The organism is Mesorhizobium sp. M4B.F.Ca.ET.214.01.1.1, assembly GCF_004791545.1.
Lineage (GTDB): Bacteria > Pseudomonadota > Alphaproteobacteria > Rhizobiales > Rhizobiaceae > Mesorhizobium > Mesorhizobium abyssinicae.
Map to the genome: position 1 here is coordinate 517,071 of NZ_SRUX01000001.1, position 57,671 is coordinate 574,741.

44 protein-coding genes (1 of these 44 only partly in view) are annotated in these 57,671 nt (G+C 65.5%); 23 read left to right on the forward strand and 21 right to left on the reverse strand.

The window, feature by feature from the left end; all coding sequences use genetic code 11:
- Window positions 1-641, forward strand: partial view of a 30S ribosomal protein S1 gene (gene rpsA / locus EN857_RS02405; RefSeq protein ID WP_127284419.1) — the 3' end only. It extends 1,057 nt beyond the left edge of the window; the window shows 641 of its 1,698 coding nt (coding positions 1,058-1,698); its start codon lies beyond the left edge, outside the window; the stop codon is at window positions 639-641.
- A 230-nt stretch (window positions 642-871) separates the two neighbouring features.
- Here rpsA and EN857_RS02410 read toward each other — a convergent pair whose 3' ends face one another.
- The 5 genes from EN857_RS02410 to EN857_RS02430 all read right to left on the reverse strand — a co-directional run bounded on the left by EN857_RS02410 (window position 872) and on the right by EN857_RS02430 (window position 5,728).
- Window positions 872-1,579 carry an SDR family NAD(P)-dependent oxidoreductase gene (locus EN857_RS02410; RefSeq protein WP_127284420.1) on the reverse strand — a complete coding sequence of 236 codons (708 nt, stop codon included), beginning with the start codon at window positions 1,577-1,579 and terminating at the stop codon, window positions 872-874.
- A 105-nt stretch (window positions 1,580-1,684) separates the two neighbouring features.
- Entirely contained in the window at window positions 1,685-2,632 is a 948-nt protein-coding gene (locus tag EN857_RS02415; protein WP_127391259.1) for a capsular polysaccharide synthesis protein, read from the reverse strand.
- A 5-nt stretch (window positions 2,633-2,637) separates the two neighbouring features.
- Window positions 2,638-4,218 (reverse strand): 5-guanidino-2-oxopentanoate decarboxylase, encoded by a 1,581-nt coding sequence (locus EN857_RS02420; protein WP_127391258.1) that lies wholly within the window; start codon window positions 4,216-4,218, stop codon window positions 2,638-2,640.
- A complete protein-coding gene (locus tag EN857_RS02425) occupies window positions 4,215-4,859 on the reverse strand; it encodes a TetR family transcriptional regulator C-terminal domain-containing protein (protein WP_187331350.1) in 645 nt (214 codons plus the stop codon). Before EN857_RS02425 ends, EN857_RS02420 begins: the two co-directional genes overlap by 4 nt.
- On the reverse strand, window positions 4,856-5,728 hold the full coding sequence (locus EN857_RS02430; protein WP_127391256.1) for a dimethylarginine dimethylaminohydrolase family protein: 873 nt from the start codon (window positions 5,726-5,728) through the stop codon (window positions 4,856-4,858). The genes EN857_RS02425 and EN857_RS02430 overlap by 4 nt, the downstream gene beginning before the upstream one ends.
- A gap of 211 nt (window positions 5,729-5,939) precedes the next feature.
- Here EN857_RS02430 and EN857_RS02435 point away from each other — a divergent pair, with 211 nt between their 5' ends.
- From EN857_RS02435 to EN857_RS02470, 8 genes are all read left to right on the forward strand, one after another.
- Window positions 5,940-6,755, forward strand: a complete 816-nt coding sequence (locus EN857_RS02435; protein WP_127391255.1) for an ABC transporter ATP-binding protein — start codon at window positions 5,940-5,942, stop codon at window positions 6,753-6,755.
- Window positions 6,756-6,809: 54 nt separating this feature from the next.
- Window positions 6,810-7,604 carry a transporter substrate-binding domain-containing protein gene (locus EN857_RS02440; protein WP_127310146.1) on the forward strand — a complete coding sequence of 265 codons (795 nt, stop codon included), beginning with the start codon at window positions 6,810-6,812 and terminating at the stop codon, window positions 7,602-7,604.
- 210 nt (window positions 7,605-7,814) lie between these two features.
- On the forward strand, window positions 7,815-8,480 hold the full coding sequence (locus EN857_RS02445) for an ABC transporter permease (protein WP_127286876.1): 666 nt from the start codon (window positions 7,815-7,817) through the stop codon (window positions 8,478-8,480).
- Window positions 8,480-9,289, forward strand: a complete 810-nt coding sequence (locus tag EN857_RS02450) for an ABC transporter permease (RefSeq protein ID WP_128346089.1) — start codon at window positions 8,480-8,482, stop codon at window positions 9,287-9,289. Before EN857_RS02445 ends, EN857_RS02450 begins: the two co-directional genes overlap by 1 nt.
- Before the next feature lie 90 nt (window positions 9,290-9,379).
- A complete protein-coding gene (locus EN857_RS02455; RefSeq protein WP_127394034.1) occupies window positions 9,380-10,381 on the forward strand; it encodes an Ldh family oxidoreductase in 1,002 nt (333 codons plus the stop codon).
- A 97-nt stretch (window positions 10,382-10,478) separates the two neighbouring features.
- Window positions 10,479-10,919, forward strand: coding sequence for an Rrf2 family transcriptional regulator (locus EN857_RS02460; protein ID WP_127286875.1), 441 nt, complete (start codon window positions 10,479-10,481; stop codon window positions 10,917-10,919).
- Between the two features lie 85 nt (window positions 10,920-11,004).
- Window positions 11,005-11,886 carry a nuclear transport factor 2 family protein gene (locus EN857_RS02465; protein WP_127394033.1) on the forward strand — a complete coding sequence of 294 codons (882 nt, stop codon included), beginning with the start codon at window positions 11,005-11,007 and terminating at the stop codon, window positions 11,884-11,886.
- A gap of 427 nt (window positions 11,887-12,313) precedes the next feature.
- A complete protein-coding gene (locus tag EN857_RS02470) occupies window positions 12,314-13,288 on the forward strand; it encodes a complex I NDUFA9 subunit family protein (RefSeq protein WP_128346088.1) in 975 nt (324 codons plus the stop codon).
- A 16-nt stretch (window positions 13,289-13,304) separates the two neighbouring features.
- Here the strand turns inward: EN857_RS02470 and EN857_RS02475 are convergent, their stop codons facing one another.
- Entirely contained in the window at window positions 13,305-14,678 is a 1,374-nt protein-coding gene (locus EN857_RS02475) for a cytochrome P450 (RefSeq protein ID WP_127393931.1), read from the reverse strand.
- 202 nt (window positions 14,679-14,880) lie between these two features.
- Here EN857_RS02475 and EN857_RS02480 point away from each other — a divergent pair, with 202 nt between their 5' ends.
- The 3 genes from EN857_RS02480 to gyrB all read left to right on the forward strand — a co-directional run bounded on the left by EN857_RS02480 (window position 14,881) and on the right by gyrB (window position 20,790).
- A complete protein-coding gene (locus EN857_RS02480; RefSeq protein ID WP_127393930.1) occupies window positions 14,881-15,450 on the forward strand; it encodes an NADPH-dependent FMN reductase in 570 nt (189 codons plus the stop codon).
- 88 nt (window positions 15,451-15,538) lie between these two features.
- Entirely contained in the window at window positions 15,539-18,157 is a 2,619-nt protein-coding gene (locus EN857_RS02485) for a caspase domain-containing protein (protein ID WP_128346087.1), read from the forward strand.
- A 161-nt stretch (window positions 18,158-18,318) separates the two neighbouring features.
- On the forward strand, window positions 18,319-20,790 hold the full coding sequence (gyrB, locus tag EN857_RS02490; protein WP_127283418.1) for a DNA topoisomerase (ATP-hydrolyzing) subunit B: 2,472 nt from the start codon (window positions 18,319-18,321) through the stop codon (window positions 20,788-20,790).
- 118 nt (window positions 20,791-20,908) lie between these two features.
- Here gyrB and EN857_RS02495 read toward each other — a convergent pair whose 3' ends face one another.
- Window positions 20,909-22,600, reverse strand: a complete 1,692-nt coding sequence (locus tag EN857_RS02495; RefSeq protein WP_128346086.1) for a hydantoinase B/oxoprolinase family protein — start codon at window positions 22,598-22,600, stop codon at window positions 20,909-20,911.
- A gap of 1 nt (window position 22,601) precedes the next feature.
- The gene (locus tag EN857_RS02500) at window positions 22,602-24,686 is read right to left on the reverse strand and encodes a hydantoinase/oxoprolinase family protein (protein ID WP_127393234.1); all 2,085 of its coding nucleotides are present in this window, start codon (window positions 24,684-24,686) and stop codon (window positions 22,602-22,604) included.
- Between the two features lie 221 nt (window positions 24,687-24,907).
- Between EN857_RS02500 and EN857_RS02505 the strand changes: the two genes are divergently transcribed.
- The 5 genes from EN857_RS02505 (at window position 24,908) to EN857_RS02525 (ending at window position 31,373) form a co-directional block, all read left to right on the forward strand.
- Entirely contained in the window at window positions 24,908-25,735 is an 828-nt protein-coding gene (locus tag EN857_RS02505; protein WP_127393233.1) for a ferredoxin--NADP reductase, read from the forward strand.
- A 219-nt stretch (window positions 25,736-25,954) separates the two neighbouring features.
- Window positions 25,955-27,001 (forward strand): deoxyribose-phosphate aldolase, encoded by a 1,047-nt coding sequence (gene deoC, locus EN857_RS02510; protein ID WP_127393232.1) that lies wholly within the window; start codon window positions 25,955-25,957, stop codon window positions 26,999-27,001.
- Window positions 27,002-27,053: 52 nt separating this feature from the next.
- Complete coding sequence (locus EN857_RS02515; RefSeq protein WP_128346084.1) at window positions 27,054-29,429, forward strand: aldehyde dehydrogenase family protein; 2,376 nt, start codon at window positions 27,054-27,056, stop codon at window positions 29,427-29,429.
- A 182-nt stretch (window positions 29,430-29,611) separates the two neighbouring features.
- Complete coding sequence (locus EN857_RS02520) at window positions 29,612-30,343, forward strand: SDR family oxidoreductase (protein WP_127393008.1); 732 nt, start codon at window positions 29,612-29,614, stop codon at window positions 30,341-30,343.
- A gap of 184 nt (window positions 30,344-30,527) precedes the next feature.
- Window positions 30,528-31,373: a fumarylacetoacetate hydrolase family protein gene (locus EN857_RS02525; protein WP_127283411.1), complete on the forward strand. Its 846-nt coding sequence runs from the start codon at window positions 30,528-30,530 to the stop codon at window positions 31,371-31,373.
- A 164-nt stretch (window positions 31,374-31,537) separates the two neighbouring features.
- Here EN857_RS02525 and EN857_RS02530 read toward each other — a convergent pair whose 3' ends face one another.
- From EN857_RS02530 to EN857_RS02560, 6 genes are all read right to left on the reverse strand, one after another.
- Entirely contained in the window at window positions 31,538-32,536 is a 999-nt protein-coding gene (locus EN857_RS02530; RefSeq protein ID WP_127393009.1) for an ABC transporter ATP-binding protein, read from the reverse strand.
- 25 nt (window positions 32,537-32,561) lie between these two features.
- Window positions 32,562-33,620: a Gfo/Idh/MocA family oxidoreductase gene (locus EN857_RS02535; RefSeq protein ID WP_127393010.1), complete on the reverse strand. Its 1,059-nt coding sequence runs from the start codon at window positions 33,618-33,620 to the stop codon at window positions 32,562-32,564.
- Between the two features lie 241 nt (window positions 33,621-33,861).
- Window positions 33,862-34,701, reverse strand: coding sequence for a carbohydrate ABC transporter permease (locus EN857_RS02540; RefSeq protein WP_127393011.1), 840 nt, complete (start codon window positions 34,699-34,701; stop codon window positions 33,862-33,864).
- 11 nt (window positions 34,702-34,712) lie between these two features.
- Window positions 34,713-35,642 (reverse strand): sugar ABC transporter permease, encoded by a 930-nt coding sequence (locus EN857_RS02545; RefSeq protein ID WP_127393012.1) that lies wholly within the window; start codon window positions 35,640-35,642, stop codon window positions 34,713-34,715.
- A gap of 249 nt (window positions 35,643-35,891) precedes the next feature.
- A complete protein-coding gene (locus tag EN857_RS02555; protein WP_127393014.1) occupies window positions 35,892-37,151 on the reverse strand; it encodes an ABC transporter substrate-binding protein in 1,260 nt (419 codons plus the stop codon).
- A 53-nt stretch (window positions 37,152-37,204) separates the two neighbouring features.
- Window positions 37,205-38,113 (reverse strand): N-acetylmuramic acid 6-phosphate etherase, encoded by a 909-nt coding sequence (locus EN857_RS02560; RefSeq protein ID WP_127311309.1) that lies wholly within the window; start codon window positions 38,111-38,113, stop codon window positions 37,205-37,207.
- Between the two features lie 199 nt (window positions 38,114-38,312).
- Here EN857_RS02560 and EN857_RS02565 point away from each other — a divergent pair, with 199 nt between their 5' ends.
- From EN857_RS02565 to nagA, 4 genes are read left to right on the forward strand one after another with little or no spacing between them, the layout of a single operon-like run.
- On the forward strand, window positions 38,313-39,194 hold the full coding sequence (locus EN857_RS02565; protein WP_127391739.1) for an N-acetylglucosamine kinase: 882 nt from the start codon (window positions 38,313-38,315) through the stop codon (window positions 39,192-39,194).
- Window positions 39,191-39,970 carry a GntR family transcriptional regulator gene (locus EN857_RS02570; RefSeq protein WP_127287221.1) on the forward strand — a complete coding sequence of 260 codons (780 nt, stop codon included), beginning with the start codon at window positions 39,191-39,193 and terminating at the stop codon, window positions 39,968-39,970. Before EN857_RS02565 ends, EN857_RS02570 begins: the two co-directional genes overlap by 4 nt.
- Window positions 39,967-40,998, forward strand: coding sequence for an SIS domain-containing protein (locus EN857_RS02575; protein WP_127391740.1), 1,032 nt, complete (start codon window positions 39,967-39,969; stop codon window positions 40,996-40,998). Before EN857_RS02570 ends, EN857_RS02575 begins: the two co-directional genes overlap by 4 nt.
- Window positions 40,995-42,152 carry an N-acetylglucosamine-6-phosphate deacetylase gene (gene nagA / locus EN857_RS02580; protein WP_135857928.1) on the forward strand — a complete coding sequence of 386 codons (1,158 nt, stop codon included), beginning with the start codon at window positions 40,995-40,997 and terminating at the stop codon, window positions 42,150-42,152. Before EN857_RS02575 ends, nagA begins: the two co-directional genes overlap by 4 nt.
- A 77-nt stretch (window positions 42,153-42,229) precedes the next feature.
- Here the strand turns inward: nagA and EN857_RS02585 are convergent, their stop codons facing one another.
- From EN857_RS02585 to EN857_RS02610, 6 genes are all read right to left on the reverse strand, one after another.
- Window positions 42,230-43,744, reverse strand: coding sequence for a malonyl-CoA synthase (locus EN857_RS02585; protein ID WP_127391742.1), 1,515 nt, complete (start codon window positions 43,742-43,744; stop codon window positions 42,230-42,232).
- 83 nt (window positions 43,745-43,827) lie between these two features.
- Window positions 43,828-44,574, reverse strand: a complete 747-nt coding sequence (locus EN857_RS02590; RefSeq protein WP_127391743.1) for a GntR family transcriptional regulator — start codon at window positions 44,572-44,574, stop codon at window positions 43,828-43,830.
- A 275-nt stretch (window positions 44,575-44,849) separates the two neighbouring features.
- Window positions 44,850-45,527 carry a ribulose-phosphate 3-epimerase gene (rpe, locus tag EN857_RS02595; protein ID WP_127391744.1) on the reverse strand — a complete coding sequence of 226 codons (678 nt, stop codon included), beginning with the start codon at window positions 45,525-45,527 and terminating at the stop codon, window positions 44,850-44,852.
- 204 nt (window positions 45,528-45,731) lie between these two features.
- Complete coding sequence (locus EN857_RS02600) at window positions 45,732-47,690, reverse strand: EB domain-containing protein (RefSeq protein WP_127391745.1); 1,959 nt, start codon at window positions 47,688-47,690, stop codon at window positions 45,732-45,734.
- Window positions 47,691-47,818: 128 nt separating this feature from the next.
- Window positions 47,819-51,685: a hypothetical protein gene (locus EN857_RS02605; protein WP_127391746.1), complete on the reverse strand. Its 3,867-nt coding sequence runs from the start codon at window positions 51,683-51,685 to the stop codon at window positions 47,819-47,821.
- Window positions 51,686-51,696: 11 nt separating this feature from the next.
- On the reverse strand, window positions 51,697-53,676 hold the full coding sequence (locus tag EN857_RS02610; protein ID WP_127391747.1) for a hypothetical protein: 1,980 nt from the start codon (window positions 53,674-53,676) through the stop codon (window positions 51,697-51,699).
- A 415-nt stretch (window positions 53,677-54,091) separates the two neighbouring features.
- Here EN857_RS02610 and EN857_RS02615 point away from each other — a divergent pair, with 415 nt between their 5' ends.
- The gene (locus tag EN857_RS02615; protein WP_127283445.1) at window positions 54,092-55,681 is read left to right on the forward strand and encodes an ABC transporter substrate-binding protein; all 1,590 of its coding nucleotides are present in this window, start codon (window positions 54,092-54,094) and stop codon (window positions 55,679-55,681) included.
- A 7-nt stretch (window positions 55,682-55,688) separates the two neighbouring features.
- Window positions 55,689-56,552, forward strand: coding sequence for a hypothetical protein (locus tag EN857_RS02620; protein ID WP_127394082.1), 864 nt, complete (start codon window positions 55,689-55,691; stop codon window positions 56,550-56,552).
- 15 nt (window positions 56,553-56,567) lie between these two features.
- Here EN857_RS02620 and EN857_RS02625 read toward each other — a convergent pair whose 3' ends face one another.
- On the reverse strand, window positions 56,568-57,509 hold the full coding sequence (locus tag EN857_RS02625) for an alpha/beta hydrolase (protein ID WP_127394083.1): 942 nt from the start codon (window positions 57,507-57,509) through the stop codon (window positions 56,568-56,570).
- Window positions 57,510-57,671: the final 162 nt, after the last annotated feature.

The window sequence follows — 57,671 nt, forward strand, 5'->3', positions numbered from 1 at the left end:
AGCAGACGCTGGAGAACCCGTGGGAGGCCTTCGCGCGCACCCATCCGGTCGGCAGCCAGGTCGAGGGCGAGGTCAAGAACAAGACCGAGTTCGGCCTGTTCATCGGCCTGGAAGGCGACGTGGACGGCATGGTCCACCTCTCCGACCTCGACTGGACCCGTCCGGGCGAGCAGGTGATCGAGGAGTACAATCGCGGCGACGTGGTCAAGGCGCAGGTGCTCGACGTCGACATCGAGAAGGAGCGCATCTCGCTCGGCATCAAGCAGCTGGCCCGTGACACGGTCGGTGAAGCGGCGACTTCGGGCGAACTGCGCAAGAACGCCGTCGTCACCTGCGAGGTCATCGGCGTCAAGGATGGCGGTCTGGAAGTGCGGCTGGTCGACAGCGGCATCGAGACCTTCATCAAGCGCTCCGATCTCAGCCGCGACCGCGACGAGCAGCGCCCCGAGCGCTTCACCGTCGGCCAGAAGGTCGACGCCCGCGTCATCGCCTTCGACAAGAAGACCCGCAAGCTGCAGGTCTCGATCAAGGCGCTGGAAATCGCCGAGGAGAAGGAAGCGGTCGCCCAGTACGGCTCGACCGACTCCGGCGCCTCGCTGGGCGATATCCTGGGCGCGGCGCTGAAGAAGCAGGGCAACTGAAGCATTCCAGGAAAACCGCGCAGCGGTTTTCCGTCCGGAATTGCTTGAGCCTCTTCGCCCAAGCCAAACAAAAACCCCGCCGGAGCGATCCGGCGGGGTTTTTCTTTTGGCCGCTCGACCGACCGATATCAGAGCAATGCCAGGAAAAGTGTGAAACGGTTTTCCGTCCGGAATTGCGTCAAAACAAAGAGATACGGCGGTTCAGCGTTTCAATGAAACGATGAACAGCTCTAGGCCCTGCCGTAGAGCGGCACCAGCGTGCCGCTCATGGCCATATTGGTGGGCGAGGCGAGATAGGCGATCGCCTCGGCGGCGGCTTCGAGGCTCACCCATTTGGTGAAATCGGCGTCCGGCATGTCGGCACGGTTGGCCGGCGTATCGAGCGTCGAAGGCGCCACTGCGTTGACCAGTATGCCCTTGTGCTTCAGCTCCTCGGCCATCGCCACCGTCATCGCCGCGACCGCCGCCTTGCTGGCGGCATAGGCGACCATGCCCGAACCGCGCCGCGGATCGAGCCCGGCTCGCGCCGTGACGTTGACGATGCGCCCGGCCGTGCCCGAAGTCAGCATCGAGCGGATCGCGGCACGGCAACAGAGAAAGGTGGTGCGGGCGTTGGTGTCCATCATCTCGGCGAAGGAGGCCGATTCGATCTTCTCCACCGGCGCCATGGCAAAGCCGCCGGCGAGGTGAATCGATCCCCACAGGTCCGTCACCTGGTTGTAGAACGCCTCGACCTTGGTCGAATCCGACAGGTCGACATTGTGCGCCAGCCTGACGCGATCATGGGCGGCGAACGGAAAGTGCGGCGGCGCCGCGGCATGGGCGTTGGGGACATGGCAGACCGCGCCCTGCTCCAGGAGCTTGCCGACAACCGCGCCACCCAGCGCCCCCGTGCCGCCGGTCACCACGATATGCCTGCCGTCCAGTGTTTCCGTCATATTCGACTGCTCCAGTCCATTTCACGCTTGCGCCACGCCGGCGCCGAACCTCGCGCCTTTCGCGCCGTCACTCAACTGAAATTTCGTTGACGCTAATTCACCGTTTCAGTTCGCCGGCCAACCGTCGAGGATCGCATCCCAGAGCAGGCGTTTCTCGGTCGGCGGACGCTCGGCCTTGTGCGTCAGCTTGTGCAGCCAGAAACGATCATGGACCGCGCGATGCGCCGCCTCGTCGAGCGGCTCGAAGAGCAGCCATTGCAGCTCGTGCGGCCGGACGGCGCCGACCTGCGGCCTGGCCAGGAACTCACGCCGAAGCCGCCGATGCAGGAGAAGCGCAGCCTCGAAATGGTAGGGGAACATGAAGTAGTCATGGAGCCCGTCATGGGCCTTCCAGTAGTCGGCCAGGCCGCAAAGAACGGTCTCGACCAACGGGTGCCCCTTGCGGGCGTGAATGAACCAGGTCTCCACGAGCCGGGGATGGCGACCGGTCTCGCGCAGGATGTAGAAATCCTCGCGCTCGATCTCCGGCGGCACAGGCTGCCGCAGCAGGATCGTGGCATCGAGCCATGTCCCGCCATGCCGGGCAAGCAGATCCAATCGGATGAAGTTGGAAAAATGCTGGCTGTTCATCAGCCCACGCCGCCGCTTGTCCCAGATATGGCCGGGCAGGTCGACATGGTCCTCGACGGTCCTGTCGTCGAGGATGACGAGCTGGCGCTCGCCCCTGTGGCGGGCGACCGAGCGCAGGCATGCCTTGACCACCAGCGGCGCCGCCTCGACGCCTTGCGCCCAGTATTGCCAGATCGGACCAAGATCGCCAGGCGCGCCGGAGGAGCACCACCGCGAATGATCGACGGCGATGTGCCGCACCCGATGCAGCCGCTTGCGGGACCAGGTCATGCACAGCTTGGCGGCGCGCTTGCGCAGCGGCCAGGGCAAGAGGCGCGAAGACGCTGCCAGGCGCAGCGGCGCAAGATAGGGAAGCCTGAGCGGGTCGCGGAACGGCACTGCCTCGCTGAAGAACGAGCCCGCCGGGCCATCGCCTGACATCATGGCGCTCAATCCACCGTGACTTCGATGACCCGTGGCTTGCCTGCCGCGCGGGCGCGCCTTAGCGCATCCGCCAGGCCTTCCGTGCCGGCAAGCCGCTCGGCGACGATGCCATAGGCCTCGGCCAGTTTGCAGAAATCCGGCGGCGCGGGAGACACGCCGACCGGCTCGACGCCGACGTCGAGCATCGAGGTCTCAATCTCGCGATAGCCGCGATTGTTCCAGACGACGAAGATGACAGGCGCATCGGCATCGAGCGCCGCGCCGAGTTCCGGCAGGGTGAACTGGAAGCCGCCGTCGCCGGTCAAGCAGACGATGGAGGCCTCGGGCACGGCGAGCGCCGCGCCGATCGCCGCCCCCGGCCCGTAGCCCAGCGCGCCGAAGCCGGTCGCGGCGTTGAACCAGCCGCCCGGCCGGTCATGGTCGTAATAGAGGTTGGCGGCATAGATCGGCTGCGTCGAGTCGCCGACGATGATCGCGCCGGGCAAGGTGTCGCGGATCGTCTCCACGGCGTGCATCTGGCCGGTCAGGGCCGGGCTCAGTTCGGCGAGCGCGGCCTTTCGCACGGCAGCCGCTCGGGCATCGCCGTCCTTTGCGGCGACATGAGCGGTACCGAGCTCGCCCAGCAGGGCACGAAGAGCCTCGGCGCAGTCGGCCTGAATCCCAACCGTCACCGGGCGGCGCACGATCTGGTCGGCGCCGATGTCGATGCGGATCAGATTGGCGGGCAGGACAAAGCCGCCATCGCCATAGCCGTCATAGTCGGTCGGGCCGAACTCGGTGCCGGCGGCAATGACCAGGTCGGCGTCCGCCATCAGCGCGCGCACCGGCTTGAGGCTGGGGCTCGCCGGCACGCACAGCGCGTGGCCGTGCAGCAGGCCGCGTGCGTTGGTCGTCTCGACGACCGGGGCGCCGAGCCTCTCGGCCAGCAGCCGCAACGGCGCCTCGGCCCATTTGGCGCCGCCGCCGGCCAGGATCAGCGGACGGCTTGCGGCCTTGCAGAGCCCTGCTGCCTGCTCGATCGCCGCCGCATCGGGCGACGGCGGCGGCGCATTGCTGAGCGAGGCGACGATGCCATTGCCGGGCTTGACCATGACGTTGGTCGGGATCTCGATATGGACCGGACCGGGACGAGATGACGAGAACAGCGCGAAGGCGCGCGCCAGCACGCCAGGAAGCTCCTCGGCCTCGGTGATCCGGTGCGAGAACAGCGCCACCTTCTCCATCATGCCGCGCTGGTCGGGCAGTTCGTGCAGGAAGCCGAGGCCCTTGCCAAGCGTGTCGGTGGCATTGACGCCCGAGATCACCAGCATCGGCACCGAATCGGCGCGCGCCTGGCCCATGGCGGTGATGGTGTTGGTCAGACCCGGGCCGGTGATGACGAAGGCGACGCCCGGCCGGCCGCTGGCGCGGGCATAGCCGTCGGCCATGAAGCCGGCGCCCTGCTCGTGGCGCGGCGTGACATGGCGGATCCGCGAACGCGCGAGGCCGCGATAGAGCTCGACGGTGTGGACCCCGGGAATGCCGAAGACCGTGTCGACGCCATGCGCCTCGAGCAGTGTTATGAGCGCTTCGCCGATGGTGGTCATTGTTCTCCTCTTTCCGGCGCAAGGCCGAGTTCGGCCTCGACAGCCCTGATGCCAATCGCCGCCAATTCGCCGGGCGCGAAAATCTCGCCGGCCAGGCAGCCTTCGATCCAGAGCCCGTCGATGAGCGCGTTGATCGCGATGGCATGGCGGCGCAGCTGGCTTGCGTCCGGTTTGCGCTGTTCTGCAGCGAGCACCTCGGCCACAACCGCTTCCACCTCGTTGCGAAAGCCAAGATAGCCCTCGCGGTGGGCATGGGCCAAGGTCGGATCCGCATTGGCGCGGCCGATGAACGTTGCCCAGAGCGAAAACACCCGCGCGTCGATGATCGGCGTGCTGAGGTTGGCGGTGACGAAAGCCGCAAGACGCCGGCGCGGCGAGGCACCTTCCATGACCAATGCTGCTTTGGCCTGCTCGGTCATGCGGCCGACCAGCGCCGCATATGCCGCCTGCAGCAATTCTTCCTTGCCGGGAAAATAATGCCGGATCAGCCCGGCAGTGACGCCGGCCCGCAGCGCGATGGTGCGCAAGGTGGCGCCCTGCAGGCCATATTCCGCCACGCTGTCCAGGGTCGCTTCGATCAAATCCTGCCGCCGCCGGTCCTCGCCTTCGCGACGGAACTTGCGGCGGGATGGCGCATTCATTGGCGCAGGATCGGCCGCGTCAGGCATGTCGGCCCGCCTTCGCAAGCGATGCAGAGCGCGTCCGCCTCGAAGATCTCTACCGTGCAGCCGGCGGCTTCCATCGCGGCCTTGGTCTTGGGAAAGCCGGCAACGGCAATGACTTTGAGCGGACTGGTGGGCAGCACGTTCAGGCTGAGGCCGTTGGACGCGGCGAACTCTTCGGCGTCGCCTTCGACCAGCCGGATGCCTCGCGCCTTCAGCATCTGATAGAACGGGGCCGGCAAAAGCGGTGAATAGACCAGTGCGAGGTCGTCGGCCAGCGGGCTGATCACCGACATCAGATGCAGGCAAGCCTCTTCGCCCTGCCACAGCGGCAGATCAAAACCGTAGACGGAAATGCCAAGCGGCGTCAGCAGGTTTGAAACCTGCTGGATGCCTTCCTGGTTGGAGCGCACACCGCGCCCGATCGCCAGCGTGCGGCTGTCCACCCATACGCAATCACCGCCTTCGACCTGGCCAGGGGCCTCGACGCGGCCCAGGATCGGAATGCCCAGTCTCCTGTAGGTTTCCTCATGCAAAGAGGGCTCGCTGGCGCGCAATGACTTGCCCATGGACAGGATCAGCGCGCCGCGGTCGGTCATCAGCGACGGGTCGTGGGTGAACACCGAATCCGACAGGCCGTCGGGCTTGTCCTCTATCCATTCGATTTCGGCGCCGGAAGCTGCCACAAGTTCAGCAAGGACCGCGTGCTGCAAGGCCGCTTTCGCCGGGTTGAAGCCCGCGCCATAGTGCCAGGCAGCCCTGTTGGCGTCACGCATGGCGTTGGCCGCCGACCGCATCAGCACGCGCCGCAGCGGCGCCGCCATGGACTGTGATCCGAAAGCGCTCATCGATGCCCTTCTAAGATGAAAAAAACCGAGAAAATTTCATGAAAGGCTATTTATACACTTGCGCAACAAGGCCGCAAGTGCCGTAATGAGCGGGATTGACGGGCTCGCGCTGTTGGGTCCATGCTGAAGTCTGGAGCGGGACAGTGCAGCGTATGTTGATTAGCCGGATGGACGTTCGACGACCTGCCGTAGCCCCTGCAGAGGCCACCTGGTGAGCGCGGTGGAAGCTGCCGCAGTGCGATCCGGCGAGGCGCAGAGCGGCGCCGCGGAAGCCATCCATGTCGAAAACCTGCACAAGAAATTCGGCCAGCTGCATGTGCTGAAGGGCGTGTCGCTGTCGGCGCGCGACGGCGAGGTGATCGCCATCATCGGCGGCTCGGGCTCGGGCAAGTCGACGCTCTTGCGCTGCATCAACTGCCTGGAGAACCCGACCAGCGGCATCATCCGCGTCAATGGCGAGGAGATCAAGCTGAAGGCCGACAGCCACGGCCACACGGTTCCCGCCGACCGCAAGCAGATCGAGCGCATTCGCTCCAGGCTGGGCATGGTGTTCCAGAACTTCAACCTGTGGAGCCACATGACGCTGATCGAGAACGTCATCGAGGTTCCGGTGCATGTGCTGGGCGTCAAGCGCGACGAGGCGTTCGCCCAGGCCGAGAAGCTGCTCGCCCGCGTCGGGCTGGCCGAGAAGCGCGACGTCTATCCTGCCTATCTGTCGGGCGGCCAGCAGCAGCGCGCAGCGATCGCCCGGGCGCTGGCGATCAATCCGCGCGTCATGCTGTTCGACGAGCCGACCTCGGCGCTCGACCCGGAACTGGTCGGCGAGGTGCTGAAGGTGATCGGCGACCTGGCCCGCGAAGGCCGTACCATGGTGCTGGTCACCCACGAAATGAAGTTTGCCCGCGAGGTCGCGACGCATGTCGTCTATCTCTACAACGGGCTGGTCGAGGAGGAAGGACCGCCGGAACAGCTGTTCGGCGCGCCCAAATCCGAAAGGCTCAAGCAATTCCTCCGCAACGTCGGCTAGTGCTGGCGTGAAGCGGGGCGAAAACCGGGAACACAACAAAATGGGAGTCCTGAAATGAAAACTGTTCTGAGAGCATTTGCCGCGGCACTGCTTCTCGGCGTCGCCGCGATGGGCGTGGCCAAGGCCGATCCGGTCAAGATCGGCGTCGCCGCCGAGCCCTATCCGCCTTTCACCTCGCCGGATGCGTCGGGCAAATGGGTCGGCTGGGAGATCGATTTCATCGACGCCGTCTGCGCCGAGGAGAAACTTGATTGCGTGATCACGCCTGTCGCCTGGGACGGCATCATTCCGGCGCTGACCACCAAGAAGATCGACCTGATCGTCTCCTCGATGTCGATCACCGACGAACGCAAGAAGACGATCGACTTCTCGGACAAGTACTATAACACGCTGCCGGCGATCATCGGCCCGAAGGACAAGAAATTCGGCGCCACGCCGGACGACCTCAAGGGCAAGGTGATCGGCGTCCAAGTGTCGACCACACACGCGGTGTACGCTAAGAAGCACTTCACCGAGGCGCAGGAAATCAAGGAATACCAGACCCAGGACGAAGCCAACCAGGATCTCGCCGCCGGTCGCCTCGATGCGGTGCAGGCCGATTCGATCGCGCTTGTCGAATACCTCAAGTCGGACCAGGGCAAGGCCTGCTGCGACCTGAAGGGCATGGTGGCTCCGGACGACGAAGTGCTGGGGCCGGGCATCGGCGCCGGCGTGCGCAAGGAAGACACCGACCTGAAGGCAAAGATCAACGACGGCATCAAGGCGATCCGCGCCAACGGCAAGTATGACGAGATCACGAAGAAGTACTTCGATTTCGACATCTACGGCGGCCCTGCGCAGTCGAACTGACCGCTGATGAGCGAATGACCACGCGGCGCCTTTGCGCGCCGCGTGGGTTCGCCGCAACCTGTCCATGCAGGCTTTCCGCAGGTGTATCCACCGGGCGGTCCTGGCTCCAGCAATCCGGGGGCGAAGCTGATCGACGCATTTCTTCCGGCCTCGGCGGCCGGCATCATGGAACTCCTCTCACCCGTGCCGCCGGGCTGGGGCGGAACTCTGTTGGTCGGGCTGCTGCATTCGATCGAGATCGCGGTCGGCGCCACCTGCCTCGGGCTTCTGATCGGCACCGGCGGCGCCTATGGCAAGCTCTATGGCGGTCCGGTGGTGCGCGATCTGCTCGCCGTTTATACGACGGTGGTGCGCGCCGTGCCGGAACTGGTGCTGATCCTGCTGCTCTATTATGCCGGCACGGACCTGATCAACCAGGTGCTGACGGCGATGGGCTATCAGCGCGTCGACATCAGCGGCCTTGCGGCCGGCATTTTTGTGCTCGGCTTCGTGCAGGGCGCCTATTCGACCGAGGTCATCCGCGGCGCCATCCTGTCTATCCCGCAGGGTCAAATCGAAGCCGCCCGCGCATATGGCATGCCGCCAAGCCTGCTTTTGCGACGCATAACGCTGCCGGCGATGCTGCCGTTCGCCATTCCCGGCCTTGCCAATCTGTGGCTGATCGCCACCAAGGACACGGCGCTGCTGGCGGTCGTCGGCTTCTTCGAGCTGACGCTTGCCACGCGGCAGGCCGCGGGCGTCACCAAGGCCTATCTCACCTTCTATGTCGCGGCGGGCGCTCTCTACCTAATGCTGTCGCTGTTCTCCAACTTGATCATCGGCCGAGTCGAGGCGTGGGCGCGGCGTGGCATGCCTTCGGTCAAGGAGGCGCGCTGATGGCCAACGAAGCCGTCGTCATCAACGCCGTGGCGCGCGCCTCGCTGTGGCTGCAGCCGCATCGCGTTGTGCTGATCCTGATCGCGCTGGGCCTGGTCCTCGGTGCCGCCTTCTTCATGCGCTGGGACTGGCTGCCGCAATATTGGGAAATGGGTCTCATCGGCATCTGGCGGGGGCTGTGGATCCTGGCCGTCACCTGCACGCTGGGCTTCCTGCTGGCGGTGCCGCTCGGCCTGGCGCAGGCCGGCGGCCCGTTCTGGTTCGCCATGCCGGCCAAGGTGTTCTGCACCATCATCCGGGGCACGCCGCTGCTGCTGCAGCTCTGGCTGCTCTACTACGGCCTCGGTTCGCTGTTTCCGCAATATCCATGGATTCGCGACTCCTGGATGTGGCCCTATCTCAGGCAGGCTTGGCCCTATGGCGTGTTGGCGCTGACCTTGTCCTTCGCCGGCTATGAGGGCGAGGTCATGCGCGGCGCCTTCGCCGGCGTGCCGAAGGGGCAACTGGAAGCGGCACGCGCCTTCGGCATGAGCCGCTGGAAGATCTTCCGCCGCATCTGGCTGCCGCAGGCCTTCTACAGGGCGCTGCCGACGCTGACCGGCGAAACGGTGCTGCAGTTGAAGTCGACGCCGCTGGTGGCGACGATCAGCGTCATCGACATCTTCGCCGTCTCGTCCAAGGTGCGGCAGGATACCTACCTCACCTATGAACCCTTGCTGCTGCTGGCGTTGATCTATATGGCGATCACCGGCATTCTCGTCTTCGCCTTCAGCCGGATCGAGGCGCGGATTCCGGTCAAGATCGGGTAGGCATTAGTGGGTAGTCATTAGGGAGTAGGACGCAGGCGCTCGCTTCCACTACTCACTAATCCCTACTCGCTACTCACTAAAGGCACTGCAATGCAACTCAGTCTCGACCAGGCAACAGGACTGTGCCGGATGGCGGCGCTCGGCGCCGGCGCCAATGAGGAAAACGCACAGTCGCTCGCCGCCTCGATCGTCGCGGCCGAGGCGGAAGGGCTTGTCGCTGTCGGGCTGTCGCATTTCATCGATTATCTCGAAGCGATCGAAGCCGGTCGTATCGACGGCAATGCCGATCCGGTCATCACCAGGCCGGCGCTCGCGGTCTATCTTTCCGACGCACGCGGCGGCCTCGCCCACACCGGCTTCGACCGTACGATCGAGGACCTCGCCAAGGCGGCAAAACTGTTCGGCGTCGCCATCTTTTCGCAGAAGAACGCCTATACCTGCGGCGCGCTCGGCTACTTCACCGGGCGGCTGGCGGCACAGGGGCTGGTGTCTTTCGCCGCCACCAACGGGCCGGCGGTGCTGGCCGGCTCCGGCTCGGTGAAGCCGGTCTACTGCACCAATCCGATGTCGTTTGCCGCTCCGTCCGCCGACGGATCGCCGCTCGTCATCGACCAGTCGTCAAGCGCCACCGCCTTCGTCAACATCCGCAAGGCGGCCGAGGAGGGCAGGAAAATCCCCGAAGGCTGGGCGCTGGACGCCACTGGCAACCCGACCACAGACCCGGCGGCCGCCATGAAAGGCGCCATGCTTGCCTTCGGCGGCCAGCGCGGCGCCAACATCGCGCTGATGGTCGAAGTCTTGGCAGCGGGCCTTTCCGGTGCCAACTGGTCGCTCGACGCGCCCTGGTTCACCGGCGGCCCGGACAGCCCGGGAACGGGCCTGTTCGTGCTCGCCGTCGAGCCCAAGCTGCTCGACCCCGATTTCGAGCAGCGCATGCGTGACCAGCTCGACCGCCTGCGCCGCCGCTATGGCGTGCATGTGCCGGGACGCGCCCGCGCGGACGCGGCGGAGAAGGCCGTGGCGCGCGGCATCAATGCGCCCAAGGCGGTGATCCAGCGCATCTCCGAATTCGCCGAGCGCTATTCGGCTTGAGCAAGTCATCAAACGGCCTAGGCCTGCCGGCGATAGGCACCCTTGCAGCGGCTTCGGTCTGTGCCTAACATAAGCACAGACAGAAAAGACTGTTTCCATGAATACCCGCTTTGCCGTTGCCGTCCATATTTTGACGTTCCTTGAGAGCCAGGCCGGCGCGCCGGCTACGTCGGAATTGATCGCGTCCAGCGTCAACACCAACCCAACCCTGATCCGTCGGCTTCTGTCGCAGTTGGCCAAGGCGGGACTGACAACATCGCAGATGGGGTCCGGCGGCGGGGCGCTGCTTGCCCGACCGGCGAGTTCCATCACACTTCTCGATGTCTGGCGCGCAATGGATGCGGCGCAGGAAGTGTTTGCCATGCATGAGGCGCCGAACCCGATGTGTCCTGTCGGCAGAAACATCAAAAGGACGCTCGGACTAAGAATCGCGAGGGTCCGCTCGGCAATCGATGCCGAACTGGCCAAAACCACGATCGCCGCGATGGCCAGCGATGTTTCCCTGAACGCAGAAGAGCGCCTCACAGCGCTGCCCTGACCCGGCCGTCACGCTGAGAAATCGGCTTGACGCCAATATGTATCCATATTAGTCACATAAATGTGCAACTAAATTGGATACATATATGACTCCCTTAGCTCGCCGACACATGGCCGCCCTGGCGCTCGGCATCACCGCCCTTGCCACGCTTTCGGCCGTCATACCCGCAAACATCGCCCTTGCTCAAACGGAGACCGCTATGTCGATTCAGAAGAAGCAGGTCGTGGACCTGCTCAAAGCCATTGAAACCGCGGCCGCCGAGCCGGTCGGCGTGATCAATCCCGACAAGTACATCCAGCACAATCTCGGCGCGGCCGACGGCCTTGTTGGCTTCGGCGCCCTGCTTGCGGCGCTGCCTCCGGGCTCGGCGAAAGTGAACACGGTACGTGTGTTTCAGGACGGCGATCTGGTCTTTGCCCACACCGCGTACGACTTTTTCGGTCCGAAGATCGGCTTCGACATCTTCCGCTTCGAGAACGGCAGGATCGTCGAGCATTGGGACAATTTGCAGGAGACCGCCGGTCCCAATCCGAGCGGCCGTACGATGATCGACGGGCCGACCGAATTGAAGGATCTCGACAAAACCGAAGCCAACAAGGCGCTCGTCAACGCATTCGCCTATGACATTCTTGTCAATGGCCGCATGGACAGGCTTGCCGGCTATTTCGATGGCAACGGCGAAAGCTACCGCCAACATAATCCGCAGATCGCCGACGGCCTTTCGGGGCTTGCCGCGGGGTTCGCGGCCTTGGCGAAAGCCGGAATTGCAATCAAATACGATCGCATCCACAAGGTGCTTGGAGAAGGCAATTTCGTCCTGGTCGTGAGCGAAGGCTCTCTCGGCGGAAAGCCGACTTCCTACTACGACCTGTTCCGCGTCGAGAATGGCAAGATCGCTGAGCATTGGGACACGATCGAGGCGATCCCGCCGAAGGCTGAATGGAAGAATGGCAACGGCAAATTCTGAGATCGCCTAGCAGTTGAACCTTTTTGCCCGACGCCACGACCCATGCATGCCGGGGTGGATGCCCGGCCGGTGGCATACAATCGAATGTGTCCAGGGCTGAGGCGGGGCGTGTTTGCTTCACGCCAAACTTGATGCCGTCTCAGGTCAGGCCGTCTCGTCAGACCCTGTTTCGGCGCGTTCGTCACCCGGAAAACCCCGCTTCGGCGGGGTTTTCTGCGTTTCGGGCCTGACGCTTCTTCGTCATTCGCGGCGGCAACGGCCAATCGGTCGACGCGCGCATCGGCAGGGCGTTCTGACGAGGGCCGAAACAAGCTCGTGATTGGCTCCGCCTGGCCTTTGCCTTTGGCGCGAAACCGACTATGAAACGGCTTCAGCCAGCCCCAGTATCTGGGCCCAATACCCTCGGGAAAGCGCGCCGGAGCCAGCCATGACCGAAATCCTGCAGATCCCAAAGCTCGTCGTCGTCTTCGGCGGCTCCGGCTTTGTCGGCCGTCATGTCGTGCGGGCGCTGGCCAAGCGCGGCTATCGCATCCGGGTGGCGTGCCGCCGTCCCGACCTGGCCGGCCATCTGCAGCCGCTCGGCAATGTCGGCCAGATCCAGCCGGTGCAGGCCAATGTGCGGGTGCGCTGGTCGATCGACCGCGCCGCGCAGGACGCCGACCATGTCGTCAACCTTGTCGCCATACTGCATGAGAGCGGACGGCAGAAATTCGGCGCCGTGCACGAATTCGGCGCCCGCGCCGTGGCCGAGGCCGCGCGCTCGGTCGGCGCCGGCCTCACCCATATCTCGGCGCTGGGCGCCGACCTCAATTCGGCATCCGTCTACGCGCGCACCAAGGCGCTCGGCGAGAAGGCGGTACTGGAGACGATCAGCGACGCCGTGATCTTCCGGCCCTCGATCAATTTCGGCCCGGAGGACAGCTTCTTCAACCGTTTCGCCAACATGGCGCGCTACTCGCCGGTGCTGCCGCTGCTCGGCGGCGGCCAGACCAAGTTCCAGCCGGTCTATGTCGGCGATGTCGCCGAAGCCATCGCGCGCTCCGTTGACGGCAAGGTCGAGGGCGGCCGCGTCTATGAACTCGGCGGGCCGCAGGTGCTCACCTTCAAGCAGTGCATGGAAGAACTGCTCACCGTGATCGACCGCAGGCGGATCCTGGCGCCGGTGCCGTGGTGGGTGGCGAACCTGCAGGCCTCGATCCTCGGCCTGCTGCCCAACCCGCTGCTCACCAAAGACCAGGTGCTGCAGCTTCGCGAGCACAACATCGTGTCCGACCAGGCCGCTAGGGAAAACAGGACGCTTGCGGGCCTTGCCATCCAGCCGCAGTCGATCGGCACCATATTGCCGAGTTATCTCTGGCGCTTCCGCGCCGCCGGCCAGTTCCAGCGCAAACCCGCGGCCTGACCACAAGTCTAGACGGCTACGAGCCTCGCGCGGTGACCTGCATCGGCAGGCCGCCCTGCGGCTGCGTCGTCAGCTTCTGCACCGGCCATGGCCTGGTTTCGGCGGTGCTGTCGAAACGGAAGCGCGACAACAGGATGGCTAGCGCGATGATCGCTTCCTGCATGGCGAAGCTGGCGCCGATGCAGACGCGCGGGCCGGCGCCGAACGGCAGATACTGGAAGCGGTCGATCCGGTCGCGGTTTCCGGGATGGAAGCGCTCCGGCATGAAGGCGTCCGGCCTGTCCCACAGCTTGCGGTGCCGATGGACGACCCAGGGCATCACCAGCACGGCGGCGTATTTCGGTATGTGCAGGTCGTTCCAGGTCTCCGGCTCGATCGGCTCGCGGTTGATCGACGGCGCCGGTGGATAGAGCCTGAGCGCCTCCTCGAAGGCGGCGCGGGTGAGCGGCATGGCGTCCAGCCATTTCGTCGGATCGGGCTCGCGCGCCAGCACGTCGTCGATCTCGCGCTCGATCTTGTCGCGCTCCCAGGGCGCCTCGGCCAGGCAATAGAGTGTCCAGCCGAGCGCGCGGGCCGTCGTCTCGTGGCCGGCGCCGATGAAGGTGATGATGTTGTCCTCGACTTCGGCGCGGGTCAGCCCGTCCGGCCCCTCGGCCTTGAGCAGAAGCGTCAGGAAATCCTGCGGCGCATGATCGGGGTCGCGCTTCAATCGCTCCTCTCGCATCCTGACGGTGCCGGCGACGATGTCGCGGAAGTAGGCCATGGTCCTGCGGCCGCGGATCCGGGTGAGGCGCGGCAGCCAAAGCGGAGCGCGCAAGAGGTCGAGCGGATCGACGCGGCCCATGGTCTCGAACAGGCGGTCGATCTCCTTGGCGAAGCTGCCGGGCTCGCCGGCGATCTCGCCGGAAAACAGCGTCTCGGCGAGGATGTCGAAGGTGAGCAGCGTCATGTCATGGGCGACGTCGGTGGTGCCGCCCGCCTCGTAGCGGGCGACGAACTCCAGCGTGCGCTTCAGCATCGGCTGGGCGAAGCCGAAAATGTGACGCGGCGTGAACACCGGCGCCATCGCCTTGCGCGAGCGCTTCCACACCTCGCCCTCGGCGGTGAGCAGGCCGTCGCGCAGGATCGGACGCAGGATCATCTGGCGCACCGTCGCCATCTTGTAGTTGCGGGCATTGTCGACCAGCACATGGCGGATGAGGCCGGGGTCGTTGGCGATGACCAGCGGCCCGCCGACGCCGTTCACCGAGATCCAGGGTTCGTTGTAGGTCGGCTCGCCCCACAGTTCGAGCGGATTGCGGTAGACGATGCGCATCATCTGCAGCGTCGAGGGCGGCGAGGTACGCGGCTTCGGCGCCGGCGGCACGAAGGGGGCGGGCTGGGTGTCCATCGGCTTGCTCCGCTTGTCGCCTCGAATGTAGTGCCTGCCCCGCCCCGCGTCCATGCGGCCGAAGGGCCGGCCGTGATCGCCCTCGCCTCGGCAATGTCCGCTCTCCGGAATGTGACCGTCCGCTCGCCACGGCTTCTTGCCGCCCGCCGCCGCATGCCTTAGGGGGCAGTCACCGACAGATACTTGGCCGCGGGAGCCCGACTTGAAACACCGGCTGAACATCATCATCGGCAGCACGCGACCCGGCCGTGCCGGGCCGGTCTTCGCCCATTGGCTGGACGGCTTCGCGCGCGAGCATGGCAAGTTCGAGCCGGTGCTGACCGACATCGCCACATTCGACCTGCCGATACTGGATGAGCCGCACCACCCGAGGCTTGCCAAATACGAGAAGGACCACACCAAGGCATGGTCGAAGGCGATCGATGCCGCCGACGCTTTTGTCTTCGTGGCGCCGGAGTACAACTATTTCGTTGCGCCGGCGATCGTGAATGCGGTCGACTATCTCTCGCGCGAGTGGAAGTACAAGCCCGCCGCCATCTTCAGCTATGGCGGCGTCTCCGGCGGCCTGCGCGCGGCGCAAGCCGTCAAGCCGCTGCTGACATCGGTGGGCGTAATGCCGATTCCCGAGGGCGTTGCCCTGCCGCTCTACCAGAAGCTGCTCGAGAGCGACGGCTCTTTCCGGCCGAGCGAGCAGGTGCAGGGCGGCGCCAAGGCCATGCTGGACGAGCTGTTGCGCTGGAGCGAGGCGCTGAAGCCGCTGCGCGCCGGCTGAGGCTCATTCAAGGCCGAACTACCCGGCTTGTTCGCGCCATAAAGAGATGAAATGCTCCGGCAGATGACCGGCCGGGGCGGTTTGGACTTTGCGTTTTCTCCTTGCGCTATTGCTGATCCTTTGGACGAGCGCCGCCGCCCTGGCGGAGCGGCGCGTGGCGCTGGTCATCGCCTATGACGACTACCGGCTGATCCGGCCGCTCGCCAACCCCGTCAATGACGGCGAGGCGATGGAAGGCGCGCTGAAGAAGCTCGGCTTCGAGGTGGTGCTCGAGACCAACCGGGGCCTGCGCCGCACGCGCCGCGCGCTCGACGATTTCCGCGAGGACGCCAGGGGCGCCGACGTGGCGCTGGTCTATTTCTCCGGCCATGGCGTCGAGATATCCGGCGACAACCGGCTGCTGCCCGTCGATGCCGATGCCTCCTCGCTCGACGCGCTGGAGAAGACCAGCCTGCCGCTGGAGGAGGTGCGCGAAGCGGTCGCCGCCACGGCCAAGGTCGGGCTGATCGTGCTCGACGCCTGCCGCAGCGATCCCTTCGCAGGCGCGGGCAGCGAGGGGCGTGGCGCGACGTCGCTGGCCAAGGACGCAGCCGACAAGGTCCGGCCGGGCCTCGGCCGCGTCGGCCGGGCGGAGAACATCCTGTTCGCCTTTGCCGCCGCCCCCGGCGAGACGGCCGCCGACGGAACCGGCCAGAACTCGCCCTTCACCGCGGCGCTGACGAAATATCTCGGCACCGACGGGCTCGAAATCCGCTCGGTGCTGACGCTCGTGCAACAGGAAGTCTACGACCTCAGCCGCGGCAGGCAGCTTCCCTATGTCGAAAGCGGCCTGCCACAGCTCTTCTTCGCCGCCTCGACCAAGGAGCAGTTGCCGGAGCGCGAGCGGCTGCTGCTGGCCATGGCCGACGTGACGCCGCAGATGCGCGGCGAGGTCGAGCAGATCGCCAGCGACGCCGACATGCCGCTAGCGCCGCTCTATGGCGCGCTGATCAGCACCGACACCAGCCACCTTTCCGCCGAAAGCCTGAACGCCAGGCTGCGCGAGGCGGCGGATGCCTTCGTCAAGGTGCGCGGCGAGATGAAGACGCTCGCCTCGGACGACCCGCAGGTGACGGCGCTGCGCCGGCAGGCCGAGGAGCAGCTCTCGCTCGGCGCGTTCGACGCGGCGCGTGAAAAACTCGCGGCGGCGGCCGAGATCGACAGCACCTCGCGCAAGGCGCTGAAAGCCAATTTCGTCAGCCGCACGCTGTCGGAAGCCGCAACGCGCTATCTGTCGGCGGGCGCGGCGCGCGCCGACCTCGACTACACCGCGGCGATCAGGGACTACGAGGAGGTGCTGTCGCTTTTTGGCGAGGCCGGGCAGTCGGCGCTCAAGCTCGACGATGCCGACCGCCAGATCCGCACGCTGGACGAGCTCGGCAAGCTCTACATCACTGTCGGCAACACTGCCGCAGCCGGTCGCGCCTACGAGGCGTTGCTGGCCAATCTCGAACAGCGCGTGCGGCAGGAGACCGACCCCAGCGTGCGGCGGGACCTCGCCGTCAGCCACACCAAGCTCGGCAATGTCAGGATGACGCAAGGCGACCTGCCGGGGGCGCTGGAGAACTACCGGGCGGCGCGAACGATGCTGTCGGAGCTGACGGCGGCCGATCCCGGCCGTCTGGATTGGTTCGGCGACCTTGCCATGAACGACGACAAGATCGGCAATGTGCTGGTGACGCAGGGCAATTTGGCCAGTGCTGCGCAGGTCTATCAGGAAAGCCTGTCGATCAAGAAGGAACTGGCCGGCCATGAGCCGGAGCGTGACGACCTGCAGCGCGAACTGACGATCTCCTATGACGAAATCGCCGGCCTCGCCCGTACAGCCGGCCGGCTGGACGATGCGCAGACGTCCTATGAGGAAAGCCTGCGGATCCGGCTGGCACTGGCCGCGAAGCAGCCGGACGACGCCGAGCGGCAGCGCGACGTCTCGGTCAGCCATGACACGATCGGCGACTTGAAGCGCGAGCGCGACGATGCCGCCGGCGCGCTCGCCGCCTACCGGGACAGCCTGGAGATCGTCGAGCGGCTGGCAAGCCGCGACCCCGACAATACCGAACTGCAACGCGACCTGTCGGTCGGCAACACCAAGGTCGGCAATGCGCTGAAGGACCAGGAGAACTGGCCGGCGGCGCTTTCTGCCTACCGGCAGGCGCTGGCTCAGGCCCAGGCGCTGGCCGACAGCGATCCGGACAATACGGAGTGGCAGCGCGACCTATCGGTCAGCCTGGAAAAGGTCGCCGGCGTGCTCGCCATCCAGGGCGACCGCAAGGGCGCGCTGAAACTCTATCTCGACAGTTTCACCATCGTCGACAGGCTGGCCAGGCTCGATCCCGCCAATTCCGACTGGCAGCGCGACCTGTCGATAACGCTGTCCGAGATCGGCATGCTGAAGGCCAAGCAGCGCGACATCAAGGGTGCGCGCAAGGCCTTCGAGGACAGCCTGGATATCCGCCAGCAGCTTGCCCAATCCGACCCCGAAAACGCCACCTGGCAGCGCGACCTGGTGGTCGCGATGATCGACTATTCTCAGGTCGCGACGAACCCGAAGGCCGTGCTTTCCGAGGCGCTCGAGCGGACGCTGGAGCTCGATCGCAGCGGCCGGCTGGCGCCGCGATACAAGTTCATGATCAAGTTTCTCCAGGATCGGCTGGCCAGGACAAAATAGCCTGCGGCGGGGCTAGCTCCGGACAGCCGGCTTTCCCGCCCGGAAATGCCGGCAAACCTTGGAAAAACCGGCATTTGCGCCTATATCTAGGACATCAAAACGGCGCGATTCGGAGCCAGTTTCCAGCGCTGGACCAGCAGCCATCAATCAGACAGGTTTTCATGAGCGATCAGACTGAAAGCGCCAATGGCGCGGAAGCCGAGTACGGCGCCGATTCCATCAAGGTTTTGAAGGGGTTGGATGCCGTCCGCAAGCGGCCGGGCATGTATATTGGCGACACCGACGATGGCTCTGGCCTGCATCACATGGTCTATGAGGTGGTGGACAACGCCATCGACGAGGCGCTGGCCGGCCATGCCGACCTGGTCTCGGTGACGCTCAACCCCGACGGTTCGGTCACCGTCATCGACAATGGCCGCGGCATTCCGACCGACATCCACCCCAGCGAAGGCGTCTCGGCGGCCGAAGTGATCATGACGCAGCTGCATGCCGGCGGCAAATTCGACCAGAACTCCTACAAGGTATCTGGCGGCCTGCACGGCGTCGGCGTCTCGGTGGTCAACGCGCTCTCGGCCTGGCTGAAGCTCAAGATCCGCCGCAATGGCGAGATCTTCGAGATGGGCTTCACCCACGGCAATGCCGACGCGCCGCTGAAGGTCACCGGCAGCTACGCGCAGGACAAGCAGCCGGGTACCTATGAGGGCCGCAGCGGCAGCGAGATCACCTTCTTCCCGTCGGCCGAGACCTTCACCATGGTCGAGTTCGACTATGGCACGCTGGAGCACCGGCTGCGCGAGCTCGCCTTCCTCAATTCAGGTGTACGCATCGTGCTGACCGACGCCCGCCATGCCGACCTGGTCCGTCACGAGTTGCACTATGACGGAGGCCTCGAAGAGTTCGTCAAATATCTCGACCGGGTCAAGAAGCCGCTGATCCAGACGCCGATCGCGATCCGCGCCGAGCGCGACGGCATCACCGTCGAGGTGGCGATGTGGTGGAACGACAGCTACCACGAGAATGTGCTGGCCTTCACCAACAACATCCCGCAGCGCGACGGCGGCACCCATCTGGCCGGCTTCCGCGCCGCGCTGACCCGGCAGATCACCGGCTATGGCGAATCCTCCGGCCAGACCAAGAAGGAAAAGGTTTCGCTCACCGGCGACGACTGCCGCGAGGGCCTGACCGCCGTTCTCTCGGTCAAGGTTCCGGATCCGAAATTCTCCTCGCAGACCAAGGACAAGCTGGTCTCCTCCGAAGTCCGTCCGGTCGTCGAAAGCCTGGTCAACGAAGCGCTGGGCACCTGGCTCGAAGAGCATCCGAGCGAAGGCAAGGTGGTGGTCGAGAAGGTGATCCAGGCGGCGGCTGCCCGCGAGGCGGCGCGCAAGGCACGCGACATCACCCGCAAGAGCACGCTCGGCGTCACCTCGCTGCCCGGCAAGCTTGCCGACTGCCAGGAACGCGATCCGGCGAAGTCCGAGATCTTCATCGTCGAGGGCGACTCGGCCGGCGGCTCGGCCAAGGGCGGCCGCTCGCGCCAGAACCAGGCGATCCTGCCGCTGCGCGGCAAGATCCTCAACGTCGAGCGGGCCCGCTTCGACCGCATGCTCTCGTCCGACATGATCGGCACGCTGATCACCGCGCTCGGCACCTCGATCGGCAAGGACGAGTTCAACGCCGACAAGCTGCGCTACCACAAGATCATCCTGATGACCGACGCCGACGTCGACGGCGCGCACATCCGCACGCTGCTGCTCACCTTCTTCTTCCGCCAGATGCCGGAGCTGATCGAGCGCGGCCATCTCTACATCGCCCAGCCGCCGCTCTACAAAGTGACGCGGGGAAAGAGCTCGCAATACCTCAAGGACGAAAGCGCCTATGAGGAATACCTGATCGATTCCGGGCTGGAGGAAGCCTCGCTGACGCTGGGCTCGGGCGAGGTGCGGACCGGCCAGGACCTGCACAGCGCCATCGACGATGCGCTGGCGGTGCGCCAGCTGATCAACGGCCTGCACACGCGCTATAACCGCAGCGTGGTCGAGCAGGCGGCGATAGCGGGCGCGCTGAATGCCGATGTGCTTGCCGATCTCGGCCGCGCCAACGCCATGGCCGAGCGCGTCGCCAAGCGCCTCGACCTGATCGCCGAGGACACCGAGCGCGGCTGGACCGGCCGGCTGTCGACTTCCAATGACGGCGTCGGCGGCTATGTGTTCGAGCGCACGGTGCGCGGTGTGAAGGAATTCGTGCAGCTCGACGCCGGGCTGATCAATTCGGCCGACGCGCGCCAGCTCGACCGCTATGCCTCGCGCCTTACCGAGGTCTACAGCGAGCCGCCGGTGCTGCGCCGCAAGGAGGTCTCCGAGACCATTGCCGGGCCGCTGGCGCTGCTCAACGCGGTGTTCGCGACCGGCCGCAAGGGCCTGACCATGCAGCGCTACAAGGGCCTGGGCGAGATGAACGCCGAGCAGCTGTGGGAAACCACGCTGGACCCGAACGTCCGCTCGCTGCTGCAGGTCAAGGTCACCGACGCCACCGACGCCGACTCGCTGTTCTCGCGACTGATGGGCGACGAGGTGGAACCGAGGCGCGAGTTCATCCAGGACAATGCGCTGTCGGTCGCCAATCTGGACATCTGAAGCCGGCTTATCTTCGTGCCTCGGCGAAGCAAATTGCTCGCCGAGGTACCGATTTAACTAACGGGTCGACTTCTCGATTGCGCTCAAGGTGGAGAGTCGGCCGGCCGGTCTACCAGCCCTATCCTGCATCGACGCCGAACATCTCCCTCGCCTGCTCGGCCGTATAGTAGCCCAGCCTGACATCCTCGGCGACCAGCTTCGGGTCACGCTCGCCCGGATCGCCATAGCCGCCGCCTCCCGGCGTGCCGACGCGCACGCGATCGCCAGCCTTGAGGGAAATGTCCTGCTCCTTGGACAGATGCGGCGGCACATGCGCCTCGCCGCCTCGGAACACGGTCACCGTATTGGGCGCGCCGTCCTTGCCGCCGAGCGCGCCTTGCGGGCCGAAGCGGCCATGGTCCATGACGAAGGAGGCGCGGGCATCGCCGCGCAGGATCTCGACCTCGTAGGCCAGACCGAAGCCGCCACGCTGCTTGCCGGCGCCGCCCGAACCTTCGCGCAGCGCATAGTGGCGGTAAAGCACCGGAAAAGCCTGCTCCATGATCTCGACCGGCGGCGATTTGGAGATGCCGATCGTCGAGCAGCCATTGGTGAGGCCGTCATGGCCGGCATTGCCGCCATAGCCGCCGCCGGAGATCTGGTACATGACATAGTCGCGACCGCGCGCCGGATCGTTGCCGCCGAGCGCGAAATTGCCGCTGGAGCCGGCGGGAGCCGCCGTCACCTTGTCGGGCAGCGCCTGCACCATGGCCGCGAACACGGCCTCGGCGATGCGCTGTGAGACCTCCGCCGCGCAGCCCGAGACCGGACGCGGATAGCGGGCGTCGAGGAAGGTCCCCTCCGGCCGCTTGACGTCGAGCGGCTCGAAGGCGCCGGCGCTGATCGGCACATCCGGGAAGATATGGCGCATGGCGAGATAGACCGACGACAGCGTCGTCGCCAGCACGCTGTTCATCGGCCCGGCGCAGGGTTTCGAGGAGCCGGCGAAGTCGAAGGTGAGCGTGTCGCCCTTTTTCTCGACGGCGAGCGCAATCGTCAGCGGCTCGTTTACCACGCCGTCGGAATCGACGAAGGCCTTGGAGCGGTAGACGCCGTCCGGAATGGCGGCGATGTTGGCGCGCATCTGGTCGGCGGCGCGGCGGCGCAGCTCGGCGATCGCCTCGACAACCGTTTCATCACCGTAACGATCGAGGATTCCGTTGAGCCTATCCTGCCCGATCAGCAGTGCCGCGGCCTGGGCGCGGATATCGCCGATGCGCTGGTCGGCGACGCGGATGTTGGAGCAGATGATGGCGTAGATCTCCGGGTCGAGCACTCCCTTCTTGAACAGTTTCACCGGCGGCAGCCGCAACCCCTCCTGCTCGACGGCGGTGGCCGAAGCGGAAAAGCCGCCCGGCACCGAGCCGCCAATATCCGGCCAGTGGCCGGTGTTGGACAGCCAGCAGAAGATCTTGTCGCCGCGGTAGACGGGCATGACGAAGCGCACGTCCATCAGATGGGTGCCGCCGAGATAGGGATCGTTGACGATGTAGATGTCGCCCGGTTCGGGCGCCAGGCAGCGGCCGTCGGCGATCATCTCGATCACGGTTTTCGTCGAATACTGCATGACGCCGACGAACACCGGCAGGCCCTGGCTGCCCTGCGCGATCAGCGAACCGTCGACCGCCGAATAGATGCCGTCGGAGCGGTCGTTGGCCTCGGCGATGACCGGCGAGAAGGCGGCGCGGGAAAACGTCAAATCCATCTCGTCGCAGACCTGCTGCAACGCGGCCTGCAGGACCGAAAGCGTGATGGTGTCGAGCTTTGCCATATCAAGCCTCGCCGATGTCGATGATGATGTTGCCGTCGGCATCCGAACGTGCGCGGTCGCCGGGCTCCAGCACCGTCGTGGCGTCCATCTGTTCGAGGATCGCCGGCCCTTCGATGACGGCGTCGAGCGGCAGTTTTTCGCGGGCGTAGACCGGCGTGTCGTGCCAGGTGCCGTGATACCATACCGGCCTGGTCTCGCGCCGGGCTTCCTCGAGCGTCGCCGCGCGCCCCGCCGGGTCGATCAGCCGCGACAGATCGATCGCCGGGCGCACGCCGGTGACCGAGGTGTTGAGGTTGACGAGGTTGGCGCGGATCTCCGGCAACTCGACCTTGAAGCGGGCGAAATAGGCCTTTTCGAACAGAAGCTGTAGCGTGGCGCGGGTCACGGTAGACGATGGCAGCGGCACGTTGATGATGTGCGTCTGGCCAACGAACTGCATGTCGGCTGAGTGGGTGACGCGGATCGTGTCCGGCTTCACCGCTTCCTTGGCAATCAGTTCCTCGCCTTCGCTCCGGTGCCGTTCCAACACCTTGTGAAGCAAGGCTTCATCGAGCAGCGCCACCGGCTGGTTGATCGTGTTGACGAAGTCATGCCGGAGATCGGCGACGACGCAGCCGAGCGCGTTGGTGATGCCTGGCCGCGCCGGAACCAGCACCTTTGGCAGGCCAAGCTCGCGGGCGAGTGCCGTCGCGTGCAGCGGCCCGGCGCCGCCGAAGGCGAACAGCGCGAAATCGCGCGGGTCGTGGCCGCGCGCCACCGAGACCATGCGGATGGCGCCGGCCATCTTGATGTTGCCGAGCCTCAGGATTGCGCCTGCCGCCTCGACGCCGGAGAGGCCGGTGGGCCTGCCGATCCTGTCCTCGAATATGCCGGTGACGCGCTCGACGGTGACCGGATTGTCGACCGCGAGCAGCTTCTTCGGCGCCAGCCGCCCCAGCACAAGATTGGCATCGGTGATGGTCGGCTCGGTGCCGCCGCGCCCGTAGCAGATCGGGCCCGGATTGGCGCCGGCGCTTTCCGGGCCGATCTGGATCAGGCCGGCCGCGTCGACACGCGCGATCGAGCCGCCGCCGGCGCCGACCGTATGCACCGCCACCATCGGCACGTGGATCGGCATCGCATATTCGATCTCGATCTCGTTCGACACCGCGGGCTCGGCGTTGCGGATCAGCGCCACGTCGGTCGAGGTGCCGCCCATGTCGTAGGTGACGAGGTTCTCGAAGCCGGCGCGCTTGCCCGTATAGGCTGCGGCGATGACACCGGAGGCCGGGCCGGACATCACCGTCTTTGCCGATTCCCGGGTGACGAAGCGGGCCGAGATCATGCCGCCATTGCCGTTCATGATCAGGAAATCGCGGGCATAGCCCTTCGCGGCGAGCTCCTTGCGCAGCCTCTCGACATAGCGTTCCAGGATCGGCTGCACCGAGGCGTTGACCGAGGCCGTCACGCCGCGCTCGAACTCGCGCGCTTCCGACAGCAGCGCATGGCCGGTGGTGATGTAGCCGTTCGGCCAGATCTCCCTGGCGATCTCGGCCGCGCGCCGCTCATGCGCCGGGTTGGCGTAGGAATGCAGGAAGTGGATGACGAGAGACTCGCAGCCGGCCTCCAGCAGCCTCTTCACCGCGTCGCGCATGCCGGCCTCGTCGAGCGCGACGCGCACCGCTCCCGAGGCCTCGACGCGCTCCGCGACTTCAAGCCTGAGATCGCGCGGAATGACCGGAATGAATGTCCCCGTCATGCCATAGGGCTGCGGCCTGGTGCGCCGGCCAAGTTCGATCACGTCGCGAAAGCCGAGCGTGGTGATCATGCCGGTCCTGGCCAGGCGGCGCTCCAGCACGGCGTTGGTGGTGGTGGTCGTGCCGTGCACGATGAGGTCGATGCCGTCGATCGCAAAGCCGGTGGCGCCGAGCGCCGAAACGACGCCGAAAGCCTGGTTTTCGACCGTCGTCGGGGTCTTGGCGATATGCACCCTTCCGCCGTCCTTGCCGTCGATCAGGATGAGGTCGGTGAAGGTGCCGCCAACATCGATGCCGGCAACGACGCTGCCCAGGGAATCCCGCGGTTGCGCCGAAAAATTCTCTTTCATTGTCGAAACCCGAAATGCGCGGCCTACGGATATGGCTTGGTTTGGAACGGTGTTTTACGCTCGCATCTTGACGCCGAGATCATTTGTATACTAATAAATTTCCGACACAAGAGCTTACCGCTTGGCAGTGTACAAGGAGCGCATCGGAACCTGACCGGTTCGGGCGCGTAGGAGTAGGTTTGGCGTCAGCGCCGTGAGCCTGGGCCAGAAGGTTGGATTTGATGAACACGACATCCGCGTTGAACGCCGCCGGCGCCAAGCCGCTGCAGTTCCCTATCCCGGCCAATGTCTATGCCGAGACCGTCGTCTCGGTGAAGCATTACACCGACCGCCTGTTCTCGTTCCGCATCACCCGGCCGCAGTCGCTGCGCTTCCGTTCCGGCGAGTTCGTGATGATCGGCCTGCCCAATGCCGAGAAGCCGATCTTCCGCGCCTATTCCGTTGCCAGCCCGGCCTGGGACGACGAGCTGGAATTCTTCTCGATCAAGGTGCCGGACGGTCCGCTGACCTCCGAGCTGCAGAAGATCCAGGTCGGCGACACCGTCATCATGCGTCAGAAGTCGACCGGCACGCTGGTGCTCGACGCGCTGACGCCCGCCAAGCGCGTGTTCATGATCTCGACCGGCACCGGCATCGCGCCCTTTGCCAGCCTGCTGCGCGATCCCGACACCTATGAGAAGTTCGACCAGGTCATCCTGACCCATACCTGCCGCGACAATGCCGAGCTCACCTATGGCCAGGAACTGGTAGCGGCGCTCGAGAGCGATCCGCTGATCGGCGAACTGACCGGCGGCCGCGTCACGCTTTACAACTCGACCACGCGCGAAGAGTCGGCGCGCATGGGCCGCATCACCGCGCTGATCGGCTCCGGCAAGTTCTACACCGACCTCGGCATCGACAAGCTCAATCCCGAGACCGACCGCATCATGATCTGCGGCTCGATGCACATGCTGAAGGACGTCAAGGAACTGGCCGAAAGCCTCGGCTTCCAGGAAGGTTCGCTCAGCCATCCCGCCAGCTTCGTCGTCGAGCGCGCCTTCGTCGGCTGAGCCGTAGCCGGGACGCTTCAGCTCCCCTCAAATCCGTTTTGACCATGCGGTCAAAAATCAGCTGCTTTCGCGGCCTTTTTCCGCTATGAGCCTTTTGAGGACTCGTGGAGCACTGCTTCACGGGCTATCTTCGTGCGTGTCACCCAGAACCGTCGAGTGGTCTTGGGGAACGACGCGCACGAAGCATTAAGCGCAAGCCGCTGAATGGAAGGGCAGGAGATGAGCAGCACAATCCGCGACGCCGACCTCGGCACGTCCAAGGTCACCTCGCTGCCGGCGCGCGCCGCCGCCAACACGCCCGCGCCGCAAGGCCATATTGCGCGCAATCCCGGCATGCGGCTCGATCTCGGCTTCCTGGAATCGGTGCGCAGCGTCAACCGCTCGGCGCTGGAGCGCCGCGTCGCCACGCTGACCAAACGCCGCTCGATCAAGGCCGACAACCAGGCGGCGTGGCTGCTGCGCGCCGTCGCATGCATGGACCTGACGACGCTGAACTCCAACGACACCGACGAGCGTGTGCGCCGGCTCTGCGCCAAGGCGATCAACCCGTTCCGGCGCGACATCGTCGAGGGGCTGGGCATTGAAGGCGAAACCATCCGGCCGGCCGCGGTCTGCGTCTACCACCCCTTCGTCGCCACCGCCGTCGATGCGGTCCGCGGCACCGGCATCCATGTCGCCGCCGTCTCCACCGCCTTCCCGCACGGTCTGGCACCGCTGTCGACGCGCCTGCAGGAGATCGAGGCCTCGGTCCGCGACGGCGCCGACGAGATCGACGTCGTCATCCCGCGCGGCTTGGTCTATGGCGCGAAATGGCAGGAGCTGTTCAACGAGATCGTCGCCATGCGCGAAGCCTGCGGCGATGCGCATCTCAAGGTCATCCTCGGCACCGGCGACCTCGCCACGCTGCGCAACGTCATGCTGGCCTCGATGGTGGCGATGATGGCGGGCGCCGACTTCATCAAGACCTCGACCGGCAAGGAGAGCGTCAACGCCACGCTTCCCGTCGGGCTTGCCATGGTGCGCGCCATCCGCGCCTATTTCGAGGAGACCGGCTACCTCATCGGCTTCAAGCCGGCCGGCGGCATTTCCACGGCCAAGGTCTCGCTCGACTGGCTGGTGCTGATGAAGGAAGAGCTTGGGCGACCGTGGCTGGAGCCGGAGCTGTTCCGCTTCGGCGCGTCGAGCCTGCTCACCGACATCGAGCGTCAGCTCGAGCATCATTTGACCGGGCACTATTCGGCCAACCATCGCCACGCGATGGCCTAGCCCGCGAAGTCGCCCGCCAAGAACCAAAAACCTCCTGCGGTAGGAGCGCCCCATGAACATTCTCGAACGCTATCACGCCATGGAGTACGGCCCGGCGCCGGAGGCGCGCAACGAGGCCGATGCCTGGCTCGCCGCGCGCGATTTCTCAAAGGCGCTGTTCATCGGCGGCGAATGGAAGGCCGCCGCCGGCGGCAAGACCTTCGAGACCAGCGAGCCGTCCTCGGGCAAGCTGCTGGCCAAGCTTTCGGATGCAGGTGCGGCCGATATCGATGCCGCCGTGGCTGCGGCCGCCAAGGCGCTGCCGAAATGGAGCGCCAGCTCTGGGTACCAGCGCGCCAAGGTGCTCTACGCCATCGGCCGCGCCATGCAGCGCCACCAGCGCCTTTTCGCGGTGCTTGAGTCGATCGACAACGGCAAGCCGATCCGCGAGAGCCGCGACATCGACGTGCCGCTGGCCATCCGGCATTTCATCCACCATGCCGGCTGGGCGCAGGCGCTGGACAGGGATTTTCCCGATCACAAGGGTGTCGGCGTCGTCGGCCAGATCATCCCGTGGAATTTCCCGCTGCTGATGCTGGCGTGGAAGATCGCGCCGGCACTCGCCGCCGGCTGCTCCGTGGTATTGAAGCCGGCCGAGTTCACGCCGCTCACCGCCGTGCTGTTCGCCGAGATCTGCGAACGCGCCGGCGTGCCGAAGGGCGTCGTCAACATCGTCCAGGGCGGGCCGGAAGCGGGCGCGGCCATCGTCAATCATCCCGGCATCCAGAAGATTGCCTTCACCGGCTCTTCCGAGGTCGGCAAGATCATCCGCAAGGCGACCGCCGGATCGGGCAAGAAACTGTCGCTGGAACTCGGCGGCAAGTCGGCCTTCATCGTGTTCGAGGACGCCGATCTCGACAGCGCCGTCGAGGGCCTGGTCGACGGCATCTGGTTCAACCAGGGCCAGGTCTGCTGCGCCGGCTCGCGGCTGCTGGTGCAGGAAGGCGTCGCCGATGCCTTCATCGCCAAGGTCAAGGTCAGGATGAGCCGGCTGCGCCTCGGCAGCCCCCTCGACAAGAACACCGATATCGGCCCGCTGGTCGACCGCAGCCAGCTCGACCGGGTCAAGGGACTGGTCGCCGAAGGAGCAAAACAGGGCGCCGTCTGCTGGCAGCCGGACGCGGCCTTGCCGTCTTCGGGCTACTACCACCTGCCGACGCTCGCCACCGGTGTTTCGCCGGCTAATATACTTGCCCAGGAAGAAGTCTTCGGCCCAGTGCTGGCAGTCATGAGCTTCCGCAACACCGAGGAAGCGATCGAGCTCGCCAACAACACACGCTACGGGCTCGCCGCCTCGGTGTGGAGCGAGAACGTCAACCTTGCGCTGCATGTCGCGCCGCAGCTCAAGGCCGGCGTCGTCTGGGTCAACGGGACCAATATGTTCGACGCCGCCTGCGGCTTCGGCGGCTATCGCGAAAGCGGTTTTGGCCGCGAGGGCGGACGCGAGGGCATGTATGAATATCTGGCGGCGAAGCTGCCGCTCGGGCCGGTCATCAAGGCAGCGGCTGCCGCGTCAGCTCAGCCCGTTGAACAGGCCGATGGCACTGTCATCGACCGCACGGCAAAGCTGTTCATCGGCGGCAAGCAGGTCCGGCCGGACGGCAACTATTCGCTCGCCATCGCAACCGCCAAGGGCAGGCTTGCCGGCGAAGTCGGTCTCGGCAACCGCAAGGACATCCGCGATGCGGTTTCCGCAGCCCGAGCATGCAAGGCGTGGCCGGAGGCGACCGCGTTCAATCGCAGCCAGGTGCTTTACTATCTGGCTGAAAACCTGTCCGGCCGCGCCGACGAGTTCGCCGCCCGACTCGTCCAGCTGACCGGCGTGACGGCGAAGGCCGCGCGCGAGGAGGTCGAGCAGTCGATCGAACGATTGTTCCTCTATGCCGGCCTGACCGACAAGTTCGAGGGCCGCGTGCACCAGCCGCCGGCCCGGGCCGTGACGCTTGCCCTGCACGAGCCGGTCGGCGTCGTCGGCGTCGTGGCGTCCGACAATCAGCCGCTGCTCGGCTTCATCTCGCTGGTGGCGCCGGCGCTCGCCATGGGCAACACCGTGGTCGCCGTGCCCTCGGAGCGCTATCCGCTGCTGGCCACCGATCTCTATCAGGTGATCGAATATTCCGACATTCCGGCCGGCGCCATCAACATCGTCACCGGCCGCGGCGCCGAGCTCGCCGGCGTGTTGGCCAAGCATGACGATGTCGATGGGCTGTGGGTGTTCGCCGATGCCGAGACCTGCGCCAAGGCGGAGGCCGACTCCATCGGCAACCTCAAGCGCGTCTGGAGCGGCAACGGCCGCGGCCTCGACTGGGCCTCGGACGATTCGGCCGGCGAGGCGTTCCTGCGCCGCGCCATCGAGGTCAAGAACGTCTGGGTGCCCTACGGCGATTGACACCTGACAGGTGCCGCGTTTGTCGCAGCCTTCGGGGTTGACGGGTTCACAAATGTTCTTTAACGAGAAAAAACAATTGGCCTCCAGCAGACAGCGGCTCAGGCGGGACCATAGTGTCCGCCTGGCACATTGCGTCCCGCCTGGCTGCCGCTAAAACGCTCGCGAGAACCTGGAGAGAAACGATGGCGGATCTGGCAGGCAAGGTGGTTGTCGTCACCGCGGCGGCGCAAGGCATCGGCCGGGCGAGCGCGCTGGCGTTCGCCAAGGCCGGCGCCACGGTCTATGCCACCGACATCAACGAGGCGCCGCTGGCCCAACTCGCCAAGACGCCGGGTATCAAAGCCCGCAAACTGGACGTGCTCGACGACGCGGCCGTCAACGCCGCGTTCGCCGAGATCGGCCCGGTCGACGTGCTGTTCAACTGCGCCGGCTTCGTCCATGCGGGCTCGATCCTCGAAATGAAGGACGCCGACCTCGACTTCGCCTTCAACCTCAATGTGCGCGCGATGATCCGCACCATCCGCGCCGTGCTGCCGGGCATGCTGGAGCGCGGCGACGGATCGATCATCAACATGTCTTCGGTCGCCGGCGCCGGCAAGGGCGTGCCCAACCGCTTCGCCTATGGTGTGACCAAGGCCGCAGTCATCGGCCTGACCAAGGCGATCGCCGCCGACTATGTCGCCAAGGGCATTCGCTGCAATGCCATCTGCCCGGGCACGGTCGAGAGCCCGTCGCTGCAGGACCGCATGCATGCGCAGGGGGATTACGAAGCGGCCCGCGCCGCCTTCATCGCCCGCCAGCCGATGGGACGCCTCGGCACGCCGGAAGAAATCGCCGATCTCGCCGTCTATCTGGCCGGCGCCACCTACACGTCGGGGCAGGCCTACAATATCGACGGCGGCTGGTCGATCTGACCTCAGTCCGGCGCGGTCCGGATCGAGAAGTCTGAAAATCCCGCGCGCCGGCGGCCAGACGCAGTGACCGTGCTTGCCCGGGACCGGGGCGATGGGTACGGTCCGCCCGGTTTCCGCAAGGGAGCCGTCGCTTCGGCGGAGAGTTTGCAAACGGCCACGGGCCGCAAGTAGGAGAAGGATTTAGATGAAACTGCTGCGCTATGGCGAGGTGGGGAGCGAACGTCCCGGCCTGCTCGATGCGGATGGGACCATCCGCGACCTCTCGGCCCACGTCGCCGACATTGGCGGCACGGCGCTTCATCCGGCTTCGCTGGACATGCTGGCGAAGCTCGATGCGAAATCGCTGCCGGCGGTTTCCGGCAGCCCGCGCATCGGCGCCTGCGTCGCCGGCACCGGCAAGTTCATCTGCATCGGCCTGAACTATTCCGACCACGCCGCCGAAACCGGCGCCACGGTGCCGCCGGAGCCGATCATCTTCATGAAGGCGAGCTCGGCGATTGTCGGGCCTGACGACGACGTGCTGATCCCGCGCGGCTCGGTCAAGACCGACTGGGAGGTCGAACTCGGCGTCGTCATCGGCAAGACCGCGAAATATGTCTCGGAAGCCGACGCGCTGGATTATGTTGCCGGCTATTGCGTCTCGCACGACGTGTCCGAGCGCGCCTTCCAGGCCGAGCGCCAGGGCCAGTGGACCAAGGGCAAGAGCTGCGACACGTTCGGCCCGATCGGCCCGTGGCTGGTCACCAAGGACGAGGTGGCCGACCCGCAGAACATCAAGATGTGGCTGACCGTCAACGGCAAGACGATGCAGAACGGCTCGACCAAGACCATGGTTTACGGCGTCGCCTATCTGGTCTCCTATCTCAGCCAGTTCATGTCGTTGCATCCAGGCGACATTATCTCCACCGGCACGCCGCCCGGAGTCGGCCTGGGCATGAAGCCGCCGGTGTTCCTCAAGGCCGGCGACGTGGTCGAGCTCGGCATCGAAGGGCTGGGCCAGCAGAAGCAGACGTTCAGGGCGGACGCGTAGTGTGCTTGTTCGGATAAGTTTGCGCTGCCCCTCACCCCTACCCTCTCCCGTGAAGGACGGGGAGAGGGGGACGCCAGCGCTGGAGCTTGTTCCTTCTCCCCGTTCCTCACGGGGAGAAGGTGCCGGTAGGCGGATGAGGGGCAGCGCCGACCTTCGTAGAGAATCTACTTTATGACTCTCCCATCCGCTCCGAACCGATACGTCTTCGCCGGGTCCGGCGTCGCGTAGAGCGTCGAGCCTGGTTCGGCGTTGTAGACGCCGAAGATGCGCACGGTGAGCAGCCCGGCCTTCTCGCAATCGAGATAGAGGTTGGTGTCGGCGCCAAGATGCTCGGCGTGCACCACCGTGCCCTTCCAGGCGCCTGATGTCGTGTCGACGGTCAGGTGCTCGGGCCGCACGCCGACGGTCTTGGCCGTCTCGCCGAGCTTGGCGCCGTCGATGAAGTTCATCTTCGGCGAGCCGATGAAGCCGGCGACGAATTCATTCGCCGGCGAATTGTAGAGCTCCATCGGGCCGCCGATCTGCTCGATGCGGCCGGCGTTGAGGACGACGATCTTGTCGGCCAGCGTCATCGCCTCGACCTGGTCGTGGGTGACGTAGATCATCGTCGCCTTCAGGCGGCGATGCAGCTGCGCGATCTCCAGCCTGGTGTTGACGCGCAGCGCCGCATCGAGGTTCGACAACGGCTCGTCGAAGAGGAACAGCTTCGGCTCGCGCACCACGGCGCGGCCGATCGCGACGCGCTGACGCTGGCCGCCCGAAAGTTCGGCCGGACGCCTTTCCAGATAGGGCTCCAGCGACAGCATCGAGGACGCGATGCCGATGCGGCGGTCGATCTCTGCCGCCGGGGTGCCGGCCTGCTTGAGGCCGAGGCCCATATTGTTCTTCACCGTCAGATGCGGATAGAGCGCATAGGTCTGGAAGACCATGGCTATGCCGCGCTTGGCGGGCGGCGTGACGGAGACGTCCTGGCCATCGATGACCACCCGGCCGGAGGTCGAATCCTCAAGCCCGGCGATGACCCGCAGCAGCGTCGACTTCCCGCAGCCGGAGGGGCCGACGAAGACGACGAACTCGCCGTCATTGACCTCCAGGTCGATGCCTTTCAGCACCTCGACCGGCCCGAAAGCCTTTTTCACATTCTCGATGTTCAGCGAACCCACGGCGTCGTCCCTGTTTTGACTGGTTCTAGAGTTTGACGGCGGCGCCGCTGCGCACGCTTTCGTCGGCGGCGAGGCAGACGGCGAGCGACTTGACCGCGTCGTCCATATGCCGGGTGAGGTCGATGTCCTCGCGGATGGCCTTGAGCAGGAAGGCCTGCTCGAGATCGCAGAGTTCCTGATGGCCGGGCTCGCCCTCCATCGACAGCAACTCGTCCTGTTTCGCAAACCTGCCGTCCGGCCCGGTCGCGGCGCTGTGCAAGCGGATGGTCGAGGTCTTGGTGTGAGTGTCGATGTCGTCGGACTTGATGCCTTCCTTCATGACGATCGACACGCAGCCCTTGGGCGAGATGACGTCCTTCACGAAGAAGGCGGTCTCCGAGATCATCGGGCCCCAGCCGGCCTCATACCAACCGACCGAGCCGTCCTCGAACAGCACCTGCAGGTGGCCGTAATTGTACATGGAAGGGGCGACCTCGTCGGTCAGCCTGACTCCCATGCCGCGCACTTCCACCGGATTGGCGTCGGTGATCTGCAGCATCACGTCGAGATAATGCACACCGCAGTCGACGATCGGCGACGTCGTCTGCATCAGCTGCTTGTGCGTGCCCCAGGTGTGGCCTGACGATTGCTGGTTGAGGTTCATGCGGAACACGTAAGGGCCGCCGAGCTTGCGCGCCTCGGCGATCAGCCTGACCCAGGACGGGTGGTGGCGCAGGATGTAGCCGATCACCAGCTTCCTGCCGTTGGCCTTGGCGGCGGCGACGACGCGCCTGGCGTCCGCCACGGTGGTTGCCAGCGGCTTCTCGACGAAGACATGGCAGCCGGCCTCGAACGCCCGCACGGCGTAGTCGGCATGGCTGTCGGAATAGGTGGCGATCGCGGCGACGTCGGGCTTTTCCTCGCGCAACGCATCCTCGAAGGATCGCCTTATGCCGTAGCCGGCGAGCCCGTCCTGCAGCGGCACGTCGGAGCGATTGACGAGTGCTGCGATCTCGAAGCCCGGATTGGTGTGATAGGCCAGCGCATGGCTGCGGCCCATATTGCCGAGCCCGGCGACGACGACGCGAAGGGGTTTGTCGCTCACCTGGTTGCTCCACTTTTTCTTGAGAGGGTGTCACCCCACCCGGCGCTTCGCGCCGACCTCCCCATCAAGGGGAGGTAGAGCGTTGGCGTGAACATCCTCATTGCCGAAGAAGTTGCTCTGAATAGAAACGAGGGGCGGTCGATGAAAAAGCGACGACCTTCTACCTCCCCTCGATGGGGAGGTCGGCGCGCAGCGCCGGGTGGGGTGAGGCACGGCCCCACGGAGAATTGGCGGTCCGCATTCACTTGACGGCTCCCGACGTGATGCCGCGGATCAGCTGCCGCGAGAAGATGACGTAGAGGATCAGCACCGGCAGGATCGCCAGCGACAGCGCCGCCAGGATCGCGTTCCAGTTGGTGACGAACTGGCCGAGGAAGAGCTGCGCGCCGAGCGTCACCGTCTTGGTCTCTTCAGATGGCGCCAGGATCAGCGGGAACCACAGATCGTTCCAGATCGGGATCATGGTGAAGACGGCGACGGTCGCCATCGACGGGCGCACCAGCGGCAGCACCAGCCGGAAGAAGATCGTGTATTCCGACAGGCCGTCGATGCGCCCCGCGTTCTTCAGGTCGTCCGACACCTGCTTCATGAATTCCGACAGGATGAAGATGGCGAGCGGCAGGCCTTGCGCGGTGTAGACCAGGATCAGCGCCGTCAGCGTGTTGACCAGCCCGCTCGCCACCATCAGCTGCAGGATGGCGACGGTACCGAGGCGGATGGGGATCATGATGCCGAGCGCCAGGTAAAGCCCCATCATCGTGTTGCCGCGGAAGCGGTATTCCGACAGCGCGAAGCCGGCCATGGCGCCGAACAAAAGCACGAAGAACAGCGAGGCGACGGTGACGACGAGGCTGTTCTGGAAATAGTGGATGAAGTCGCCCTGGCCGATCACCGTGGTGTAGCCGATCAGGTCGAAGGTCTTCGGCGTCGGCGGCGTCAGCGGCGCGCCGAAGATGCCCGCGCGGGATTTGAACGAATTCATGATCACCAGGATCACGGGAAACAGCGCGATGGCCGTATAGGTCAACAGGACCGCGTGGGCACCGATGGTGCGGGGAAGCGAATGGGTTGCAGTGCTCATGGCTCGCCTCCTCAGAACTGGTAGCGACGCAGGCGCGTCTGGATGAGGAACAGATAGACGCAGACGCCGCCAAGGATGATCAGGAACATCATCGTGGCGATGGCAGCGCCCATGTTGGGATCGCCGATCTGCAGTTGGAAGCCGAAGAAGGCGCGGTAGAGGAAGGTGCCGAGGATGTCGGTCGAATAGTTCGGCCCGGCGAGCGCCCCTTGCGCGGTGTAGATCAGGTCGAAGGCGTTGAAATTGCCGACGAAGGTCAGGATCGAGATGATGCCGATAGACGGCAGGATCAGCGGCAGCTTGATCTTCCAGAACTGCGCCATGCCGGTGATGCCATCGCATTCGGCCGCCTCGATCACCTCGTCGGGGATCGACAGCAGCGCGGCGTAGATCAGCATCATCGGGATGCCGACGAACTGCCACACCGAGATCAGGCTGAGCGCGGTCAGCGCATACTCTTCCTTGCCAAGCCACGGCGTGAACAGGCTTTTCAGGCCGACAAGGTCGAGCAGGTGCGGCGCCACGCCCCACAGCGGCGACAGGATCAGCTTCCAGGCGAAGCCGACGATGACGAAGGACAGGATGGTCGGCACGAAGATCGCCGTGCGGTAGAAGGCGGCGAACCTCAGCCGCGGGCTGGAGAGAAGTGCCGCCAGCAGCACGCCGATCGGGTTCTGCACCAGCATGTGGATGATGAAGAACCAGACATTGTTCCTCAGCGCATTCCAGAAGCCCGCGGACCAGTTAGGGTCGCCGAACAGCGTGCGGAAATTGGCGAGTCCGACGAAGACCTGGGACTGCTCGATGTTGCGGAACAGCGAGAGCTGCAGCGTGCCGGCAAGCGGCAGGATCATGATTGCCGTGTAGACGAGCACGGCCGGCGCCAGGAAGACGGCGATGTGCCAGCGGATCGGTCTTTTCGGTCGTGTTTCTGCGGCCATGAGTTCGGTCCCCGCCGTTCAACGTCTTGGCGAAATGGTTGACGGCAGCGCTGCCCCTCACCCTTACCCTCTCCCCGTGAAGGACGGGGAGAGGGGGGCGCCGGCGGTGCGGCAAGTCCCTTCTCCCCGTCACTATACGGGGAGAAGGTGCCGGCAGGCGGATGAGGGGCGGCGCCGTCGTTTGCGGTCGATGCTATTGAAAACCGCAGGGCCATCCACTCGGAACGACCCTGCTTGCTGCCTGAGGCTTTACTTCGCCGGCTTGTACCAGCTGTCGAGACCGTCCTGCAGCTTCTTGGCGGCCGCTTCCGGCGTGTCGGTGCCGTTGATGACATTGGCCGATTCAACCCAGGTCTCGTTCTCGAGGTTCGGCGTGCCGCGCCCCAAAATCTGGTAGGTCGAGCGGATCGTGGACTTGCACTTGCCGCGCCAGGAGACGAATTCCTGCGCCAGCGGGTCTTCCATCTTCACCGGCGTGTTGTTCAGGCTGAAGAAGCCCGGCAGCGCGTTGGCGTAAATGGTGGCGAAGTCCGGCGAGGCGACCCAGGACAGGAACTTCTTGGCCGCATCGGCGTTCTTCGACGCTGCATTCAGACCCATGCCGATGTCGGTGTGGTCGGAGATGTAGCAGGTGTCGCCGGCCTTCTGCACCGGCGGCGGGAAGGCGCCCATCTTGAACTGCGCCTGGGTGTTGAACAGCGCGATTTCCCACGAGCCGGCCGGGTAGATGGCGGCGCGGCCGAGCGTGAACAGGTTCTGGCTGTCCGGATAGGTCTGGGCCTCGAAGCCATCGCCGAGATAGGGCTTCCACTTGGCCAGTTCCTTGTAGGGCTCGACCCAGTCGGCGTCGGTCAGCTTCTGCTCGCCCTTGATCAGTGCCTGGCGGCCTTCCTCGCCCTTCCAGTAGTTCGGGCCGATGTTCTGGTAGCCCATGGTCGCGGCTTCCCAGAGGTCCTTGGTGCCCATCGCCATCGGGATGTAGGTGCCGTCGGCCTTGATCTTGTCGAGCGCGGCGTAGAACTCCTCATTGGTGGTCGGCACCTTGATGCCGAGCTTGTCGAAGGCGTCCTTGTTGTAGATGAAGCCGTGGATGACCGAAGCCATCGGCACGCAGAACGTCGCCTTGCCGTCGTCGGTCTGCCAGGCAGACTTGGCCACGGGAGAGAAATTCTCCATGCCCGGCAGCGCCGACAGATCGGCGAGATTGCCCTTCTGGTAGAGCACCAGCGACTTGTCGAACGGGCGGCAGGTGATCAGGTCGCCCGCCGAGCCGGCGGTGAGCTTGGCGCCGAGCGCGGCGTCATATTCGGTCGGCGCCGACGGCGCGAACACCACCTTGATGCCGGGGTTCTTGGCTTCGAAGGCCGGGATCAGCTTGTCCTTCCAGATGGTCAGGTCGTCGCCGCGCCAGCTTTCGATGTTGAGGGTTACGTCTTCGGCATAGGCCACCCCGGCGGAGCCGAGGATGCTGGTGCCGAGCAGAAGGGCCGTCAGTAGTTTGGTCGTCATTTTCAGTCTCCCTGTTGACCTTTTTCAGGTTCGGTTTTGATGAGAACGGGGGGCTAGCGCCCCTTGCTCCCCTCGATCGCGGAAAGGGCCGGCCGGAGCTTCCGCCCGGTCCCTTCCAGTATCTTCTCGGCCGTGTCGGCGTTGGCGGCGCCGGCGGCGAGCAGAATGGCGGTCTTGACCACGCCGCCGCTCTGTTCGAGCAGGCGCGCAGCATCGTCCCGGCCGCGCCCGCTGATGGCGGCGACGATGCGGATGGCGCGGTCGCGCAGCTTGATGTTGTCGGCGGTGAGGTTGACCATGTAGCCGTCATGGACATGGCCGAGATGGATGGCGGCCAGCGTCGACAGCATGTTGAGGGCGATCTTCTGGGCGGTGCCGGCGCCCATGCGCGTCGAGCCGGCAATCAGTTCGGGCGGCGTCTCGAGCACGATCGCGACATCGGCCGACCGGAACAGCGGCACGTCCCGGTTGTTGGCGATGGCGATGGTTGCGGCTCCCCGGCTCCGTGCGTGCTCAAGTGCGGCGACCGCATAAGGCGTCGAGCCGCTGGCCGAAATCGCGATCAGGCAGTCGCGCTCGCCGATGCCGGCGGCGGCGACGGCGGCCGAGGCTTCATCGGTGTCGTCCTCCGGCCCGCCGGCAAGGGTGCGGAAGGCCTCGTCGCCGCCAGCGATCAGGATGGCGATGCGGTCGCGCCCGATGCCGAAGGTGCCGGGCAGTTCCAGCGCGTCGGCCAAGGCCATCAGACCCGAACTGCCGGCCGCCGCATAGGCGAGCCTGCCGCCATCCTTCAGCCGCTCGGCGACGATTTCGGCTGCAGCGGCTATGGCGGGGATGGCGCCGCGCACGGCCTTGGCGGCCTCGATCTGCGCATCGGCAAGAAAGGAAAGGATGGCGTCCGGAGCCTGGATATCCAGCCCCTCGGCATTCTGGTGATGCGCTTCGGTGCGCTTCTCGGCCATCCGTTGTCCTCCAACTGACGAAACAATACCAAAAAAATACCACTTGTCCACACGGATTAACGAATTCGCCGCGCGAAATTCGCCTTGCCGGCAAAATATCGTGGTTTTTCAATAAAATACGCCTTAATCTTTTTGAAAGCGAAATTAACTCTTGGCTATTGGTATTTTATTGGTATTATCCGTCCGGAGGAGAAATCGCGTGAATTTCGTACTTGGCATCGATGGCGGCGGCACCAGCTGCAGGGCGGCCCTTGCGACCGCTGACGGCGTCGTGCTCGGCCGCGCCAAAAGCGGCGCCGCCAACATCCGCACCGACCTCACCGGCGCCAGGACCAACATTGTCGAGGCGGCACGGCAGGCCTTCGTCGCCGCCGGCAAGAATCCGGAACTCATCCCGCAAACGCCCGCCATTCTCGGCCTCGCCGGTGCCAATGTCGGCACTTACAGGCAGCAGCTCGAGGCGATCCTGCCGTTCAGCGCCAGCCGCGTCGAGACCGACGCCGAGATCGCGCTGGAGGGTGCGGTCGGGCCCAGCGACGGCGCCATGGCCATCCTCGGCACCGGCACCGCCTATATGGCGCGCAAGGCGGGCAAGTCACGCGCCATTGGCGGCTGGGGTTTTCAGGTCGGCGACCAGGGCAGCGGCGCGCGCATCGGCCGCGACCTGCTGGAGCAGACACTGCTCGCCTATGACGGCATCCGTCCGGGCTCGCCGCTGACCGAGGCGATGCTCGCCGTCTTCCGCAACAACCCCGAGGACGTCGTCGAGTTCACCACCAATGCCAAGCCCGGCGATTTCGGCGGTTTCGCGCCAAAGGTCTTCGACCATGCCGCCAAGGGCGATCTTGTCGCCAACTGGATCCTCGACAAGGCGGTTGCCGATGTCGACGCCTCGCTCGGGGCGCTCGATCTTGCCGGCAATGCGCCGCTCTGCCTGCTAGGCGGCCTGGCGCCGCTCTACGCGCCGCGGCTTTCGGCGCGCTACCAGGCGCTGCTGAAGCCGGCGCTCGACGATGCGCTGGGCGGCGCCGTGCAGATGGCGGTACGCATCTTTGCGCGCGGTTCGGAGGGTGCCCAATGAGCGCCGCCGACCAGATCTTCGCCATGCTGAAGGAATCGTCGCAGAGCGGCGCGCCGCTCTATCTGCAGCTCAGGAAGAGCATCGAGGAAGCGGTCAATCGCGGCCTGATCGGGCCGGGCGACGCGCTGCCGTCGGAGCGCGACATCGCCAGCAAGGCCGACATCTCGCGCGTCACCGTGCGCAAGGCGGTGCAGGATCTGGTCAAGGGCGGCATCCTCGTCCAGCGTCACGGTTCCGGCACCTTCGTCGCGCCGCGCATGGAGCGCGTCGAGCAGTCGCTGTCCAGGCTCACCTCGTTCACCGAAGACATGGCGCGGCGCGGCATGGTGGTGCGCTCGGCCTGGCTCGATCGCGGCCTCTACGCGCCTTCGCCCGACGAGACGATGGTGCTCGGCCTGTCGTCGAACGAGCTGGTGGCGCGGGTGGCGCGCCTGCGCATCGCCAACGACACGCCGCTGGCGATCGAGCGCGCGTCGCTCTCGGCCAGCGTGCTGCCCGATCCCGAGGCGATCGGCTCCTCGCTCTATGCCGCGCTGGAACTGACCGGCAACCGGCCGGTGCGGGCGGTGCAGCGCATCTCGGCCGCCAATCTCGGTGATGGCGATGCGCGCCTGCTGGAAGTGCCGCCGGGGGTTGCCGGCCTGCATATCGAACGTATTTCCTATCTTGCGAGCGGCAAGGTGATCGAATTCACCCGCTCGATCTACAGGGGCGACGCCTATGATTTCGTCGCCGAACTCCGGCTGACCGGGCCGGGAGAGGAGAGCCGGCCATGAGCGCGAACCCCACCCATATGCGGCGCGAGATCGAGGAGATCCCGGAGGCCACGGCCCGCCTGCTCGATGGCTCGGCCGACGTGCTGAGCGAGGCCGGGCGCGGCATCCGCGAGCGCGATCCGAGCTTCGTCGTCACCGTGGCGCGCGGCTCGTCCGACCATGCCGCCACCTTCATGAAATACGCCGTCGAACTGACCGCCGGCCTTGCCGTCGCCTCGGTCGGCCCGTCCATCGCCTCGATCTATGGCGCCAGGCTGAGGCTCGCCGGCTCGGCCTGCCTGGCGATCTCGCAATCGGGCAAGAGCCCCGACATCGTCGCCATGGCGGAGACGGCGCGGGCCGGCGGCGCACTCACCGTCGCCATCACCAACACCGCCGATTCGCCGCTGGCGCGGGCATCGGACTTTGCCATCGACATCCTGGCCGGGCCGGAGCGCAGCGTCGCGGCGACCAAGACCTTCGTCAATTCGGCGGTCGCCGGCCTGGCGCTGATGGCGCATTGCACCGGCGACGATGCGCTGCTCGCGGCATTGGCGCGCCTGCCGGAGCATTTCGAGAAGGCAATCGCCTGCGACTGGATGGCGCTGGCCGGCGCGCTGGAGACGCCGCGGTCGCTGTTCATCCTCGGCCGCGGTCCGTCCGCGGCGATGGCCAACGAGGCGGCGCTGAAATTCAAGGAGACCTGCGGCATGCATGCCGAGGCCTACAGCGCGGCCGAGGTCATGCATGGGCCGCTGGCGCTGGTCGGGCCGGGCTTCCCGGTGCTGGCGCTCGCCGCGCGCGACGCTTCCGAACCGTCGGTCGCCGAGGCGGCCGACAATCTGGCCGGCAAGGGCGCGGCTGTGTTCGTGACATCGGGCAAAGCGACCAAGGCACGGGCCCTGCCCTATGTGGCGACCGGCCATCCGCTGACCGATCCGCTGGCGCTGATCGTGTCGTTCTATGGCTTCGTCGAGGCCTTTGCCCGCCATCGCGGCCTCGACCCCGATACGCCGCGCAATTTGCGCAAGGTGACGGAAACCGTATGAGCGACCGTTTCGCCCTCACTGGCGCCCGCATCTTCGACGGCGCCGACTGGCACGACAATGCGGCCCTCGTGGTGAGCGGCGGCCTGGTCGAGGCCATCCTCCCCACCGGCGCCATTCCGACCGGTGTCGATCGCATCGAGACCGACGGCCTGCTGGCGCCGGGCTTCGTCGACCTGCAGGTCAATGGCGGCGGCGGCGTCATGCTCAATGACCATCCCGACGTCGCCTCGATCGAGACCATTTGCCGGGCGCACGCCCCGTTCGGCACCACGGCGCTGTTGCCGACGCTGATCACCGATACGCCAGCGATCACGGCGGCTGCCGTCGCGGCCGGCGCCGCGGCGGCGCGGCAGAAGGTGCCGGGCTTCCTTGGCCTGCATCTCGAGGGCCCGCATCTGTCTGTCGCCCGCAAGGGCGCGCATGACCCGGCGCTGATCCGGCCGATGACGGACGTGGACCAGGCGGCGCTGATCGCGGCGCGGAAAGACCTGCCCGTGCTGCTGACCACGATCGCGCCCGAATCGGTCGAGCCAGCGCGTGTCGCGGCCCTGGCAAAGGCCGGCCTCATCGTCAGCCTCGGCCATTCCGACACCGGCTATGCCACGGCGAGCGCCTTCGCCGCGGCCGGCGCGACGGTGGTGACCCATCTCTTCAACGCCATGAGCCAGATCGGCAACCGCGAGCCGGGGCTGGCGGGCGCGGCCATCGACACAGGCGGGCTGTCGGCCGGCATCATCGCCGACGGCATCCATGTCGATCCAGCCACCATGGCGATCGCGCTGCGCGCCAAGAAGGGGCCGGGCAAGATCGTGCTGGTCACCGACGCCATGGCGACGATCGGCACCGACATGACGTCGTTCACGCTGAACAGCCGCACCATCTACCGCAAGGACGGCAGCCTCAGGCTGGCCGACGGAACCTTGGCCGGGGCCGATCTCGACATGATCTCGGCCGTGCGCTTCATCCACCGCGTCGTCGGGCTGGAGCTTGGCGAGGCGCTGCGCATGGCTTCGCTCTATCCAGCCGAGGCGATCGGCCAGGCGCACCGGCTCGGCCGCTTCGCCAACGGCACGGCCGCCGACATCGTGGGGCTATCTGAGGGGCTGGACGTGAAGAGCGTCTGGATCGGCGGTAAGAAGGTGTTAGGGGCGTAGGCCCTCGTACCCACCGGCAATCAGGAAACCAACGTTTTCGCAATTGGCGGGTGCCCGCCGCGCATCGTCATCGAAAACTATTGGCCGTAGAGATCTCTGTAGGTCTCGCGCAAAAGGTTCTTCTGCACCTTGCCCATCGTGTTGCGCGGCAGCTCGTCGACGAAGATCACCTGCTTTGGGTGCTTGTATTTCGCCAGCCGACCCGCGATGGCGTCGAGGACATCGGCCGCGCCGATGGCCGAGCCCGGCTTGCGCACCACGATCGCAGTGACACCCTCGCCGAAGTCCGGATGGGCGACGCCGATCACCGCGCTTTCGCTAACGCCGGCAAGCGCATCGATCTCGCCCTCGATCTCCTTGGGGTAGATGTTGTAGCCGCCGGAAATGATCAGGTCCTTGCCGCGCCCGACGATATGCACGTAGCCGTCCTGATCGACGAGGCCGAGATCGCCGGTGATGAAAAAGCCGTCGGGACGGAATTCCGCCTTGGTCTTTTCCGGCATCCGCCAGTAACCCGCAAAGACGTTCGGACCCTTCACCTCGATCATGCCAACCTCGCCCTGTGCGAGCGACCCGCCGCCGTCGGGATCGGCGATGCGCAGCGAAACGCCCGGCAAGGGAAAGCCGACCGTGCCGGCGCGCCGCTCGCCATCGTAGGGGTTGGAGGTGTTCATGTTGGTCTCGGTCATGCCGTAGCGCTCGAGGATGGCGTGGCCGGTGCGCTCTCGCCAGGCGGCATGCGTCTCGGCCAGCAAGGGCGCCGAGCCGGAAATGAACAGGCGGATGGTTTTCGCCGCCTGGGCGTCCAGGCCCTGCTGCTGCAGCAGGCGCACGTAGAAGGTCGGCACGCCCATCAGCGCGGTGGCGCGCGGCAGCAGCGAGACGATGCGGGCCGGATCGAATTTTGCCTCGAACAGCATCGAGGCGCCGGCCATCAGGATCACGTTGGTGGCGACGAACAGGCCATGCGTGTGGAAGATCGGCAGCGCGTGGATCAGGACGTCTTCGGCGCTGAAGCGCCAATGCTCGACCAGCACGCGCGCGTTCGAGGCGAGGTTCTCGTGGCTGAGCATGGCGCCCTTCGAGCGGCCGGTCGTTCCCGACGTGTAGAGGATCGCGGCAAGGTCGTCCGGTCCGCGCGCCACATCGTCGAAATCCGCCTGATTTCCGGAAGCGCTTTCGGGCAGCGAACCGTCGCCGTGCTGGCCAAGCGTCGCCAGCGCCGCGCCGGACGCCTGCGCCAGCGGGCCGATATCGGCCGCTCTTGCCGGGTCGCAGACCACCAGCCGCGGTTCGGCATCGCCAAAGAAATAGCGGAGTTCCGGCAGTGTGTAGGCGGTGTTGAGCGGCAGGAAGACGGCGCCGGCGCGCAGGCAAGCAAGGTAGAGCAGCACCGCTTCCGGGCTCTTCTCGACCTGCACGGCGACGCGGTCGCCCGGCGCCACGCCGGATTGCACCAACGCATGCGCCAGCTGCGCCGAGCGCGCCAGCATGTCGCCATAGGTGAGGGATCGCCCGTCATCCGTCTGCATGAGCAGCCGCCGAGGTGCCGTGACGCGGACGCGAAAAGCGTCGAAGAGGTGATTGCTCATTGTTGCTCCCGCGTGGCGCGGCGAATCCTGAATTCGCATTGTTTCGGCGAGAGCGAATATCAGATTTGAGCCTGGAAGAGCAGCTATTTGCGGCCGCGCAACGCCTTGGCCGCGGTTGCCTTGGGATCGCCGTCCTGGCTGAAACGCGCCATGCACATGGCCGCCGTCAGCCGGTAATGGTTGAGCAAGGCCTCGACCGCGCCGTCGGCGTCGCCATCGAGGGTGCGTTCGGCGATCTGGCGGTGTTCGGCAAGGTCGTCGCGTTCGTCTCCCGGGCCGTGCTGCGAGATCAGCCGGTAGCGGGAAGCCTGGTCGGAAAGCTGGTCGCAGAAACCGACCAGCCAATGCGACCGGCAGCCCGCGATCAGCGCGCGATGGAAGGCGCGATGCAGCTTCTCCCAGTCCGGATTGTTGGTCGAGGGCTCACCCGGCAGGCGGCGCTGGGCGCGCGCCAGGCGATGCAGCGCCAGCACCAGCTGCTCTTCCCATTCGCCGGTGCGGTGCTCGATCGATTCGCGCAGCGCCCTTTCCTCCAGCCAGCAGCGGGTGCGGGTCAGCTCATCCAGCTCCTCGGCGCTGACCGGCATGAGGAAGAAGCCGCGCTGGTCGTGGCGGCCGAGCAGGCCTTCCGAAGCCAGACGGTTAAGCGCCTCGCGCACCGGCGAAGCGCCGGCGCCATATCGCGAAACCACCCATTCGACCCGAAGCTTGCTTTCGGTCTCCAGCACACCGCGCAAGAGATCGTCCCGAAGTTGATGATAGACCGTGCTGGCAAGGGTGCTCTTGGGTCCGGCACCTTCATCGCCCGGATCGGCGGTTCCGTACGTCAATATCGCTCCTGTTGCCTGCCTTGGCCTGTTGTTGGTTCTTGTTGCGAAGCAGTCTCAATCCCGTACGCGTACTATACCGTGCCACACTTCGCGGCCTCAAGCGGAAGATGATGGTATTGGACTTAAAGAGGATAGAGCGCAGTGGCTCGCCGAAGTAACGGGCGGCTCAAGAATATTGAATTTTCTGAGAAGCTTGAGGCGCTGGACAGCGAAGCTACTCATTTCGGCTATCAATCAGACTGGGTATCCAGCCGAGATACGGTCAACGGCCAGGATCAGGCGGCGGCGCTGTCCGCCGCGGCTCTGATCGCCTCGATGTTGGCCCGGTAGGCCTCGACGCTGTCGCCCTTGAAGATGGCGGCGCCCGCGACCAGCACATCGGCGCCCGCCGCGGTGACCAGCGGCGCCGTCTCCGGCGACACGCCGCCGTCGATCTCGATGCGGATCGGACGGTTGCCGATCAGCGCCTTCACCCGCTTCACCTTGTCGACCATTGCCGGAATGAACGCCTGACCGCCAAAGCCCGGATTGACGGTCATGATCAGGATCAGGTCGAGCCGGTCGAGCACGTATTCGACAGCGCTTTCGGGTGTCGCCGGGTTGAGCGACACGCCGGCCTTCTTGCCGAGGTTCTTGATGGTCTGAAGCGAGCGGTCAAGATGCGGGCCGGCCTCGGCATGTACGGTCAGGCCGTCGCAGCCGGCCTCGGCGAAGGCGGCCAGATAGGGATCGGCCGGCGCGATCATCAGATGGCAATCGAAGAAGGCCTTGGTACGGTTGCGGATCGCCTTCACCACCGGCGGGCCGAAAGTGATGTTGGGGACGAAATGGCCGTCCATGACGTCGAGATGGATCCAGTCGGCGCCGGCCGCCGCGACGGCTTCGACCTCGTCGCCGAGCTTCGAGAAATCCGACGCCAGCACCGATGGCGCGATCAGGGTTTTCTTGGCCATGTCCGCTTCCCGTTCTTCAAGTCCGCTCCGCCCTAGCGCATCGGCTGCAAAATCGGAACCGATTTTCGGAAAGGACATGCCCGATTATGTGTTGGAGGGCAGCTAGCGCCAAAAGGACGCACGTCGCTGTAGACCAGGATGACGTTTAGTGATCCCCGCAAAGGAGAGAGGCGGCACCGCCTCTCTCCTGATTTGCAGCGGGATTCAGTTCACCTGAAGCCGTGACCTGGCCTGCCCCGGCAGAAACGACTGGCCTCTGCCTTGCTTCAACTTCTGCAGCCCAAGCGTCTTCGAAGCCGGCCTGGGCACGCAATGTCCGCGCACCGTCATTTCGGTTGGCCGGCAGCCCGTGGTGATGATTGCGTCCCTCACACATGCCTTGCCGACCAGATGGTAGCCGCGTTTGCAGTCGATGATGATGGAAGGCTTGCGCACGCATTCGCCATTGACGCGCTGTTCGTCACGCCGGCATTTCCCGGCGATCACGGCATTCTTCACGCATTTCAGGCCGACCTGATGATAGCCGGGCAGGCAGTGGATGCTGACGCCGATGCACCGGCCGTCGACCAGCTTCTCGGTGTTCTTGCATGCGGCCACCAGCGGCCTGTCGACACATTTGCCGCGCAGCAGACTTTGGCTGGGCAGGCATTTGCGGCCGGGATCAACGACGACCGGCGGCAGCCTGGGCTTGCCGAAGTCGGGTCGCGTGCTTGAGACCAGATCGTCGACCTTGGGCTCGATAGTCCGTTTTATGCAGGTGAAATCCTCCGCATCCATGTCGATGGTGGCGATGGATCCATTCGGCTTGATCTCCTGCAAGGTGCACTGGATCGAGCGGGTCCTGCTAATGCTGAGATCGTGCGCGGCACTGGCCTTGAACACACCGCCTTCGTTGAAGGCGACCGCGGTCCCGGTGAAGAAGGCGCCATTCGAGCAACCGATCCGATAGTGCAACGCGCCGGGAGCATCGCGGCTCGCTTCGAACGCGACCTGGCCTTTGCGCGGGCAAAGTTTCCTGGATCCGGCGCTGTCGGAAACGGTCACTTCGCCTTGCCAGTCGGCCTTTGCCGGCGGGTTGTCGGGATCGGGCTGCGGTCCATCGGTGAAGCCGCCGCCGCCCGCGCCAGTGCAATGGACGGTGATGTCCTTCCAGCCGTCGAAGGGCTCGAACGGGCCGTTGCCGACTATTTCGGTCTTGTACTGGAAGTACGCGGTCGCTCCGACATTCTCCCATTTCTCATAAGTGGCGAAATAGCCGTTCTTGCCCGCGTCGAAGGACGCCCAGACCTGCTTGAACTCCGATGTGATCGGCCCATTGTCCTTCTGCCGCCAGATGCGCATCGATACCGGCCCGGCCTTGTTGGCCTGCGCGCGGCTGGTCACCTTGAGCGCCGGGCACACTGTGCCGGGTGTCGAGCCGGGCTGGTTCGAGCGGTAGGTGGTCAGGAACAGCTTGACGTTCTTTGTCTCGAATTCGCCGAAGTCGACGGCGATGTCCTGAGCCGCCGGTTTGACGACGGGATCGCAGGCGACCTGAACGTCGAACGAACCGTGTTCGGCATAGTGCGATTCGTAGATCGGATAGGGCCAGCTGCCGCCCGTCACCTCGGTGGCGGCATTGTGCATGTCGAGCGCCTTGTCGGTCAGCGCCGAAAAGGTCGCGTGAAAAGTGTGTGTGAACGAGTAGGACTTCGTCGGCCCATCGGGCTGGAGGTGCTGGTTGCACTTGGCGATAATCTGATCGCCATAGGGCACCGACACGATGTCCGCATTCGAAGACAGCGCCATGATCGAGGGATCGAAGGAGAAGTTCTCCTGGTGATCATAGTCGCGGCTGACCGGCGATGCGCTCCAGATCGGCGGAAACGCCCCGCACTGGCTGGGGCCGCATACGCCGAGCGATACACCGACCTGCTGCACGTAGCCTGGCCAGCGTGTGTCGATCTTCATGTGGCCCCAGAACTGGACCGTGCCGCTTTTCAGCCTGTCCCATTTCTGTTTGTCGCTCGAAACGACATGTAGCGTGGTGTTGACGCCCTGCGTGTCGAACGACATCGACTTGATGTTGGCCTGTGCGGCGAAAGCGGAGGTGCTGACTAGTCCGGCTGCGAACAGCGCAACAGTCGCAACCGTATTGCGAAAGGCATAGCTGACTGAAGACATCTCTCTCTCCTGATGTGTTCCTTCAGCGATTGGTCGCCGCTCGCGGCATCAAGGTTCACGCGGGCGATCCCGCCAACGAAAAACCCCGCCGGATTGCTCCGGCGGGGTTCTGGTTTTCCTATGCTAGATCACGGCTTGGAGTTCTGGATGTTCGCACCCGCCGGATCCTGCTGCACCTGCGGCGTACGTCTCGGCACCAGCTGCTGCAGGATGTTCGGATTGAGCAGCAGGTTCGGGTTGACCTCCACGCCCGGCTTGCGGAGCGGGACGCAGTTTGGATATTTTCCGGTCGTCCCGGTCGGGCAGCGCCGCAGGATGATGATCGGCTGGCACTGGCCGTTGATCAGCTGCGAACCCGGCGCGCATTCCTGCCGGACCCTGCGGCAGGCGCCGTCACGGACCTCGGTGCCACGCGGGCAGACGCACTCGCCACGCTTGTTGTGGACCTGGCCGCGAATGGTGCACTGCTCCAGTTCGGGCTTCTTTTGCCGGCAGGCGCCGTCGCGGATCTCCGTACCCCTCGGGCAGACACAGTTGCCGTTGGCGTCGTGGATCTGGCCGCGGATCGTGCACTGCTCGGGCTGTGGCCGGATCGGCCGGCAGGCGCCGTTGCGCAGCTCTGTCCCCTTCGGGCAGACGCAATCGCCATCGGCATTGCGGACCTGGCCGGGGATGCGGCACTGCTCCGGTTTCGGCCGGATCGGCCTGCAGGCGCCATTGCGCACCTCGGTTCCCTTCGGGCAGACGCAATCGCCGTCCGCGTCGTGGACTTGGCCGCGAATGGTGCACTGCTCGGGCTTCTGCTTGTCCCGCACGCAGGCATTCGCGATCCTGTCGAGATGCGTGCCCTTGGGGCAGTAGCAGCTGTCGCCGTCCGCCGACGGCACCGAGCCGGGTATGGTGCACCCTTGCGTGATCTTCACGCAGGCGCCGTTCTCGAGCTCGGTTCCGCGCGGACAGACACAGCGCCCGTCCTCGGTGCGGATCTGGCCCTTGAGCAGCACGCAGGGCTTGGGCTTCGGCTCGACGATGACGCCGCCGCCCGTGCACTGGCCGTTGCGGTAGGTGGTGCCTTCAGGGCAGACGCAGCGGCCGGCATCGTTCATGACGAAACCTGCCGAGCACTGCTTCTTCACCTCGTTCCTGATGGTGAAGGGATGGCACGCATAGGCCCTGCCGCGATTGCCCTGGATGTTGGCCTGATCGCCGGAAAGCACGTCGCCGCCGCCCTGCACCCGCGTATCCGGGGACAGGACGCCAACGCAGTTCTGACCGTTGACCGTGCCCTGCAGATTGGCCAGGCGGCCGTCATCGGGGATGACCACGGTGACATTGTGCACGTGGCTTTCCCCGGCGCCGAGCGTCAGGTTGGCAATGCAGGACAAAGGCAGCGTCGTCGGTTCGGGCGAGCAGCCGAAGGGCGGCTCGATCGACGTGATCTCGACGCCTTCCAGCCTGCCCAGTCCTTCCACGCCGATCGCATCGCCGATCCGGACCGGACCGGAGAAGGCGCTCGGCCCATCGTTCGTGATGGTGATCTCGAAGGAGCAGGGCTGGCCGGGCTGGCATTCGCTGTCGCCGGTCTTCTCGACGCGGATGGTCGGAGCCCCGCCGCCCTTGGCGCAAGCCTGGCCGATCGGATAGACGATGTCGTCTCCCGGCGCCGGCCCGTAGGATCCGCGCGCGCAGTTCTCGAACTCGCCATTGGCCGAGACCGTCACGTCGAAGTGCCTGGACGTTCCGGGCGTCATCACGGCGCCGGGAATCTGACACGACAGCGTGTTGGCCGGAACCGGTCCGCAGGCCCATTCCGCGCCGTCGGGAGTGACGGTCTGGATCTGGACCGGCGCGCCACCGGCCACCAGCGTGGCGGCATCGTTGACCCGCACCGGACCGGTGGGGGCCGCCGTGCCGGCATTGCTGACGGTGATGCGGCAGGAAACCACCGCGGCACCGGCCAGCGAGCCGTTGCACACCTTGGTGATACGCAGGCCGGGCTTGCCGCCATTGGGATGGCGGAAGCGTTCCTTGGCGCAGGCCTTGTTGTTGGTGAGGTCGACCTCACCGGGGATCGCCCTGACCTCGGCGCAGTTCTCGACGCTGTCCGACTGGTAGTTTGCCGGCATCACCGCCTTGACGACGATCGACGTCGAGGCGCCAGGCATCAGCACGATGCCGGGATTGTCGCAACGGAACTGGCCGGGGCCGTTCGGTCCACAGCTCCAGGGCGGAGACGGGCCGAAGGTCGAGGAGGCCGGCGCACCGCCGGGATAGCTGTCGATGACCGTCAGCGGTCCGTTATAGGGGACGCTGCCGTTGTTGATGAGGTCGATGACGAAGTAGCAGATGCCGTCAGCCGTGCAGACCGGGATGCGGGCACGCTTCTTCAGGATCAGGTCGACCTTCTTCTCGACCGGCGGCCGGCACTCGGGGTCGCGATCGCCACGCCGGCAGATCGGGATCGAGGCGCAGCCGCGATCGTTCTGCTGGCTGCCGAACAGCGGCTTGCCGCTGGCCTGGTAGTCGTAGATGGCGCAGTTGCGCAGCACGCGTCCCTGCCAGCCCGGCGCCGGCTTGAAGCCGAGCTTGAGGTCGACAAAGGCGCCTGGGTTGAGCGTGGTCACCGGATGGGTGCAGGTCATCGGCGTGACGCCGGGCACGCAGACCCAGGGCGGGTTCGGGCCGGAATCCAGCACCGAGCCGGCCGGCAACGTCACCTCGTCGAGCACGATCTTGCCGTGATAGGGGGTGCCGCCGACATTGCTGACCCTGATGGTGAAGTCGCAGCCGCCGGCCATCGTGCAACGCGTGACATCGGCGCGCTTCTCGACCTTGAGGTCCGGCTCCTTGTCGGGCGGGCATCTGAGATCGCGCGGGATGACAATGTCGATGGTCTGCGTGCAGCACAGGCCCCAGCCCTCCTCCGGACCGGCATAGGTCTCGATGCCGGTGACGATGAGGTGGATGACATCACCGGGCGATGCGCCGACGATCTTCCAGTTGAGCACGCCGCCGCCCGCCGGCACCAGCTGCGTGTCGGGGATGATGGTGATGCCGGGCGTGGTCGTCGAGACCTGCACCCACTTGCCGCCCATCTCCGGGCCGACAGGCATGTGGTAGATGAAGGCGCCGCCGCCGGGCACGCAATCGACCGTGCCGCGCTCCACCTTGAAGCATTCCTTGCCGGGAGGTGGTGGTGGCGGATTACATTTGGTCAAGTCGATGCGGATCGAGGTCTTCTCGCCGGTGAGGAAATCGCCGTCATCCGGCTTGCCCGGATCCTGCGACGGGATGATGGTCCCCGGGCCGCCTCCCATCGACACTTTGATCGTGCCCTGGTTGTCGACCATGGCCGGCGCGGGGAACGCCGCGTGGTCGATCTTGGCCACGATCTGGAAGGTGATGGTGCGTTCGTTCGCGGCGCCCATGCCGTCGAGATCGCTGGCGGAAATCCGGAAATCGGAAACCGTCGCGGTGTCGTTCGGGTCCGCCGAGGTGCTGATCACCGCACCGGGCAGAGCGCCGCCGCCGGCATCGGTGCCGTCGCCGGACACATGCACGCTGACGATCTGCAGGCCATGCGGAAGCTGGTCCTTGAAGTCGAGCCTGGCGTTCTTCAGCGCATTGGCAAGCACGGGATTGGCAAAGGCTTGCGCATTGCCGCGCAGGCCGAACGTCAGCGTGTAGAAGGCATAGTCGCAACTTCTCTGGCCGCCCTTCTTGGTGAAGAACGGCACGATGCGCCCCGGCTCGGGATTGACGACACGGGGATTGTCGAGCTCAAGCCTGGGTTCCGGGCCTGCGGCCTCGACGATCTTGGCCGGGATGGGGTCCTCGGCGAAGGCCGGCAGTGCCGGCATCATGGCGACCGCGATACCGGCCGCCATCAGCCAGCGCGCGCCGCGCCTGGCATATGACAGGGGTTTCATGATCGTCTCCATGACGGTGGGTTTGCTGCTGCTCGGAGCAAGCGGGGAAAGCGCGGAAATGGTCATCTTTCCCTCCCTCACGGTTCGCAGCTGACGGCTGGGGTTCTGAGCGGCAGGGTCATTTTGCAGCAAGGGTAGTAGCCGCCCTTGTCGCGGTCTGACTGCCTGTAGAAGCAGAGCCCGACATCGACCGTGTCGCCCGGATAATGGCCGGTGATGCCGATCGTGTATGGCGTGCCCGGCGCATGCGACATGGGTGAGGTCACCCCGACGCCTGGCGTCTTGGACAGAGCCTTGATCGAATCGCCGCCGAAGCCGGCATGGTCATGGAGATAGAGATCGGCCTCGAGGCCCGAGGGCGTGCAGAAGTACTGGACATCCTCGACATCGAGACAGGGAGGCAGATTGCCGGGCGGTGGAAAGTCCGGCGGATAGAATGGCGGCAGGTAACCGCCAGGAATTTCCTCATAGTAGCCGGCACGGCCCTCGCAGGGACGCCAGACCCTGACGTCGCCGACATGGCCTTCCACTTCCGGGTCCTCGAAATAGCTGTCGAAGTCGACGAACCAGGAGCCGAAGGGCGGCACGTTGGCCGGCTTGACCAGTGGGGTCGGTGTGAACTGGACGCCATGCACGGCAAAAGGCCCGCCAGCGGCGAGCTGCTCGGCAAGCGCCGGATTGTCACGCAACTTATCGCCGGTGTTGACCAGCGTGTCGGTGCAGACACTGGTGTCGAGATTGCCCTCGGCGTCATAGCCATATTGCAGGTCGACGCCGCCGGCCGACTGGCGGTTGCCTTGCGGGAAGCCGATCGCATATTCCTGCGGCTCTTCCACCCAGACCGATTCCGTCGCCGGATCGTCGGGATTCTCGCGCCAGTAGCGGATGACCTCGCCCTTGCCGGAATCGGCGAAGCGGCTGTAATCGTAGCGGTTTTCCACCGGGCCGCGCTGGGCCAGGTACATGAAGCCCTTGTTGTCGAAAGCGATGCCGGTGACGGCGTAGTCCTTGTCGGCCTTGACCGTCAGCTCCCAGCGCGGATCGCCGGCGAAGCGGCCGTCGCGGGCAATGCCCACCGACCAGACCTCCGCCTTTTCGCCGACCGTATAGTAGATCCGGCCGCCGTGATAGGCGACCGCCCAGACGCGGCGCTCGTCCTGGGTGTAGCCCCATGTGTCGGGGTCTTCGCTGTCGAAGGCGGCGCCCTGGATGTCCATGACGGCGCCGTCGTCGGCGACCGGGTCGAGCCCGTGCGCCGGGCGTCCGGCGACGCCATGGTCGAACGTGTCGATCAGCATGCCGTTGGCGTCGATGCGATGGATCAGGCCAGTGTCGAGATCGGAGGCGAAGAACTGGCGATGGATGGGGTCGAAGGAAAGGTTGCCGATGCCGGGCCCGCTGTTGGTGTCGATATCGGCGAATTTCGCAACGGCGCCGGTAATGCCGTCGATCTTCCAGATCGTGCCCGGCCCGCCGCCATTCTCGGTGCCGAACTGGCCTTCCATGAAGGCAGCACCGGCAGCGCCGCGGCGCTCTCGCTCGGGCCGTCCGTCACTGTCGGCGTCGGGCGTGACGATCTCGATGCCGTGCAGCGAAGTCGCGGCGGCATAGAGGTTCGGGATGCCCGACGGCACGCCATCACGCACGCCGTCGTCATAGGTGAGGCCGAAGACCTCGCCGATCTGGCCGGCCGTCACCTCGAAGGGCGGCGGCGTGTAGACGAGCTGGCCCGAGGCCGGGCCGCCGAGATGCGAGACGTCGAAGACGCGCAAGGAGGCGCGGCTGGTGTCGATGAAGGTTTCGTCGACCGGATCGACGCCGGGCGGAAGGCCCCCCTCTTCGGACTCGGAAGAGTCGAAATTGGGGATGACGGTGCCGGGGAAGCCGGTCACCGCCATCGAGCCAGGATAGATGATCTGGGTTTCCTGCGCGCCGGCAGGGCTGCCGAGCCACAGGCCGGCGCTGAGCGCAAGAGCAAGAAATCCGCTGGTTGCCTTTGCCGCGCGGCGCAAACGGCCGGCACGAGCGTGCGCAAGAGCGCCTTGGTCGCAGGACATAGAACTCCCCCCGAAGTCTATGGAAGAACCATCCGGCATTGCCGCGCGAATCAGGGCAAGGCTCGGCGTTCCGGCACGTTCTTCCCTGATCGAATTGTCTGCTTTCCTCATGCTCACGATACGCCGGCTCTTACGCAGGGTCAACGGAATCAGCGGAAAGCCCAGCGCATCGACCCTGTCCCGAAGACGGTGGTCGCGCCGAGCTTCTGTTGTTCCCGGAGACCGTGGAGCCTCTGGGTTTCTGGTCATTGGGTTTTCCTTTCCCGGGCCGCAACATGCGGCGCCTGAGCGTCAGTCGCGGGCTGACGCGGAAAGGTTCATGCCGCCGCCGATGGAATCCTGCGGCCGGCTTTCCGCCACGGCGGCCTTCTGTTAGCGTTGGTGCGGATAAGGGTTGGATAGTCAGGGAGGGGGCATGACAGGCAAGCGCCTCATACTGCTGCTGGCGTCGCTCGTCCTTTCGTCGCCGGCATTGCCGTCGGCGGCCAAGACCCTGGTCTACTGCACCGAGGCCAGTCCCGACACATTCGATCCGGCACTTGCCTCCGGCACCCGCGATGCGTCGGCGACCGCGCTCTACAACCGCATTGTCGAGTTCGAACCCGGCACGACCAAAGTGCGTCCCGGCCTCGCCGAAAAATGGGAGGTCTCCGACGACGGGCTGACCTACACATTCCATCTGCGGCGCGGCGTGCGATTCCACAGCATCGAAGGCTTCACCCCGACGCGCGACTTCAATGCCGACGACGTGCTGTTCACTTTCGAGCGCCAGGGCAGCGCCGGGAACCCTTTCCACAACTATGCCGGCCGCCAGTACATCTATTTCGACGGCATCGGCATGCCGGACCTCGTCGTCGGCTGGCGCAAGCTCGACGACTACACCGTCGTCATGACGCTGAAGGCGCCGCACTCGCCGATGCTGGCCGATCTGGCGCTGGATTTCGCGTCGGTCGTCTCGAAGGAATATGCCGACAGGCTGCTGGCGGAGAAGCGTCCGCTGGACCTGGCGACAAGGCCGGTCGGAACCGGTCCGTTCCAGCTTGTCGACTATCAGCAGGATGCGGTCATCCGCTACAAGGCCAATCCGGACTACTGGCGCGGCCGGGCGAAGATCGACGATCTGGTCTTCGCCATCACCACCGATGCCAGCATCCGCATGGCAAAGCTGCGCGCCGGCGAGTGCGATGTCATGCCCTATCCCAATCCGGCCGACCTCGAGGCGATCAAGGCCGCGCCCGGCATCAGGCTGATGCAGCAGGAGGGCCTCAACACCGGCTATCTCGCCTTCAATACCTTGCAGAAGCCGTTCGACGATCCGCGCGTCAGGAAGGCGATCGACATGGCCATCGACAAGAAGGCGATCGTCGATGTCGTTTTCCGCGGCACCGGCGAACTGGCTCGCAATCCGCTGCCGCCGACCTCATGGGCCTATGACAAGTCCGCTCCCGGCGATGGCTACGATCCCGATGGCGCCAGGCGCGAGCTCGCCGCCGCCGGCGTCCATGATCTGCGCATGAAAGTCTGGGCGATGCCTGTGCAGCGGCCCTACAACCCCAACGCCCGGCTAATGGCCGAGATGATCCAGTCGGATCTCGCCAAGATCGGCGTCGGTGTCGATATCGTCACCTATGAATGGGCCGAGTATCTCGCCCGCTCGAAGGCGCGCGACCGCGATGGCGCCATGCTGTTCGGCTTCACCGGCGACAATGGCGATCCGGACAATTTCCTGTCAGTGCCGCTCGGCTGCGCCGGCGTCGGCACCACCAACCGCGCCAACTGGTGTTTTGCCGCTTTCGACGCGCTGCTCAAGCAGGCGGCGGCCATCGTCGATCCCGCCGCCCGTGCGAAGCTCTATGTCGAGGCGCAGCGACTGTTCCGGGAACAGACGCCATGGGTGGTCATCGCGCATTCGGTGGTGTCGATCCCGATGCGCGAACGGGTTCGAGGCTACGTCATGGATCCTTTCGACCACCATGACTTCTCCGGCGTCGACATCCAGGACTGACCGCCCGGTGGCGGCCGCGGACCTCGACGTCTATGTGGAGAGCCTCAGCAATTTCGGCTCGTCGCGGGAATACTCGATCCAGTCGCTGCTGCCTCATGTGGAAGAGGCCGGGCTGAAGGTGCGCGTGCTCGATCGTCCGGCGGGCGGCAGCCGTGCGCCGGCCGCCCTGCTGCATGTCGACCTGACGGAAGTGCCGCAAGAATATTCCCAGATCGGCATTCTCTACCAGCGCACCATCAACGGCCGCGCCCTCTCCATCCACCGGCACCTCTATTCGACGCTCAGGCTGAACTACGGCGACAGCCACCCGGGCCCGGTCGTCGTCAAGACGGTGCTCAACAGCCGGGGCCGGCCCGAGCTGCGCTGGCGGCAATACCGCAATGGCTGGACGCGGGCAGCGCATGCGTTGCGCAAGATCGCGACGCCGGACTACAAGGAGCGCCTGTGCCCGCGCTACCGCGTCTACGGCACGATCGCCGAGGTTCCGGCGGAGGTCTGGCGCGACGAGAGGCTGATGGTGGAGAAATTCGCTTTCGACAGCCTCGACCTGCCGATCGTGAAACATCGCTACATGTTCCTGCTCGGCGCCGAACTCAACATGCGGCAGGTCTACGAAGACGTGCTGTGCGCGGGCGCCAAGATTGTCAGCAACGAAGTGGGCGGCGCGGTTCCCGACGAGGTCAGGGCGGTGCGGGAGAAGCTCCACCTCGATTACGGCGCGATCGACTATTTCATCGTCGACGGCAAGGGCATCGTTGTCGATGCCAACAAGACGGTCGGTTCCAATCCGAGCTGGCTGAAGCGCAATTTGTTTCGGCAGGAATTCGACCACCGCATGGCCGAGGCGCTGATCGGCTTCATCCGCGGCTGAGCGAAGGACGCCGGCTCACCAGATCCAGTCGCCCTTGCCGAGCGCTGTTGCGGCCTCGACGACGCGGGTGAAGCTGGCGCGCGCCCGGCCGACCGTGTGCCGGGCCCTCAGGTAGCCATGCACAAGTCCCGGTTCCTCGAACCAGTACGCATGTCCGCCGGCCGCGACGACGCGGTCGCGATAGGCCTCGCCGTCGGAGGACAGCGGGTCGCATTCGGCGGTGATCAGCACGGTCGGCGGCAGGTAGGCGAAGTCGGCATCGGCGAGCGGCGCCAGCGTGATGTCGCCGGTGCGGTCCTCGCCACCGGTGCGGATGTGCTTGTAGAATTCGAGGTCGCGCACGGTCAGCATCGGTGCTTCGGCATGCGTCACATAGGAGCCACGAGACCGGTCGCCGCCGAGGCCGGGATAGATCAGCAGCTGGCCGACCGGTCTTTTGGCATGGCCGCGCGTCGCATGGCTGACGGCGGCGCAAAGATTGCCGCCGGCGCTGTCGCCGCAAAGCAGGACGGGGCGATCGTAAGCAGCGGCGGCCCATTCGAAGGCTGCCATGACATCGTCGAAGGCGGCCGGGTGCAGGTGCTCCGGCGCCAGCCGATAGTCGACGGAAACCACCTCGAAGCCGGTGCGGGCGCAGAGCTCGGCGCAGACATCGTCATGGCTGTCCAGCCCGCCGAGGATGAAGCCGCCGCCATGGACGTAGAGCACCATCGCCGCCGTCTGCGGTTTTGCGTTGCGATAGAGGCGGATCGGGATGTCTTGCGCGGGCGCCGGGATGGCTGTGGTCTCGACCGTCACGCCTTGCGGATAGCCGGCAAAGAATTCCCGGCACATGCGGTCATAGATCGCGCGCTGCTCTGCGATCGTGTAGTCGATCGTATCCGGCGGATAGTAGGAGTTGGTCTTCTCGATGAAGGCGCAGGTCTCGGCGTCGATGAGGGTTTTGTAGTTGGTCATGCAGGATGACCAACTTTCGGTGATGGCGCCCAGGCCCCCCTCTCTGTCCTGCCGGACATCTCCCCCTCAAGGGGGGAGATCAGATGTCGCGAAGGCTTTCGCCAATCTTCTACGCTGGAAGAAAAGCGTAGAGGCTGAAGCTGCCGATCTCCCCCCTTGAGG

What these genes read in the sequence shown, in the direction of transcription:
- EN857_RS02465 (WP_127394033.1), top strand. Translation starts at nt 11,005, where the DNA reads ATGACTCCCTTAGCTCGCCGACACATGGCCGCCCTGGCGCTCGGCATC.
- EN857_RS02475 (WP_127393931.1), bottom strand. Translation starts at nt 14,678, where the DNA reads ATGGACACCCAGCCCGCCCCCTTCGTGCCGCCGGCGCCGAAGCCGCGT.
- EN857_RS02410 (WP_127284420.1), bottom strand. Translation starts at nt 1,579, where the DNA reads ATGACGGAAACACTGGACGGCAGGCATATCGTGGTGACCGGCGGCACG.
- EN857_RS02495 (WP_128346086.1), bottom strand. Translation starts at nt 22,600, where the DNA reads ATGGCAAAGCTCGACACCATCACGCTTTCGGTCCTGCAGGCCGCGTTG.
- EN857_RS02575 (WP_127391740.1), top strand. Translation starts at nt 39,967, where the DNA reads ATGAGCGCGAACCCCACCCATATGCGGCGCGAGATCGAGGAGATCCCG.
- EN857_RS02425 (WP_187331350.1), bottom strand. Translation starts at nt 4,859, where the DNA reads ATGAATGCGCCATCCCGCCGCAAGTTCCGTCGCGAAGGCGAGGACCGG.
- EN857_RS02515 (WP_128346084.1), top strand. Translation starts at nt 27,054, where the DNA reads ATGAACATTCTCGAACGCTATCACGCCATGGAGTACGGCCCGGCGCCG.
- EN857_RS02625 (WP_127394083.1), bottom strand. Translation starts at nt 57,509, where the DNA reads ATGACCAACTACAAAACCCTCATCGACGCCGAGACCTGCGCCTTCATC.
- EN857_RS02460 (WP_127286875.1), top strand. Translation starts at nt 10,479, where the DNA reads ATGAATACCCGCTTTGCCGTTGCCGTCCATATTTTGACGTTCCTTGAG.
- EN857_RS02555 (WP_127393014.1), bottom strand. Translation starts at nt 37,151, where the DNA reads ATGACGACCAAACTACTGACGGCCCTTCTGCTCGGCACCAGCATCCTC.
- gyrB (WP_127283418.1), top strand. Translation starts at nt 18,319, where the DNA reads ATGAGCGATCAGACTGAAAGCGCCAATGGCGCGGAAGCCGAGTACGGC.
- rpe (WP_127391744.1), bottom strand. Translation starts at nt 45,527, where the DNA reads ATGGCCAAGAAAACCCTGATCGCGCCATCGGTGCTGGCGTCGGATTTC.
- EN857_RS02450 (WP_128346089.1), top strand. Translation starts at nt 8,480, where the DNA reads ATGGCCAACGAAGCCGTCGTCATCAACGCCGTGGCGCGCGCCTCGCTG.
- EN857_RS02605 (WP_127391746.1), bottom strand. Translation starts at nt 51,685, where the DNA reads ATGACCATTTCCGCGCTTTCCCCGCTTGCTCCGAGCAGCAGCAAACCC.
- EN857_RS02520 (WP_127393008.1), top strand. Translation starts at nt 29,612, where the DNA reads ATGGCGGATCTGGCAGGCAAGGTGGTTGTCGTCACCGCGGCGGCGCAA.
- EN857_RS02455 (WP_127394034.1), top strand. Translation starts at nt 9,380, where the DNA reads ATGCAACTCAGTCTCGACCAGGCAACAGGACTGTGCCGGATGGCGGCG.
- EN857_RS02540 (WP_127393011.1), bottom strand. Translation starts at nt 34,701, where the DNA reads ATGAGCACTGCAACCCATTCGCTTCCCCGCACCATCGGTGCCCACGCG.
- EN857_RS02440 (WP_127310146.1), top strand. Translation starts at nt 6,810, where the DNA reads ATGAAAACTGTTCTGAGAGCATTTGCCGCGGCACTGCTTCTCGGCGTC.
- EN857_RS02415 (WP_127391259.1), bottom strand. Translation starts at nt 2,632, where the DNA reads ATGATGTCAGGCGATGGCCCGGCGGGCTCGTTCTTCAGCGAGGCAGTG.
- EN857_RS02570 (WP_127287221.1), top strand. Translation starts at nt 39,191, where the DNA reads ATGAGCGCCGCCGACCAGATCTTCGCCATGCTGAAGGAATCGTCGCAG.
- EN857_RS02430 (WP_127391256.1), bottom strand. Translation starts at nt 5,728, where the DNA reads ATGAGCGCTTTCGGATCACAGTCCATGGCGGCGCCGCTGCGGCGCGTG.
- EN857_RS02505 (WP_127393233.1), top strand. Translation starts at nt 24,908, where the DNA reads ATGAACACGACATCCGCGTTGAACGCCGCCGGCGCCAAGCCGCTGCAG.
- EN857_RS02610 (WP_127391747.1), bottom strand. Translation starts at nt 53,676, where the DNA reads ATGTCCTGCGACCAAGGCGCTCTTGCGCACGCTCGTGCCGGCCGTTTG.
- EN857_RS02500 (WP_127393234.1), bottom strand. Translation starts at nt 24,686, where the DNA reads ATGAAAGAGAATTTTTCGGCGCAACCGCGGGATTCCCTGGGCAGCGTC.
- EN857_RS02600 (WP_127391745.1), bottom strand. Translation starts at nt 47,690, where the DNA reads ATGTCTTCAGTCAGCTATGCCTTTCGCAATACGGTTGCGACTGTTGCG.
- nagA (WP_135857928.1), top strand. Translation starts at nt 40,995, where the DNA reads ATGAGCGACCGTTTCGCCCTCACTGGCGCCCGCATCTTCGACGGCGCC.
- EN857_RS02470 (WP_128346088.1), top strand. Translation starts at nt 12,314, where the DNA reads ATGACCGAAATCCTGCAGATCCCAAAGCTCGTCGTCGTCTTCGGCGGC.
- EN857_RS02525 (WP_127283411.1), top strand. Translation starts at nt 30,528, where the DNA reads ATGAAACTGCTGCGCTATGGCGAGGTGGGGAGCGAACGTCCCGGCCTG.
- EN857_RS02560 (WP_127311309.1), bottom strand. Translation starts at nt 38,113, where the DNA reads ATGGCCGAGAAGCGCACCGAAGCGCATCACCAGAATGCCGAGGGGCTG.
- EN857_RS02420 (WP_127391258.1), bottom strand. Translation starts at nt 4,218, where the DNA reads ATGACCACCATCGGCGAAGCGCTCATAACACTGCTCGAGGCGCATGGC.
- EN857_RS02545 (WP_127393012.1), bottom strand. Translation starts at nt 35,642, where the DNA reads ATGGCCGCAGAAACACGACCGAAAAGACCGATCCGCTGGCACATCGCC.
- EN857_RS02585 (WP_127391742.1), bottom strand. Translation starts at nt 43,744, where the DNA reads ATGAGCAATCACCTCTTCGACGCTTTTCGCGTCCGCGTCACGGCACCT.
- EN857_RS02615 (WP_127283445.1), top strand. Translation starts at nt 54,092, where the DNA reads ATGACAGGCAAGCGCCTCATACTGCTGCTGGCGTCGCTCGTCCTTTCG.
- deoC (WP_127393232.1), top strand. Translation starts at nt 25,955, where the DNA reads ATGAGCAGCACAATCCGCGACGCCGACCTCGGCACGTCCAAGGTCACC.